The organism is uncultured Aquabacterium sp., from assembly GCF_913773725.1.
Lineage (GTDB): Bacteria > Pseudomonadota > Gammaproteobacteria > Burkholderiales > Burkholderiaceae_C > Aquabacterium.
On the sequence record NZ_CAJYGK010000016.1, the window covers coordinates 167,596 to 215,437 of the forward strand.

Consider the following 47,842-nt stretch of genomic DNA (forward strand, 5'->3'; position numbering starts at 1 on the left):
GCGGACCAGCGCCCTGATTGCCTGCCTTGCCGTGACGTTGTGCACGCCCCTTGCCGTGGCCCTGGCGAACTGGACGAACCGGGTGCAAGGGCGGAGCGGCGTGTGGCTCAGCACGGTCCTGCTTGCGCCCATGGTGCTGTCACCCGCCATCGTGGGCCTGGGCCTCGCTGGCCTGCTCTCGCATCGCGCGCCCGTCGGCGCCTGGGCGGCGTCACTGCCCGGTGGTACCGCCGAATGGATGCCGACAGGGCTGACCCTGGCTGCCTGTGTCCTGACCCTGCCGCTGATGGTGCGCGCGCTGCGCCCGGCTTTCGCCGTACAGGATCCGATGCGGGTGCCGGTGGCACGCACGCTGGGCGCCAGTGCATGGCAAGCCTGGTGGACCGTGACCCTGCCAGCGGCCTGGCCGGCGGTGGTGTCTGCCATGGCCCTGGGGTGGGCAGCGGCCTGGGGGGAAACGGGGGCAGCCATCGTGCTCGTCACCCGGCTCCCTCAGGGCGCCGGAGACCTGCCCCTCTCGGTGCCCCTGGCATTGGCCAGCGAAATGGGACCAGCCGACAGCCCGCTGGGCAACCGCCTGGCATGGGTGGCGCTGGCCGTGTCCGTGCTGGCCACCCTGGTCAGCGAATGGAGCCGCGCGCGCTGGCAGCGGCTCGGCCGTGAGGCCTCAGCGGCCTGGAACGCCCACCATGGGTGAGCGCGGCCAGCCCTTGCCACGGGCCCTGGGCGTGGCCCTGCGCCTGCAGCGACCGGGGCTCGACATCCAGGCCCAGTTCCGCGTGCCCCCCGGGCGCGTGTGTGCACTTGTGGGCCGCCCCGGGGCCGGCAAGACCGCCCTGCTGATGGCAACGGCCGGGCTGCTGCCCGCCATCGGGGGGCGTGTGACGCTCGGCGCCGACCCGCTGTACGACGCGGCCACCGGCCTGAATCTGCCGCCCCATGTGCGCCGCCTGGGCTGGGTCGATGGGCAAGCGCATCTGTTCCCCCACCTGACCGTGCAGGGCAACCTGATGTACGGCCACCGCGTGGGCGGGGGCGACCGGGGGCCGCGCCTGGAGGAGATCGCCCGCTGGCTGGCCATCGAACCCCTGTTGCAACACCGTGCCACCCAGCTGTCTGCGGCCGACGCCTTCCGGGTGGCGCTGGGCCGCGCCCTGCTGGCCCATCCCCATGCCCTGCTGCTGGACGACCCGCTGGCCCGTGTGCCGACCGAGGCGCGCCCGCCGCTGCTGGCCTTGCTGGCCCAGCTGCCCGCTCGCCAGCCCTTGCCCCTGGTGCTGGTGAGCCCGCGCATGGACGAGGTCATCCAGCTCGCCGACGAGATCGTCGTGCTGCACGAAGGGCGCATGGCCAGCGCGGGGCCTGCCCCCCACATCCTGTCCGATGTCTCGCTGTCGTCCTTTCTGGAGGGCGAGCACGCCGGCACCGTGCTGGATGGGGTGGTGAAACGGCACGATGTCAGCTGGCTGCTCAGCGAGGTCGATGTCGGCGGCCAGCGCCTGACGGTGCCCGCCATGCTGCACCCCGTTGGCAGCCGGGTCCGGGTCAAGCTGCGGGCACGTGACGTCGCCTTGCATCGCCACCCCCCGAGCGACACCAGCGTGAGCAACCACCTGCGCGGGCGGGTCGCTCAGATCATGCTGGCCGGCGAGCACGGGATTTATGGTGCGGTGGTCGTCGAGCTCGACCGCGCGGCAGACCCGAGCGAGCCGACGCAGGCACCGCCCGCCACGCTGTGGGCCTTGCTGACCCGCAAATCCATCCAGCAGATGGGCTGGGCACCCGGGCAGCCGTGCGTGGTCGGCCTCAAGGCGATGGCGATCAACGTGTTCCCCTGGCGCTGAGCGGTGCATGGCAGGCGGCGCGCCGACGTCACGGGCGCGGCGGTTATGCTCGGCGCTCCGTTCGTGCAGGAGTTGCCCATGTCCCTCGTTCGCCGCGTGCTGTCCGTCAACGTCGCCCAGACGCAGCCCATGATGATCGAGGGGCGGCGCATCCTCACCGGCATCGGCAAGCGCCCGGTCGGTTCGCCCGACATGCCCACGCGGGTGGCCGTGAAGGCGCTGGGCCTGGAGGGGGACGAGCAGGCCGACCTGACGGTGCATGGCGGCGTCAGCAAGGCGGTGTACGCCTATCCGCACGAGCACTACGCCTTCTGGGAAACGGTGCGGGCGCAGGCCGGCGTGCAGGAGTGGGGTGCGCCCCTGCCCATCGGCCTGCCCGGCGAGAACCTCACGATCACCGGACTGCTGGAATCGGACGCCTACATCGGCGACCTGCTGAAGTTCCCGGACTGCACGCTGGCGATCAGCGAGCCCCGGCGGCCTTGCTACAAGTTCGCCGCGGTGATGGGCTTTCCGCAGGCGCTGAAGATGATGGCGCAGTCGGGCTGGTGCGGCTTCTACCTGTCGGTGCGGGTGCCCGGCACGATCGCGGCCGGCGAGCCCTTCGAGCTGATCCGCGGGCCGCAGGAGGTGAGCATTGCCGACCTGTTCCGCGCGAAGATGCGCAAGGAAGCGGCCTGAGCCACTCTCGGCGGGGCTGAGGCCGTCAGTCGTCGTGGTCCCAGCGGGCCAGCGCGCGGCGTACTTCGTCCAGCCACTGCCGCTGTTCGGCCGATGAGGCCAGGGGGCGCCGTACCCAGTCCGGCCGCTGGGCCGGGCGCTTGACCAGCGCCACCGACAGGGTAGGCGCACCTTCGGTGCGGGCCAACTCGATCGCCGGCAGCCCCTGCCACGTGAAGCGCACCGGGGTGCTGCCCGGCTGCTCGACCAGCGGGCGGCACTCGCGCAGCGCGCGCCGCAGCGTCACCAATGCTTCGTCGGGCTTGTAGGCGGGCATGGCAAAGAAATCACCGAGGTCATCCGGCATGGTGGGCCTCCAGGTTGCGCACGCCGGCCGCCACGTGTCCGGCGGGCACATGGGGTGCGGCATTGTCGACATGACCGGTCTGGTCGTCGAAGAAGAAATCGGGCTCGAACTCGCGCAGGAAGGCGCCCTTGGGCAGCCCGCCCAGGAACATGGCCTCGTCCACGTCGATGCCCCAGTTCATCAGGGTGCGCAGCGCACGCTCGTGCGCCGGGGCACCCCGCGCGGTGACCAGTGCCGTGCGCACGCGCATGGGCGCCAGTTGCGCCGCCTGACCGGTGGCCGCTTCATGGTCGGCCGGGGCCTGCTGCAAGGCATGCAGCGCCAACAGCAGCGGTTTGAAAGGGCCGTCCGGCAGGGGCAAGGCGGCGCGTTCCACCTCATGGCGCTGGAAGGCGTCGAGCCCGTCCTGCGCATAGACCAACTCCGCCTCGTCGGAAAACAGCACGGCGTCGCCGTCGAAGGCGATGCGGACTTCGTTCGGGTGGGCCTCGCCCGCGCGGGCGGCGTGCGGCAGCACCCGCGCGGCCGGCACGCCCGCGCCCAGGGCCTGACGCACATCGGCCTCGTTGGCCGACAGGAACAGGTTGGCGTGCAGGGGACGCAGATAGCGCCAGGGGGCCTCACCGCGGGTGAACACGCCACGCTCGATCGGCAGACCGTAATGGCGGGCCGATCGGAACACGCGCATGCCCGAGACCGGGTCGTTGCGCGAGAGGATCACGACCTCGACCCGCGGCCGGCCGGGTGCATTGAAGGCCAGCAGCTTGCGCACGAGCGAGAACGCCACGCCCGGCCGCGCAGGCTCGTCGAGCCGTTGCTGCTGGAGGCGCATGTAGGCGCGGTCGTCACTGCCTTCAAAGAGGCGGTTCTCCTCTTCGAAATCGAACAGCGCACGCGATGAGATGGCGACGACCAGCTGGCCGTCCAGAGAGGCAGGCATGACCCCATGATAGCCCCCTGGTCGCTCAACAGACGAGCCAGGGGCGACGCAAACGCCTCAGTGCATGAAGCCGATCGGACTGCGCTTGCCGCCCTGCTCCGGCAGGTCGCGCGGCTCGATGGCATCGCGCCCGTCGAGCTTGGCGTTGCCGAAGGCGGTCATCAGCGCGCGCCGCATCTCACGCGGCGCCAGCCGGCCCAGGGCCTCCAGCACGACCTCGCCGGGCTCGGAGGCGAAGCGCGAACCCCAATCGTGGTGGTCGCGGATGCTGCGGTACAGGCGCGCAGCGATCTTGCGGGCCGCGTCCTCGTCCGGCATGGCCACCTCGAACACGTTCATCCGGTTGAGGATGGGGTCCGGGATCTGGCGCGCGTCGTTGGCGGTGGCCACCCAGATCACCTGGCTGGCATCGACCGGCACCTCGGCGAACTCGTCGGTGAAGCTGCCGGCGGTGTCGTGCTCCAGCAGGCTGTAGAGCGAGCCCAGCGGGTCGTAGGCGTGCTCGCCACCGGCCTTGTCGATCTCGTCGACCACCATGACGGGGTTGGCGTACTGCCCATCGACCAGGGTTTCGAAAACCTTGCCCGGGCGCGCGCCCTTCCACTGGCTCGACGCCCCGGACAGCACCCAGCCAGCCGTCATCGAGCTCATGGAGACAAAGCCAAGGCCGGTGCCCAGCAGCTGGGCCACCTCGCGGGCGAAATGGGTCTTGCCCACGCCGGGCGGCCCGAGCAGCAGCATGGGCGTGATCTCGAGGGCGTCCCGGCTGTCGCTGCACAGCGCCAGCTGGCGCCGCAGGTCGTCGAGCACCTCGTGGAAGTTGGGCAGCTCGTCATACAGGTGGGACATCGCCGGCAGCCCGGAGGGCTTGACCTGGAAGCGTTCGGCGCCTTTTTCCAGCATGCGCTCGTAGGTGGCGCGCAGGCTTTCGTGGTCGCGCGGGGGCAATTTGCCCAGCCTGCGCTCCACCTCGTCGAGCCGGTAGACCGGCCGCATGTGGGCGATCGGGATGCGCCCCCGGGGGGATGCCTCGTTCGCGATGGGAACCAGTTCGGTGCAATGGCTCATGCCAGTCCTCCAGACAACCAGGTGCTCACGTCGACATTGAAGCAAGCGCTGCGCCATGCTGTCATGTCGACTTGGGGGCCTGATTCCCGTCATATCACCAGACTGACGGCCGATCCACCGGGTTGGCCCGAAGCTGCCGCGCTGCTGTACGCACAATGGAGGGTGGGCCGTGCGCAACCGCACAGCCCGTCAGGGAGCAACAACACAGTGACAAAGACCGAGACCGTGGCGGCCCAGCCGTATGCCGCCACGCGGATGCTGGACCGGCTGGGGCGATGGTGGTGGTGGGTGATGCTGGGCATTGCGGTGCTGTGGGCCATGGCGGCCTGGCCCGGCCACCGCGACACGCAGGGATCGGTACCGTGGCTGTCACACGAACTGACGGCCGCCCCGCCGGATGGCCTGCCTGTACAGCGCAATGTGACCCTGCCGCACGTCTGGCGGCAGGACGGCCTGCCCACGACGGGCAGGGCCCGCTATGCCTCGCGCTTCCTGGTGACGCCGGCGCAGCTTGCGGATGCGCGCGTGCGCCCCTGGTCGCTGCGACTCGACCGGCTGTGTCAGTCGCACATCATCCGGCTCAACGGCGAACACCTGCACGTCACGATGAACGAGACGGGGGCCCTGTCCTTTCCGTCGGGCTACCTGATCGCCGTCCCGGCCGCCCTGCTGCGCACTGGCGAGAACACGCTGGTGGTGGACGTCGGGTGCAAGACGCAAGGGGGCATGCTGGCGCCAGCCATCGGGCCTCGCGCCCTGCTTGCTCCCGACTTTGCCCGCCTTCAGGCGCTGCAACGCTGGGTGCCGGTGGGCCTGAATGTCGCCTGCGTGGCCTTTTCCGTGTTCCTGATTGCGCTGTGGTGGCAGCGGCGGGAAGAGCGGGCCATCGGTCTGTTCGGGCTGCTGTACATGATCACCGCCGGCCGCAACATCAGCTATTTCGTCGAGTTGGATCTGGTCTCGCCCCAGGTGAACTCATGGCTGCATCTCACGGCCCACGCCTTCAGCGTCTGGCTGATGGGGTGGTTTGCCATGACCTTCACCCGTCGGCGTCAGCGCTGGTACGGGCTGCTGCTGTACCTGGCCGTGCCCGTCATTCCGCTCCTGGGCCTGCTGACGCTGCCCTGGGACCCGATGCTCGACACCACCCGCCGCGTCCTGCAGCCGCTGCTGATCGCCATGGCCCTGCCTTCGCTGCCCCTGCTGCTGCGGACCGGGGCCCCCGAGCAGGCCGTTCCGCAGCGCTACCTCGCCCTGGGCCTGGCCTGCGTGCTGGGCGCCGGGCTGCATGACTACCTTGCCATCCGACAGATGGGGCATGTCGAAGCCGTCAACTGGCTGGCTTGGGCCATCCCGCTGGCGCTCGCCCCCTTCACCCTGGTCGTCGTCGGTCGGGTGGTTCACGCCTTCAACACCATCGAAGCGAACAACGCCACGCTGGAGCAGAAGGTGGCCGAACGCACCCGGGAACTCGCCGAGGCCAACGCCGCCAAGAGCCGATTCCTGGCCGCCGCCAGCCACGACCTGCGCCAGCCGGTTGCCGCCATCGGCCTGCTGAACGACCTGCTGCGAGACCGGCTGACCGACCCACAGGCCCGCGACCTCAGCGACCGGCTCACCCACGCGGTGGTGTCGATGGAAAGCCTGCTCAAGGGCCTGCTGGACCTGTCCCGGCTGGACGCCGGCACGGTCGAAGTCCAACCCCGCGCGGTCCGCCTGGCCGAGCTGATCAGCAGCATCGCGAGCCACGAGGCCGACGCCGCGCAGCACAAGGGACTGTCGTTGCGCGTGCGGGTCGGGGGGCAGCGTGCCTGGAGTGACCCGGTGCTGCTGGAGCAGGTCCTGCGCAACCTGGTGGGCAATGCGGTGAGACACACCGAACGAGGCAGCGTCCTGGTTTCCGTCCGACGCCGGCGCGGACGTTTGCAGATCCAGGTGCGCGACACCGGCCCCGGCATCCCGGCCGCCGATCAGGCCCGGGTGTTCGAGGAATTCGTGCAATTGGGCAACCCGGCCCGCGACCGCCACCAGGGGCTGGGGTTGGGCCTGGCCATCGTCCGCCGTGCCGTGCAACTGCTGGGGCACGAGCTGAGCCTGGTGTCCGTGCCAGGCCGGGGCACCTGCTTCACGCTGACCGTGCCCGAAGCGGCCGACCTGGCAGCGCAGCCGTCCCTGCACCCGGCCCGCGACGCCACAGCCCCGGAGCGCAGCGCACTGCCTCCCTGGCGCGTGCTGCTGGTGGAAGACGAAGCCGAGATACGCGCGAGCCTGACGCATTTGCTGTCAGGCTGGGGACTGCAGGTTCAGGCGACCGCCAGCCTGGACGAAACACGCCCGCTGCTGGCCCGCCCCTGGGATCTCGCCATCAGCGACCACCGCCTGCCCGATGGCACTGCCCGGGAGCTGGCGGGCTGGTTGAGGGCGCGACAACCGCAGACGCCGCTGATCGTCATCACCGGCGACACGGCGCCCGAGCGGCTGACCGAGTTGGCGCGCTCCGGCCTACCCGTGCTGCACAAACCCTTCAGCGCCATAAAAATGCGGGCCATGATCCAGGAGACCATGGCCCGCGTGTGACGTGATGACAGCGTCCGAAACAGCTTCCAGAGTAACGTCGGGCGGCGCCGCCCACCATCCGCCATTCGGCCGATGCCAATGAAATCAGGTCTTGAGGCTCAACCCCGCCTTGGCCACTGCCACCACCGCCTGGGTACGTGAGTTCACCTTCAGCTTGCGGAAGATGGCTGCCAGGTGGGTCTTGACTGTGGACTCCGACAGGCTCAGCTGCCGGCAGATCTCCTTGTTGGCCTTGCCCTCGACCAGCAGGCGCAGCACGTCGATCTGGCGGCTCGACAGCCCCATCGCATTGAGCGGCCCGTCCTCGCTGAGGTCGTCGTCCCAGTCGTTGTGGCCCACGCCAATGCCATAGCTGCCCGGCAAGGGGGGCAGGTAAACACCGCCCGCCACCACGCGCGACAGTGCCTCCTGCATCACGCTGGCCTGCACCGTCTTGGGGATGAAGCCCGACGCCCCGGCATCGATGGCCGAGATGATGGTGTCCGGCCTGTCATCGGCAGAGAGCACCACGACCGGAATGCCGGGCGCCATGCCACGCCAACGCTCCAGCGTGCGCACCCCGTGGCAGTCTGGCGGCAGGCTCAGGTCGAGCAGGGCCAGCCCCACGTCCGGGTGCTCGTCCAGGACACGCGCAGCCTGCTGCAGGTCCCCCGCCTGCAGCACCTGCAAGGCCCCGCCCGGCAGGCTGAGGCGATGGGTAATCAGCATGCTCAGCCCGTCACGGAAAAGCGGATGGTCGTCGATCAACAGGAGTTTCATGCCGGCACAGGCGAGACAAAAAATTACATTTGCCGCGATGCTAACGGAGAAAGCGAAGAGGACTCACTTCACCCACGTGTTCATTTGCATGATCGGCAACATCACCGACATCACGATCAGCATCACGATCAGCCCCATGGCGACAATGAGCAAGGGCTCGAGCACGGTCGCGATGGCGAGCGCCCGGCGCTGCACTTCGGCCCCGAGCTGGTTGGCCGCCCGCTGCAGCATCAGGGGCAACTGACCGGTCTGCTCTCCCAGACGCGCGAACATGGCCAGCAAGCCGGGAAAGCGCTTCTTGGCCGCCAGCGCGGAGGCCAGCGGTGCGCCCTCGCGCACCTGCACCAGCGCGTCCATGGCATCGGCCCGCATCGCCCGGTTCGACAGCGTTTCGGCCGCGGCCTGCAGCGCCTTGAGGATGGGCACCCCGGAACCCGCCAGCATGGCCAGCGTGCCGGCAAAGCGGGCGGCGTTGTAGCCACGGGCCAGCCGGCCCAGGATGGGCAGGCCCAGCCAGAAGGCATCGAACTTGAGCCGGAAGCCCTCGTTGCGACGCCCGGCCAGGATGCCCCCCAGTCCTGCGCCCAGCACCAGCGCCAGCAACCAGCCCCACTGGCGCATGAAAGCACTCAGGCCCAGCATGAACTGGGTCAGCATGGGCAGCGCCCGTTTGCTGCTGGAAAACACCTGGGCCACCTGCGGCACCACGAACACCAGCAGCGCCACCACGATCACCACCGCAAACAGCGACACGATGGCCGGGTACAGCGTGGCCCCCACCAGCCGGGCCTTCAGGGCCTGCTGTTCTTCAAGGTCGGTGGCCAGCTTGTCCAGCACCGCACCGAGCTGGCCGCTCTGCTCGCCGGCGGCCACCACACCGCGGTAGACGTCGTCGAATTCACGCGGAGAACCCGACAACGCCTGCGCAAAGGGGGCACCCGCGTTGACCTCGGCACGCAGGTGCGACACCAGCTCGCGCTGGCGCGGGTCTTCGGCCTCGTCGGCCAGCGCGGTGAGCGCGCGCTCCAGCGGCAGGCCGGCCACGACCAGGCCCGAGAGCTGGCGCGTCCAGATCGCCAGCGCCGAGGCGTTGAACACCCGGCGGCTGAACAAGGCCCGGCCACCGCCTTCGCCACCGGCCTTGTCGGCATGGACCACCGGCTCGACCTTGAGCGGCACCAGCGCCTGTCCGCGCAGCTGGCTGCGGGCAGACTTGGGGTTGTCGGCATCGACCAGGCCGTTGACGGTCTTGCCGGCGGCATCCAGCGCTTCGAAACGGTAGGCGGGCATGGTGGTCGTTCCGTGGGGCGCTTACTCGCGGGTCACCCGCAGGACTTCTTCCAGCGAGGTCACGCCTTCGGCGACCAGGCGGTCGCCGTCGTCGCGCATGGTCTTCATGCCGTGGCGCTGGGCGTGCTCGAACAGCGTGGCCTCCGCCGCCTGTGCATGGATGAGCGCGCGCAACTCGTCGTCGGCCACCATCAGCTCATACACACCGGTTCGGCCCTTGTAGCCGCTCATGCCGCATTCGGGGCAGCCGACCGGGTGCCAGCGGCCCTGCTCGTCCTCGCGCTTGCAGTGCACGCACAGCTTGCGCACCAGGCGCTGGCCCAGCACACCCAGCAGCGAGCTCGACAGCAGGAAGGGCTCGATGCCCATGTCGGTCAGGCGCGTGACGGCGCTGGGTGCGTCGTTGGTGTGCAGCGTGGCCAGCACCAGGTGGCCCGTGAGGGACGCCTGCACAGCGATCTGCGCGGTTTCGAAGTCGCGGATTTCACCGATCATGATGACGTCCGGGTCCTGGCGCAGGATGGCGCGCAGGGCCTTGGCGAACGTCAGCTCGATCTTGGCGTTGACCTGGGTCTGGCCGATGCCGGGCAGCTCGTATTCGACCGGGTCTTCCACGGTCAGCACGTTGGTGGTCGCGGCATCGACCGTGCTCAGGCCCGCGTACAGCGTCGTCGTCTTGCCGGAACCGGTGGGGCCCGTCACCAGCACGATGCCGTGCGGCTGGCGCAGCAGGCGCTTGAACTGCGCCAGCGACTCGCCGCTCATGCCCAGTGACTCGAGCGTGAACTTGCTGGTGTCGCCCTTGTCCAGGATCCGCAGCACCGCGCGTTCGCCATGGGCGGACGGCAGGGTCGACACCCGCACGTCCACCGCGCGGCCGCCGATGCGCAGGCTGATGCGGCCGTCCTGCGGCAGGCGTTTCTCGGAGATGTCGAGCTCGGCCATGATCTTCAGGCGCGAGATCAGTGCCGCGTGCAGCGCCTTGTTGGGTTGCACCACCTCGCGCAGCGTGCCGTCCACCCGGAAGCGCACGGCCGACGAGCGCTCGTACGGCTCGATGTGGATGTCGGACGCGCCGTCCTTGGCCGCCTGCGTCAGCAAGGCGTTGAGCATGCGGATGATGGGCGCATCGTTGCTGGACTCCAGCAGGTCTTCGACCGCGGGCAGGTCCTGCATCATGCGCGACAGGTCGACCGCGCTTTCCACCTCGCCGACCACCGCGGCCGCGCTGCCCTCGCCCGCGGCATAGGCCGCGGCAATGCGCTGCCCCAGCGTCTCGGCGGGCTCCTGCTCGATCGCATGCACGACGTAGCGACGCATCACCTCGGACAGCGCCGAAGGCGACACGCCCGGGCTGGCCCACAGTGTGGTACGCGACTCGCCCGCCTCCAGCAGGACGCCGTGGGCCTTGGCAAACGCGTAAGGAAGGGGGTGGCGGGCGCCCATGTCATCGACCTCCGCTCACTGCGCGCCACCCGCCGGGGCGGACGGCTGGGGCGCCAGCTTCGGCGCAAAGCGCGAATCGGGCGGGACAACCACCGTCGGGGTCGGGGCGTTCGGGTCGTCCAGCGGCTGGCGCACCGAGGGCATGGTCAGCTCGCTGCTGAACTTCAGCGGGTCCATCACGGGCGCGTCACGCACCTGCAGCACCGCATTCGGCGGCGGCCCTACCTCGGCCTGGCGCTGGCGCATGTAGTCGTAGCGATTCAGGGTCACCTCGTTGCTCGCATCCTGCGAACGCAACACCACCGGCCGCAGGAACACCATCAGGTTGGTCTTGCTGCGCGCCCGCGAGCGGCTCTTGAACAGGTTGCCGAGCACCGGGATGTCGGCCAGCAACGGCACCTGCGACTCGTCGTTGCCATACTGGTCCTTGAGCAGGCCGCCCAGGATCAGCGTCTGACCGTCGTCCACGACCACGGTCGTCTCGATCGAGCTCTTGGTCGTGGTCGGCCCCTGCGTGGAGCTGACGGACTCGACATCGGATTTTTCCTGGAACACCGTCATGCGCACGGTGCCGCCCTCGCCCACCTGCGGCTTCACCCGCAGCGTCAGGCCTACATCGCGGCGTTCGATGGTGGTGAAGGGGTTGACCGAGCCGGAGCTGTTGGTCGTCGCGTTGGTGTAGGAGCCCGTCACGAAGGGCACGTTGCGGCCCACGACGATCTTGGCCTCTTCGTTGTCCAGCGCCACCATGTTGGGCTTGGAGAGGATGTTGGCGTCGGCCTTGGTCTCCAGGAAGGTGGCCAGCGCACCCAGATTGTAGGTGCCGTCCGACATCTTGTGCAGGTAGCCGACGTTGAAGCCGCTCAGGCTGGCCACCGCCGAGCGCGAGGCCCCGGCCAACGAGAACAGGCCCGGCACCCCGCCGGAGGCCAGGCTGGTGCCCGCGGCCACGATGTTGTTCGTGCCGGTGGCCGCGGCCCACTGGAAGCCGGCTTCGGCCAGCTTGTTCTCGTTGACCTCGACGATCATCGCCTCGATGTAGATCTGGGCACGCCGGCCATCGAGCTGGTCGATCACCGCACGCAGCTGGCGATACAGCGCATCGGTGGCGGTGATGATCAGCGAATTGGTGCTCGGGTCGGCCTGGATGAAGCCACCCGTGGACGGTTGGGCCGAGGCGGCCACCGGGGCCGTGGACTGGGCAGAAGCCCCGCTGGTGCCACTGCTGTTGCCCAGCGAACCGAGGCCGGTCTGCATGCCCGTGGCGCCGGTCACCGGCGTGCCGCCCGGAGTCGGGTTGCCGCTGGTGCCTGCGCTGCCACTGGCCGCACCACCTCCGCCGGGGAAGGATGCGCGCAGCACCTGGGCGAGCTTCACCGCATCCGCATTGCGCAGGTAGACCACATGGATGCCGCTGCCGCCCAGGCCGCTCGTGCCCGGTCGGTCCAGACGCTGTATCAGGTTGCGCACGAGCGCCATCCGCGCCGCATTCGGCGCCCGCACCATCAGGGTGTTGGTGCGGACATCGGCCATGACCAGGGTGCTTTGACCCCCTGCACCGCCGCCCGCCACCGCCCCCCCGCCCGCACTGTTGTCGGCCAGCTTCTGCACCACCGGAGCGAGGTCGGAGGCGATCGCGTACTGCAGCGGAATCGCCTCCATGTCTGTGGCCTGCGGCACGTCCAGCGCGGCAATCATCTGTCCGAACCGCTTGAGGTTGTCGGCGTAATCGGTGATGACCAGGGTGTTCGAACCCGGGTTGGCGTTGATGGTGTTGTTCGGGCTGATCAGCGGCCGCAGCACGGCAACCAGGTTGTTGGCGTTCTCGTACTGGATGCGGAAGATCTGGGTCAGCACCTGGTCGCCCTGACGCTTGACGGTGCCGACATCCACCGTCCCGGTCTGCAGCTTGGCCTCGGCCTCGGGCACCACCTTGAGCAGCCCCTGCACCTCGACCACGGCAAAGCCCTGCCCGCGCAGCGCCGCCAGGAAATTCAGATAGGCCTCACGCGGGGTCAGCGGCTGCTCGCTGTAGAGCGTGATCGTGCCCTTGACCCGGGGGTCGACCATGATCTGGCGCTCGGTGATGGCCGCCATGGCACGGGCCACCCCTTCGATCTCGGCATTGACGAAGTTGAGCGTGACCGACGGCGCCGCCTTCTTCACGGTCGACGGGGTGGCGGCGTGCGCATATCCGATCGGGATCAGACCGCCGGGGCCCAGGCCGACGGCGAGCGCCGTGACCAGCGCCGTCGCGCGGGGACGATTCAGCAGGTGGGGTTTCTTCATGCCTTATCCGATCGAAATGACAGACCGGTCGCCTTCGCGCCGACCGATGATGTTCAACAAGTTGTCCAGTGCGCCCTGCTCGGCGGGCGTCGCCCGCGCCTCGCCCCGAAAGCGCACACCGCCCGGACCACTGCTGCCCTCGCCGGACAGCAGCAGGGCGCCATCCAGGGTCGTGAGCCGCATCTGCAACTGCCCTTGCGCGTCACCGACCACGTCCAGCCGGTACGACCCCAGGCGGGTGAGCGTTGTCACGCGCGACGACACGTTGTCCAGCGACACCGCGGCCGAGCCGTCGATGCGCGCGCGCCCCTGCACCCACTCCAGCGTCAGCCCGCGCGATTCCAGGCGGAGCACGCCGCCCAGCGCCAGCGTATTCCACGGGGTACCCAGGCCGCTCAGCCAGGCCGCAGGCCAGTGCCCCACGGAGCCGGCGTCACGCGGCGGAGCCGTGCCGCCCTCGTCCATCAGCACGCGCGCCTGCACGCGCCCCCACCCCGGACGGATCTGCACCAGCACCGGCGTAGGCATGCAGCACCCCTGCTGCAATCGCAGCTGCAACCCCGTCCACGTGGGACGCAAGGTCCAGTTCAATCGGCCGGGCAAGGCCCGCGCATCCCGGCTGCCCGCCCCGCCGGTCAGCACGGCCACGGCCTCGCCGCGCCACACCGTGCCACGGGCATCGGCCAGCAACAGCCGCCCGTCGGTGGCCCCGCTCACAAGCTGAGCCAGCCACGGGGCCGGAGCAAACACGGACAGTCCCAGCAGCATGCCGAGCGCACCGCCCCACCAGCCCCACAGGCGCCCCGCCTTGCGCATCTTTTCCCAACGCGCCACCTCCAATGTGGACTCCATCCAGCGCGTCGTGAGCGCACTTGTGCCCTTGAAACGGGAGGGCGGGCGACGCGCGGATGACAGCCAGGCCATGGGGCGATCCTCAGCGTGCGGTCGGGCCGGGCGCCAGGCCCACCACCACATTGCCCGCGTACGTGCCTGGCGAGGTCTGCGTCAGGGTGGCCTCCAGCGGGCGCACCCGGGCACCGGCACGGGCCTCCTCAAGCCAGGTGGCCAGCGCGTCACCCGACACGCCGTCGAGCATCAACGTGGCGCGGTCCCCCTGCATCATCAGGCGGGCGCGTCCGCCCAGGCGCTCACTGGCCGCGCGCAGCGCCGCCTCGGCCTGGGCCGGCGGCACCGGTGGGCGCCCCCGCAGCGCCTGGGCCTCGTCGGCCAGCCGGCGCATCTGGTCGAGTTGCACGCCAAGTTCACGCTGTTGCGCGGGCACCTGCTGCAGGGTGCGCCAGGCCGGGCGGATGCCCACCAGCACCAGCACGGCCAAGGCGGCCAGCCACAGGGCCACCGTCACCAGGCGACGCTCGCGTGCCGCCATCGTCGCCCAGCGCGCGTGGAAGGCCTCGCGGAAGCCCTGGAGAGAGGTGGATGCATCGATCGAAGCCATCGTGGGGGTCCTGCAGGATCAAACGGGATCAGGCGCGCGGCACCCGGCGCACGGTGAAACGCCCCCCGGCCGGGTCGACCTCGAGCTCGACACCGGCTGCTAGGAGTCGCTCGCGCAGCGCCTCGATCTCGGGGGCACCCCAGCCCGCCGGCGCGCCCAGCGTCAGGCTGTTGCCGTCGTACTGCAAGGAGGGGGAGGCCTGCTCGGCCGGCCAGGCCGCCGCCACCGCACCCATCAGCGACTCCAGGTCGTTGTCCCCCGGCTCGCCGGCAGCGGCACGCAGCAGTTCGGTTTCCTTCTGCATCTGAACGGGCGCGTCCAGCACGACCTGCACCTGCGGATGGGCCTGCCTCAGCAGCTGCACCATCTCGGAACGCTGACGCTGCACATCCCGCTTTTCATGCCAGGCCCACAGGTTGAGGCCCAGGACCTGCACCGCCACCAGCGCGGCGAGGCCGGCTCGCACCGGTCGCCATTGCGGGCTCATCAGGCGGCGCCACTGATCGCGCAGGGCATGCAGCCCCTTGCTGCGCGGCGTCAGCTCGAACTGCAGCAGGTTCCACAGCGAACGCGCGGCCTGCAGCATGTGCTCGGCAGGTGTCTGCACGATGACAGGCCGCCCCAGCCAGCGCTCGGCCGGCGCAGCCACGGCCGGGGTCGCAAACCAGCGAGCGTCGTCAGGCGCGGGATCCGGCAGCAGCGCGCGGGCCAGTGAACCGTCCGCCGGCCACGTGGCCACCCCCTCGGCGGACGACCAGGTGATCACCGTGTCGCTGCTCTCGCCGCCGTCCGGGTCGCCATCCAGCTGATGAAAGTAGGCCGACGCCGGCTCGTCCGGCCAGACAGCGGGGACGACCCGGTCCACCCGCACCTTGGCCTTCTCCAGCGCCATGATCTGACCTGTGAGCCAGGTGTGGTCGCACACCGCCACCCAGGTCGGCTGACCAGGTCTGGCAGCCGGGGCAACGGCGAGGTGCACGTCGTCGGGCTCGTCCAGCAAGGCCTCTTCGAGCAGGCTCGCCAGCGCCGCCCGCAGGCGGCCGGCGGGCGCACGGGGCAGCGTCAGGCGGTGCCAGCTCAGGTCCTGAGGCGGCATGACCGCGACCACGTTGTCGGCGCGGGGCAGCATGGGGGCCACGCACCGCCCCTGACGGGTCACGCTCACGCCATCGCCGCTGAGCACGTAGGCAAACTCCCGGGCCGTCGCCCCGGGCAGGGTGCCGGCAGCGTCCTGCTCCGCGTCGGCACGAAGGCGGACACGCGCGGGCAGTTGGATGATCAGGGTGCTCATGCCGTAATGCGGGGGTCAGGCTGGGTCGGGTACGAAGGTTGCACCAGCATAGGTGCTTGCGCATTGTAGGAGCGCCGAAATAGCACCCCTTTACGGATTGATACGCGGATGACGGCCGGTCGTCCCATCCCCCCACGAGTCAAGGCCGGGTCTGCCCGGAGCCGGCCGTGGGCTCCAGTCCGGAGAAGCGGGTCTGGTGCCGCACGAGCACGTCCATGCCCACGCGCTGCACCAGGTGCCGCTGCTCGATCACGTTGTCCTCGAGGCGCAGCCGCCCGCGCACCTCGAAGAAGTCCGAGTTCACGCGCAGCCGCGACAGGTCGAGCGTGCGCGCATCCAGCACACGGGACAACTCGGCCACATCCTTGAAGGCGCTGCGCTGGCGCGCCTGCACCAACCGCTCTGCGGTGGCCAGGTCGAGCCGCTCGACGACGGCCGCGATCACCTCCTTGGGGGCGGTGTTGACGTTCACGCCCGTCGAGTCCGGCAGCAGTGTCAGATAAGGTCGGAGCCGCTCTACCGTGGCGGCGTCGAAGCCCAGCCACACGAGCTGGTCCACATGCTGCGGCATCAGCGGCGCCTGCGCCTGCTCCGACTCCCCGCCCAGCTTGGCCAGCATCGTGCCATCGCCGGTCTGCTGAGCCAGCCAGGCGCGCCGGAAGCTCGCCGCCAGCCCGTCGCCCAGAGACGGCGACAGCCCCAGCATCTCGCACAGGCGACGCAGCACCGCGACCTCGCGCACGTCCAGTTCACCGGCGCCGTCGACCACGTTGCGCAGGTTGTAGCGCGCGGTCGCGTCCTCGACCCGCCCGGAGAGAAAGGCCTCCGGGGCGTCGTCGGTGTTGCTCGCATCGGCAGCCAGAAAGGTCGACAGCCGGGCCTCGGCCAGCGGGGTGGCCCATGCCTCACCCAGGTGGTCAGGCCCGCCGTTGCGCGCGTCCTCACGGAGGATCAGCCGAGCCCAGTCCAGTGCCCCACTGAGCACCCACATGGCCTGGCTGCGCACCCGCTCCGCGCCCTCCACCTGCACGGCGCGCCACTGCTGCCACACCATCGAGGCGGCAAACGTGGCCACCAGCGTCACAATCACCATGGCCATCAGCAAGGCCGCGCCCCGCTGGTTGCGGCGCGAACGGCTGGCAGAACGAGGCATCCACGGCACTGGCATGGCTCCTCAGTTCGGCTGAGGCGACAGCATCACGTCGCGCTGCAGCCGGCCATTCAGCCCACTGCCCTCGGCAAACACGAGCTGCAGCCGCACCGCCTCGGGCAGCTGCTGGCGCGCCGCCGCGGGCACGCCGGACGCCGAAGGCGCGGCTGGCGCGACATTGCCGGTGGACTGGCAGTTGGTCAACGAGCCATTGCGAAAGCAGTAGACCTGCCACTGCTCGACGCCCGACAAGGCCGTCAAGGCCCCCGGCTCGGTTCCTTGCAGCTGGTAGGTCGTGCGCCAGGCCTGCTTGAGCTCACCCACCCGCGTCACCGCCGGGCTGGCCCACCGCACCCAGCGGCCACCCCGCACCACCCACGCCACCACGCGCACACCGGCAGGATCCCGCCGCGTGAACCGCATCGCCCCACCGTCGTACTCCAGTCCCGGCACCACCTGGGTGTCCAGCACCTGGGCCATGTCGGCCTCCCACTGCACCATGACCGACTGCAGGCGCAGCGTGCGACGCAGGTTGTCGTCCGCCACAGCACGGGCGCTGCTGATGGCATCCAGCCCTTTCCATGCGGTGGCCGCCAGCACGGACAGGATCATCAAGGCGACCAGCACCTCGACCAGCGTGAACCCGCTCACCCGGCGGGCGGGGAGCACCCTGGACGAGGCCAGGAACGAAGGGCTGCGCGGCATGGCGGACATGTCAGAACCGCGGCAGGATGGTCGACAGCTTGACGATGGGCTGGTTCGCCTCATCCATCACCTGTGCATCGACCCGCCGGAAGTTGAGGTTGGGCGTGGGGCGCACCACCAGCCGCCCGGGCAGGGTGCGGCCCATTTCCTGGCAACTGAAGTCGCTGTCGCCCACAGCCGGGAACAGCCGCGAGAGCTTCATCGACGTCAACTGGTTTTCGGCGCACATCTGCGCCAGGGTCAGATCGGCCATGCGCTGGGCGTTGATCCCCAGCCCGCCGGCCGCCTTGATGCCCGCCGACAGCGTGACCGCCACGATGGCGAGCGCCACCAGCACCTCGATCAGCGTCATGCCCGGCGCAGGAGCAGGCCGCTGCCGCACGCCGCGCGGGTCAGCGACCGCCATTCGCGCTCCCCCCTTGTGCACTGGCATCGTCGGTCACCACATCGAAGGGCGACAGCCCGTCCGTGGCGATCACCAGGCGGCGGTCTTCCAGGCTCAGCACGACGCTCTGCGGGCCGATGACCGGCTCGGGACCCAGCACGATGCTGCGCGCCCCGATCACTTCGGCTCGCACCTCGCGCGCCTGCCACTGCAGCGGCGGCATGAAGGCGGGCGGCAGACCGAGGAACTGGTAATCGGCATCCGGTCCGTTGGGCTGCGGTACCCACAGCACGGTCAGGGCACCGGCCCGTGCCTGCGTGCGCGCCGACTCGAGCACGGCCACGAGGCGCGCGGCCTCCCGGTCCAGACGTGTGGCGGCCGGATCCGGAATCGCCAGCGAAATCACGGCCGTGGTCAGGCCGATCATCGCGATCACGACCATCAACTCCAGCAGCGTGAAACCACGCGACCGGCGCCGAAGCTCACTGCCAGGAACCGACGTCCGCATCACGGCCTTCGCCGCCGCTCTGGCCATCGGCCCCGAAGCTGAAGACGTCGACCTGGCCCTTCACGCCCGGGTTCACATACTGGTAGGCATTGCCCCACGGATCGGTGGGCAGCTTTTCCAGATACGGCTTCCAGTTCGGCGGAATGGGACCGGTGGTGGGCTTGGCCACCAGGGCCTTGAGCCCCTGCTCGGCTGTCGGGTAGCGCTGGTTGTCCAACCGGTACAGCTTGAGCGCCTGCATCAGGTTGCCGACGTCCGTGCGCGCTGCGGTGACCCGGGCGTCATCCGCACGGTCCAGCACGTTCGGCACGATCAGCGCCGCCAGCAGGCCGATGATCACCAGCACCACCATCAGTTCGATCAGCGTGAAACCACGCTGCACCAGTTGGCCCGCACGCTGACGGGCCCGGGACATCATCTGAAACTTGCTCATCTTGCTTTCCGAATAAGACGCTGGCGCCCTCCGGACCGTCCGGCACCACAAGCCACACCAGCATGCCGCAGCCCGGGCCGCCTCCGGCGCCGGATGTACCCGGGGTTGCCCCCGCAGTTTCCGTCACGCCACCACATCGGCAACCATCATAATGGGGCGATATGGCATCTCGCTTCTTCGCCCTCCTGACCTGGGCCGCCGTCGCGGCGAGCCTGGCTTACTGGGGTCTGCGCTGGCTCGCGCCCCCTTCGGCCGTGCCGACCAACGCCACCCTGGTGTCGCCCGACACGGCTGCGCGGGGCGACCTGCGCCGATTGCTGAGCGGGCCGGCGCGCACGGTCGAGGCCGCAGCCCCGGTCAGTGCCTCGGCCGAGCTGCTCGCCCGCATCAAGCTGCTGGGCGTGGTTGCGCCGCGAACGCCGGGTGGCCAGGGGGTGGCGCTGGTGTCGGTGGACGGCAAGCCGCCCCGCGCCCTCCGCCTGGGCGACCGCGTGGACGGCGACTTCGTTCTCAAAGGCCTGACGCAGCGCGGCGCTGACATCGGTCCGGCCGCGGGCGAGGGGGTGGTGACCCTCGATCTGCCCTTGATGCCCCCACCGGCTGCCGGCAGCCTGCCACCCATCAGCGGCTTCGAGCGCAACAGCGCGCCTCGCGTGCCGATCGATGGGCCTGTGCAGGCCGCGCCCGCGGCGCGCGGCAGCCTGACGTCCCCCGAACAGGCTCCGCCCCCCGGCGCAGGCGGGGTGCCCGCGCCCCCGAGCCCGGTGAACCCGGGACAACGCGGGCCGGACTGAATGCACCGCACGACGCCACCCTCCACGGGGCGGCGCGGCGATCAGCGCAGGAACAGCCGGTAGACCGGGTTGCGCGTCTCGTCCACGTAGGGATAGCCCAGGCGCGACAGCAGGGCATCGATCCCCTTGATCTCGGCCTTGGGCACCTGCAGGCCCACCAGGATGCGACCGTAGTCGGCGCCCTGGTTGCGGTAGTGGAACAGGCTGATGTTCCACCCGGGTGGCAGGCTGGTCAGGAAGTTCATCAACGCACCGGGCCGCTCCGGGAAGACGAAGCTGTAGAGCCGCTCGCCTTCCGCCAGCGATGACCGCCCGCCCACCATGTGGCGGATGTGCGTCTTGGCCAGCTCGTCGTGCGTCAGGTCCACCGTGGCGAAGCCCTGCTGCTCGAACGCCTTGGCGATCTTCTTCGACTCGCCCTTTTCGCGCGTCGTCAGCCCCACGAACACGTGGGCCTGCTTCTCATCGGAGATTCGGTAGTTGAACTCGGTGACGCTGCGCGGGCCGATGGTCTCGCAGAAGCGCTTGAACGAACCGCGCTCCTCAGGAATGGTCACGGCCAGCAGCGCCTCGCGCTCCTCGCCCACTTCTGCCCGCTCGGCCACGAAGCGCAGCCGGTCGAAGTTCATGTTGGCACCGCAGTTCACGGCGATGTAGGTCTTGCCCTGGCCACCGTGCCGCTCGGCATACTGCTTGATCGCCGCCACACCGAGCGCACCGGCCGGCTCCACGATCGAGCGCGTGTCCTGGTAGATGTCCTTGATCGCCGCACACACGGCGTCGGTGTTCACCACCACGAAGTCGTCGACGTAGAGGCTCGTCAGGCGCATCGTCTCCTCTCCGACCAGCTTGACCGCCGTGCCGTCCGAGAACAGGCCGACATCTGCCAGCGTCACGCGCTCCTTGGCCTTGACCGAACGCACCATGGCGTCCGAGTCGTTCATCTGCACGCCGATCACCTTGATCTCCGGCCGCACGGCCTTGATGTAGGCCGCCACCCCGCTGATCAGGCCGCCGCCCCCGATCGCGACGAACACCGCGTCGATCGGGCCGGCGTGCTGGCGCAGGATCTCCATCGCCACCGTGCCCTGGCCTGCGATCACATCCGGATCGTCGAAGGGATGCACGAAGGTCATGCCCTTCTTCTTCTCAAGCGCCTTGGCGTGGGCCGCCGCGTCGGAGTAGCTCTCCCCGTGCAGCACGATCTGCACGTTGTCGCCGCCGAAATGGCGCACGGCGTCGATCTTGACCTGCGGGGTCGTCGTGGGCATCACGATGGTCGCCTGGCACCCCATGCGCCGCGCGCCCAGCGCCACGCCCTGCGCGTGGTTGCCGGCCGAGGCGCAGATCACGCCCTTGGCCAGCGCCTTGGCCGACAGCTGCGCCATCTTGTTGTACGCGCCGCGCAGCTTGAAGCTGAACACCGGCTGCTTGTCTTCCCGCTTCAGGAAGACGTGGTGCCCCAGGCGGCGCGACAGCGCCTGCGCGTGCTCCAGCGGGGTCTCCATCGCCACGTCGTAGACCTTGCTGGTCAGCACCTTGCGCAGGTAGTCCTGCAACCCCAGCGGTGCGGTGGCGGGTGCCGCTGCGGTCCTCGTCGCGGCAGCGGCCTTGCCCCGGATCGCGCCAGCCGTCTTGCGGGCGATGGGCGCTGCCGACGATCGGCGTGAGGGCTTGGCAACAGGACGCGCGGCAGACATCAGGACACTCCGGAAAAAACGACAGGCCGTGAGGCGGAAACCTGACAGTCTACCTGCCGCAGAAAAAGAAAAAGCCCGTGGGATGAGCCACGGGCTTGGTCGGGCGACCCACACGCAGGCGGGTCACCGGCAGATCACTTCTTGCGCAGACGGCGGATCGCAGCCAGCTGGGCGACCAGCTCGGCCAGTTCGCTCTGAGCGCGGGCCAGATCCAGCTCGCCCTTGGCGGACTGGATGGCTTCCTCGGCCAGACGCTTGGCTTCCAGCGCCTTCGCTTCGTCCAGGTCCTTGCCGCGGATGGCGGTGTCGGCCAGAACGGTCACGCAGTGCGGCTGCACTTCCAGGATGCCGCCGGCCACGAAGACGAACTCTTCCTGACCGTTGTCGGCACGCTGGATGCGCACGGCGCCCGGCTTGATGCGGGTGATCAGCGGGGTGTGGCGCGGCAGGATGCCCAGTTCGCCCGATTCACCCGGCAGGGACACCAGCGTGGCCTCGCCCGCGAAGATCGACTCTTCTGCCGAAACGACGTCAACGTGAATGGTGGACATATCGAGCTTTCAAAAAATTGATGAACGACTCTCGCAACGCCTCAACGGCTTTCGCGCGGGAAGGCGCTGCAAGAAGCAAGCGATCGGTTCGGGATCAAGGCGCCGCGCACAGCCGGACTCAGAGTCCGGCGAGCACGGCAACGCCGCGCCCGGACCGAGCGCGCCGCTTATTGCATCGTCTTCGCCTTTTCGAAGGCTTCGTCGATCGTGCCCACCATGTAGAAGGCCTGTTCCGGCAGGCTGTCGCACTCGCCGTTGACGATCATCTTGAAGCCGCGGATGGTTTCCTTCAGCGGCACGTACTTGCCAGGCGCGCCCGTGAAAACTTCGGCCACGTGGAACGGCTGCGACAGGAAACGCTGGATCTTACGGGCGCGGGCGACAAGCAGCTTGTCTTCCGGAGCCAGTTCGTCCATGCCCAGAATGGCGATGATGTCGCGCAGTTCCTTGTAGCGCTGCAGGGTGTTCTGCACGGCGCGGGCCACGGTGTAGTGCTCTTCGCCGACCACGTGCGGGTCCAGCTGACGCGAGGTCGAGTCGAGCGGGTCCACAGCGGGGTAGATACCCAGCGAAGCGATGTCACGCGACAGCACCACGGTGGAGTCCAGGTGGGCGAAGGTCGTGGCAGGCGACGGGTCGGTCAGGTCGTCCGCAGGGACGTACACGGCCTGGATCGAGGTGATCGAGCCGACCTTGGTCGAGGTGATGCGCTCTTGCAGGCGGCCCATTTCTTCGGCCAGGGTGGGCTGGTAACCCACGGCGGAAGGCATACGGCCCAGCAGCGCGGACACTTCGGTACCGGCCAGGGTGTAACGGTAGATGTTGTCCACGAAGAACAGCACGTCACGGCCTTCGTCGCGGAACGACTCGGCCATCGTCAGGCCGGTCAGGGCCACGCGCAGACGGTTGCCCGGCGGCTCGTTCATCTGACCGTAGACCATGGCCACCTTCGATTCGGCCAGGTTGTCCTGCTTCACGACGCCCGCATCGGACATTTCGTGATAGAAGTCGTTGCCCTCACGGGTACGCTCGCCCACACCAGCGAACACCGACAGACCCGAGTGAGCCTTGGCGATGTTGTTGATGAGTTCCATCATGTTCACGGTCTTGCCCACACCGGCGCCACCGAACAGACCCACCTTGCCGCCCTTGGCGAACGGGCACACCAGGTCGATCACCTTGATGCCGGTTTCCAGCAGCTCGGTCGACGGCGACAGTTCGTCGTAGGCCGGGGCCTTGCGGTGGATGGAGGCGGTTTGCGTCTGGTCGACCGGACCGCGCTCGTCGATCGGGTTGCCCAGCACGTCCATGATGCGGCCCAGCGTGGCCGGACCGACGGGGACGGTGATCGGGGCGTTGGTGTTGTAGACCACCATGCCGCGACGCAGACCGTCGGACGAACCCAGCGCAATGGTACGGACCACGCCGTCGCCCAGAAGCTGTTGCACTTCCAGGGTCAGGGCCGAGCCGTCCATCTTCAGGGCGTCGTACACCTTCGGCATCTGATCGCGCGGGAACTCCACGTCCACCACGGCGCCGATGCACTGAACGATCTTGCCTACAGCTTGTGCCACTTGTGTGTCAGCCATCTTCGTTCCTTCAATTCAATATTCAGATCAGACCGCGGCCGCGCCGGCAACGATCTCGGAGAGTTCCTTGGTGATCGCAGCCTGACGGGTCTTGTTGTAGACCAGCTTCAGTTCCTTGATCACGTTGCCTGCGTTGTCGGTGGCGGCCTTCATGGCCACCATGCGGGCCGACTGCTCCGAAGCCATGTTCTCGGCCACAGCCTGGTACACCAGCGCTTCGACGTAACGCACCATCAGGTCATCGATGACGACCTTGGCGTCCGGCTCATACAGGTATTCCCACGAATGAGTCTTCTCGCCTTCGAACTCGTTGGCCTTCAAGGGCAGCAGCTGCTCGACCACCGGCTCCTGCTTCATCGTGTTGATGAAGCGCGTGAAGCACAGGTAGACGGCGCTGAGCTCGCCCGCGGTGTACGCGTCGAGCAGCACCTTGACGGGGCCGATCAGCTTCTCGAGATGGGGGGTGTCCCCCATCCCCACCACCTGGGCGACCACATTGGCGCCGATGCGGTTGAAGAAGCCGGTGGCCTTGTTGCCGATGGCGACCACGTCGGCCTTGACGCCCTGACCGTCCAGCTCACGGAGCTTGTTGGTCACGGCGCGCAGCACGTTCGTGTTCAGACCACCGCACAGACCCTTGTCCGTGCTCACCACGATGAAGCCCACCTTCTTGCCAGCGCCTTGCTGCATGAAGGGGTGGACGTACTCGGGGTTGGCCAAGGCCAGGTTCGCCGTGATGTTGCGCACCTTTTCAGCGTAGGGTCGGGCCGCACGCATGCGATCCTGCGCCTTGCGCATCTTCGAAGCCGCGACCATTTCCATGGCCTTGGTGATCTTCTTGGTGTTCTCGACGCTCTTGATCTTGTTGCGTATTTCCTTGCCTGCCGCCATGGCGTGCTCCTTTAGGCAAAGGTCTTCTTGAACGCGACGATGGCTGCTTGCAGCTCGGCTTCGGCGTCCTTGTCCAAGGCCTTCTTCTCTTCGATCTTGGCCAGCAGCGCGCCGTGGCTCGTCTTCAGGAACTGGTGCAGACCAGCTTCAAAAGCCAGAACCTTCTTCACGTCGATGTCGTCCATATAGCCCTTGTTCACGGCGAACAGGGTGGCGCCCATCAGCGAGATCGACAGCGGCTGGTACTGAGCCTGCTTCAGCAGTTCGGTCACGCGGGCACCGCGGTCCAGCTGCTTGCGGGTGGCGGCGTCCAGATCGGAAGCGAACTGCGCGAAGGCAGCCAGTTCACGGTACTGGGCCAGGTCGGTACGGATACCGCCGGACAGGCTCTTGATGACCTTGGTCTGGGCCGCACCACCCACGCGCGACACCGAGATACCGGCGTTGATGGCGGGGCGGATGCCTGCGTTGAACAGGTTGGTTTCCAGGAAGATCTGACCGTCGGTGATCGAGATCACGTTGGTCGGAACGAAGGCGGACACGTCACCGGCTTGCGTTTCGATGATGGGCAGGGCGGTCAGGGAACCGGTCTTGCCCTTCACTTCGCCGTTGGTGAAGGCTTCGACGTAGTCGGCGTTCACGCGGGCGGCACGCTCCAGCAGGCGCGAGTGAATGTAGAACACGTCGCCAGGGAAAGCTTCGCGGCCCGGCGGGCGGCGCAGCAGCAGCGACACTTGACGGTAGGCCACGGCCTGCTTGGACAGGTCGTCGTACACGATCAGGGCGTCTTGACCGCGGTCGCGGAAGTATTCGCCCATCGCGCAGCCGGCGTAGGCCGACACGAACTGCATGGCAGCCGAGTCGGAAGCGGTGGCGGCGACCACGATGGTGTATTCCATGGCGCCGGACTGCTCCAGAGCGCGCACGACGTTCTTGACCGACGAAGCCTTCTGACCGATGGCGACGTAGATACAGGTGACGCCCTGGCCCTTCTGGTTGATGATCGCGTCGATGGCGACGGCGGTCTTGCCGGTCTGACGGTCACCGATGATCAGCTCGCGCTGGCCACGGCCGATGGGCACCATCGAGTCGATCGACTTGATGCCGGTCTGCAGCGGCTGGTCCACCGATTGACGGGCGATCACGCCGGGGGCGATCTTCTCGATGGGAGAAGACAGCTTGGCGTTGATCGGGCCCTTGCCGTCGATGGGCTGACCCAGGGCGTTCACCACACGGCCGACCAGCTCGGGGCCGACGGGCACTTCCAGAATGCGGCCCGTGCACTTGACGGTGTCACCTTCGGAAATGTGCTCGTACTCGCCCAGGATCACGGCGCCGACGGAGTCACGCTCCAGGTTCAGCGCGAGACCGAAGGTGGGCACGCCAGCGGCGTTGGCGGGGAACTCGAGCATTTCGCCTTGCATCGCATCGGACAGGCCGTGGATGCGCACGATGCCGTCGGTCACGGAGATGACGGTACCCTGGTTGCGAATGTCGGCAGCCGCGCCGAGACCTTCGATGCGGCTCTTGATCAGTTCGGAAATTTCTGCGGGATTCAATTGCATTGCTTAGCTCCCAGTCTGGTCAAGGGCTGCACCTTGGCAAACCTCGTTGACGACAACCGGCAGCCATCCCGAAGGGACAACCACCGGCAGGGTTGAGCGACTATTCTTGGTTGAGGCCGGGCTCCGGATCACGCCAGGAGGGCCGACTTCATGCGTTCCAGACGGGCCTTGACGGAGGTGTCGAGCACCTCGTCGCCGACCACGACGCGCACACCACCGATGAGGTCGGGGTCGACCTGCACCTTGGCTTCCAGTTTGCGGCCGAAGCGCTTCTCGAGCGGCACCACGATCTCGGACACCTGGGCGTCCGTGATGGGGAAGGCGCTGACGATGCGGGCTTCGGACACGCCCTGGCGGGCTTGCACGAGGGCTTGGAACTGCTCGGCCATCAGCGGCAGGGCCGCCAGACGACCGTTCTCCAGAACGGTACGCAGGAAGTTGGCCACGACCGGCGCGAGAGCCACCTTGGCAGCCTCGGTGATCACGCCGAACACATGGTCCTGCGTGACACGGGGGTTGTCGGCGAAGCTCTGCAGGGCAGCGTCGCTGGCGACCTGACCCAGGGCAGCAACTTGCGCCACCCAGGCGGATTGCTCCGCTTCGGGTGTGGCCTTGAACAGCGCTTCGGCGTAAGGACGGGCGATGGTGGCAAGCTCGGCCATGATCACAGCTCCGACTTCAGGCGGCTCAGCAGGTCGGCATGGACCTCGGCTGACACCTCACGACGCAGAATCTGCTCGGCACCCTTGACGGCCAGACCGGCGACCTGCTCACGCAGGGCCTCACGGGCTTGCACAGCCAGCTGATCGGCTTCCGACTTGGCGTCGGCCACGATCTTGGCGGCTTCTTGCGAAGCGCGCTGCTTGGCTTCCTCAACGATGGCTGCGGCACGCTTTTCAGCGTCAGCCAGTCGTTGAGCGATTTCGTCGCGGGATTGGGCGAGCTGTTCCTGGACGCTCTTGTTGGCGTTCGCCAGCTCCAGCTTGGCCTTGTCGGCAGCAGCCAGACCGTCGGCGATCTTGCTTGCGCGCTCATCGAGCGCCTTCGTGATCGGCGGCCACACGAACTTCATCGTGAACCACCAGAGGATCCCGAAGACCACGATCTGCGCGAACAACGTTGCGTTCAGATTCACGGCTCGGACCTTTCTCGGTTAAATGGAATGTTCAGTCGAGAAGGGACCGATTACTTGGCCAGAGCGGCGATGAACGGGTTCGCGAAGGCGAACAGCATGGCGATACCGACACCGATCAGGAAGGCGGCGTCGATCAGACCGGCCAGCAGGAACATCTTGGTCTGCAGTTCGTTCATCAGTTCGGGCTGACGAGCGGTGGCTTCGAAGTACTTGCCGCCCATCAGAGCGATACCGATACAGGCACCGATAGCGCCCAGGGCGATGATCAGACCACAAGCCAGAGCGACGTTTGCCAACACCAGTTCCATGATTGCTCCTAAAGAAAGTAAGGTTGGTTTAGAGAAAAAGGGAGGGACGATTTGTGAAACCTGATCAGTGACCTTCGTGGGCCTGACCGATGTACACCAGGGTCAACATCATGAAGATGAACGCTTGCAGCGCAATGATCAGGATGTGGAAGATGGCCCAAGCCGAACCGGCCAGGATGTGCAGCAGCCAGAGGCCCGCACCGCCCGCGGAGAGGGTCGTGCCCACCGCGGCGCCCAGCAGGGCGATCAGCATGAACACCAGTTCACCTGCGTACATGTTGCCCCACAGCCGCATGCCGTGGGAGATGGTCTTGGCGCCGAACTCGACGAGGTTCAGGAAGAAGTTCGGGATCAGCAACAGGATGGTGCCGACGGGGCCGTGCGCGTGGAACGGGGCCGTGAACAGCTCCTTGATCCAGCCGCCGACGCCCTTGATCTTCATGTTGTAGTACAGGCAGATCAGCAGCACGGAAATCGACATGCCCAGCGTGATGGACAGGTCAGCGGTCGGCACGACGCGCATGTAGGCGTGGTGCGGATCGTGGCCGGCCGCAGCGTAGACGCCTTCCCAGATGCGGGGCAGCAGGTCAACCGGCAGCAGGTCCATTGCGTTCATGAAGAAGATCCACACGAACACGGTCAGGGCAGCGGGGGCCACGGCCTTGCGCGAGGTGGCGTTGTGCACGATGCCCTTGGCCTGCGTGTCGACCAGCTCGACCAGCAGTTCGACGGCAGCCTGGAAGCGACCCGGCACGCCGGACGTGGCCTTGCGGGCAGCCTTCCACAGCAGGAAGACACCCAGGGCACCCATCACCACCGACCAGAAAACCGAGTCGAGGTTGATGTAGGACCAGTCGACGATGGCCTGGACCTCGGACTTGTTCTGCAGGTGACGGAGGTGGTGCCCGATGTACTCGGGTGCGGTGAGCGCGTGTTCAGCGGCGTGAGCTTCGGCGGACATCGGCAGTTCTCGTTAAACAGATTTCTTCGCGCGACCCCGCCCCATGAGCAGGATCACTCCAATCACTTTCAGGCACACCACCAGGGTCACCAGCATGGCCGCCCAGTCGATCGGGCGGAGCAGCACAGGCGACAGCGCGAGCATCGCGCCACTCAACCCGAGCTTGAGCAACTCCCACACGAGGAGCGCTCCCACACTGCGTCCCGCACCCCGCCCGAAGACCCCCCGCGCCATCAGGGCGTTGGGTATCACGACCACCGCGCCGCCATACAGGGCAGACACGGCAGAAGCCGGACTTTGCGCGAGGACACCCCAGACCAGCGCGACCAGCACCGCCACAACTGTCTGCCAGGCAAGAATCTGCCAGACGGACAAGGACGGGTGCTTGGCGACAAGGGCTTGCGCCTCTTCTCGCGTCAGCGGCCGGACGGGGGGATCGGTGTCCTTGGACCAGTCGGAATCGTCGAAGTCCTGTTGCGGTGCATGCTGACCTCCCGGCTTGTGACTCTGAGGTGGCTGCATGACGACTCGCTCGGCGCATTCAACCCGCTGACTGCCCGGCCGGCATCCTGGATCTGACAGGACACGCAGGCCACGCGCGACAACGGCGACAGTGGTGCTCAACACCGACCCTGGCGTCGGCAAAACCAAAAGATTATACGCGGTTACCCGAAGCCAGACCAAGCCCCAGCACTGTACTGAGTTGACACATCCCTCAGCCGCGGGCCAGTCGGTGTGGACGCCCCGGGACGGTGCGCGACGCCGATCATCACATGCCCCCGCATGTCGGGGGCACCCAAGGGCAAGCCCGGTGACGTGCACGATGAGCGATCGGCATCCTTTGTTTAACGGGTCTCGAGCACCCGCCTTCAGCAGTTGCCGCCGGCCCGCATCCGCACGGGCCCAAGGTTTTCGCCGGGAGTTCGCGAATGTCTTCTCCAGCCGCCCGAGACAAGGTCAGCACGTTTTTCAGGCCGATTTCGGCCATCACGGTCACGCACATCCGTCAGATGTACGACCTGTACGCCGGCTTCTACGAGAACACGTCGCTGGATGTGTTTCTTCAGGACCTCAGCAAGAAGTCCGGGGTGATCCTGGTGACGCGCAAGGCCGACGACCGGGTCGTGGGCTTTTCAACGCAGACCTTCTTCGACATCCGCGTGGATGGCAAGCGCGTGCGGGGCATCTTCAGCGGCGACACGATCGTCGATCCGGCCTACTGGGGCAACAACGCGCTGGCCAACACCTTCTACCGACGGCTGGTGATCGAGCGCATCAAGCACCCCTTCGTGCCCTTCTACTGGTTCCTGATCTCCAAGGGCTACAAGACCTACCTGCTGCTCACCAACAACTTCTACAACTACTACCCAAATGTGCGCGGCCGCGACGAGAAGTACCGCCGCATCACCGAGGCCTATTGCGAGCAACTGTTCCCGCAGTACTTCGACCGCAAGAAGATGCTGCTGGACTTCGGCGACGATTACGTGCGGCTGAAGGGCGACGTGGCCGACATCACGCCGGAGTTGAAGGCCGCGAATCCGCACATCGCATTCTTCGAGAAGGTGAACCCGACGTGGCGGCGCGGCACCGAGGTGCCGTGCATCGGTGCCTGCGATTACGAGAGCCTGTTCCGCTCGATCGTCGATGTGCCGTGGAAGTGGATCCGCAAGCACCTGCTGGGCACGCACCGGCCTGCCGGGCTGGACGTGGCCGACCGGCCCAACCGGAGCGTGGTGTGGCAGGACGCCGATGCGGAGGGCATGGGCGAGGGCCGCGTTTCGTGAGCATGGCGCGCGGCACCCGACTGGGGCACCATCTTCTGAAGCGGCTGGTCGAACCCGGTCGCGCGCGCTTCGCCCGGCACCTGGATGAGCTGGAATCGGTGCAGCGGGCTCGGCTCGCGCGCTGGCTGGCCGCGGCCGCGCGGTCGCCCGAAGGACAGCGCCAGGGCATCCGCGCAGACTGGTCGTGGGAGGAGTTCGCGCGGCAGATGCCGGTGACCGACTACACGCACTATGCCGAGGCCCTGAGCCTGCAGCGCCAGCAACGGCAGGCGAGGCTGATCGACTCCCCGGTGATGCGCCACCAGCCGACCAGCGGCTCGACCTCGGCGGTGAAGTGGATCCCATACACCAAGCTGTTTCTGGACGAGCTGGATCAGGTGATCACAGCGTGGGTCGGTGATCTTTACCGTCAGTTTCCGCATCAGGGCCGGGGCACGCACTATTGGTCGTTGTCCTGGATTCCGACGAGCCTGCGCGGCCAGACCGCCGGCGACATCAACGACGACATGAAGATGCTGTCGTGGGGCAAGCGCCTGCTGGCTTACATGACGCAAGCGGCACCGCAGGAGATCGCGCTGGCCGAGACCTCGGACGATTCGCTGTTCGCGACCGCGGCCTGGCTCACGTCGGATGCCTCGCTGGGCTTTCTGTCGGTGTGGAGCCCCACGTTCGGCATCGGACTGCTGGAGCAGATGGGGGCGTGGCGGATGGAACTGGCCGAGGTGCTGAGGCGCGGCGATTGGGGAGCGCGCACGCCCCGCATGGCCGGCGTGCCCTGCCCGCGGGCGCCGCATGCGGCGGACCTGCTGTCGAACTGGGATGGTCGCCCGGACGGGGCTTTCTTCCGCGCCCTCTGGCCTCGGCTGGCGGTGCTCAGCGCGTGGGACACGGCCGCGGCAGCGCCATGGGCCCGCCGGTTGCGGGCGATGCTGCCCCACGCGGCTTTCCAGGGCAAGGGGCTGTGGGCCACCGAAGGGGTGGTGACTTTCCCGTTCGAAGGCCGCTATCCGCTGGCCTACCTGAGCCACGCCTATGAATTCGAAGACGCGCACGACGGCCGCATCCATGCGCCGTGGCAACTGCGTGAAGGCCAGGAGGTGATCCCGCTGCTGACGACGGGCAGCGGCTTTGCGCGCTACCGCATGAGCGACGTGCTGCGCGTGGAGGCTCCGCTCGGCGAGGTGCCCTGCTTCACCTTTCTGGGCCGCAACGACGGCGTGGACCTGGTCGGCGAAAAGACCAGCGCCCAGACAGCGCAGGCCGTGCAGGACGGGTTGCGTCTGGAGGGTGCGCTGCCGGTGACGCTGTTGGCGCTGGATGAAGCGGCACGCCGCCAGCCGGGCTATGTGCTGCTGGTCGAGTGCGATACCACACGCGCCCGCGGCCCGCTGGAGCGGGATCTGGCCCGGCAGGTGGAAGCCGCCTTGCAGACGAACTTCCATTACAAGCTGGCCCGCGAGCTGGGGCAATTGCAGCCCGCCGCCTGCGTTGCCCTGCCCGACATGCGTGCCCTGTACCTCGATCAGTGCCGTGAGCGCGGAATGATCGAGGGCAACATCAAGATCGAGCCGCTGCGGCACTGGACGGGCCCGGCCCCGAGCGTGCTGCGTGACGCCCTGGACGGCTGCGCGCTGTCCGCTGCCTGACTCCCCTCGCCTCTCATTCAGCAAGCAGTTCCCATGGCCATTTCCATCCGCATCGGCAGCCCGGCCGACAACCCGCGCATCCAGGACCTGATCACCAAGATCACCATGCCGGGCCTGGCGCAGATGTGTTTCCAGCGTGCGCCCGACTTCTTCACCGGCGCCCATGTGATCGGCGACGAGTTCATCGTGGCGGTGGCCGAGGACGACGAACGCCCCGACGTGCTGGCCGGGCTCACGGTGATTTCGGGGCGCGACCTGTTCATCAGCGGACAGAAGCGGCGTGTGTATTACTCGGGCGACACGCGCGTGGACCCGTACTACAGGCGGCGGGGGATTGCCTCGTCGCTGTTCCTGGAGCAGAAGAAGCACCGCACCGAGCAGGAGCTGCTGCAAGGCATCGTGCTCAAGGACAACACGGCCCCGCTGGAGGCCGCGGCCAACGCGGCGGATGGGGTGCTGTTCCGCTTCTGGGTCAGCCACACGATCGAGACGAGCTTCATCTATGTGCGCAAGCAGCAGCCACGGGTGCCGCAGGGCGTGACGCTGCGCCAGGCCACGCGGGCCGACGCACCGCGCATGCAGGCCTATTTCGACCGGGAGGCGCCGCGCCGCAACGGCTACCCGGTGTACGACTTCGGCAAGCTGCTCGCGGGCGACCCGTATTACACCGGCCTGCGCATCGAGCACTACGTGCTGGCCGAGCGGAACGGCGAGATCGTCGGGATGCTGGCCGGCTGGGACCAGAAGGCCTACAAGCAGACGCGCATCGTCGGCTTCAAGCCCATCGTGAAGGTGCTGCGGCCGCTGTACAACCTGTATGTGGGACTGGCCGGAGGCTTCAAACTGCCCGCCGTGGGCGGCGCGCTGAACTACCTGACGGTCTACAACACGCTGGTGACCGACGACGACACCGCAGTGCACCGCGCACTGCTCGACTGGCTGATGGCCCATCAGGGCCAGAAGTACGATGCCATCGCCACGGCCTTCACCCACGGAGACCCGCTGGTCGAGACGCCGCGCGGCTACAAGCGGCAGAAGCTGTTTTCCAGCAACTTCTGGCTGAGCTACGGTGACGACCCGCGGCCCGGCATCGACAGCCGGCCGTTGTACGTGGAGTTGGGGCGGCTCTGAGGCCCGCCCCACCGCCCCTCGGCGATGGCACCGGGGGCGGCGTTCAGGCTGCGGCGCGGGTCGCCGGAGGGGCGGGCGGCGCGTCCGGCGCGGCATCCGTCGCTGCCAACGCTTCGTCGGCCATGCGCGCCAGGACGGCGTCCACCCGGCGCAGGAACGCATGCACGGCGGCCTCGTCGGTTTCGGCGCGCTGCCAGGTCATCGGGATGGTGAGCACGCCATCGAGCTCGGTCAGCACGGGCAGCGGCGAGATGCTGTTGACCACACCGACCATCTGCTCGACCCGCAAGCGCCCGGCCGGAGGCTGAATGCCACCCACATCGCCCAGGCTGGTGGCGTGGCAGCTGATTTTCGGGAAGCGCCCGGCCCGCATCATCTTCACGGCGATGTGGCCGATCAGTGTGCGCCCCAGCCAGGGCATGAGCTCCTCCCACAGATAGGTCCACGCCATTTCGCGGCGCGCGTAGCGGGCCTGTCCCTCGCGGATGGCCGCCTCGATGCTGCGCACCCGCTCGGCCAGCGGCTTGTGGGCGTCCTGCTCGATCACCAGGAAAGCCCCGACGTGGTTGCCCCACAGCGGCCCGTGGCCGGCCGCCTCTGGGTAGTAGCGCCGCAGGTTGACGGAGATGCGGATGACGGCGGCGGCCTGCGGGTCGTCGGGTGCCTGGTCCAGAAAGGTCTGGGCCAACCCGGCGACCACGAAGGTGTTGAGTGACACACCGAGCGCCCGGGCCGCCGCACGCAGGCGCAGCGTGCCCACCGGCACGGTGTGGTGGCACAGCCCGGTGGTGGTGTAGTGCGGCTGCGTCGTCGTGGGGAGTTGCTGGATGTGCAGGCGGGCCAGGCGCCGGGATTCGGCCACCCGGTGGGCACGCGAGCGCCAGATCTGCCGCGGCCACTGCCACCAGCGCGCCGGCGCGATCGCGCCCAGCATCGACGGAGCCTCCAGCGGCATGGGCTCGATGGGCCAGCCCTCTAGCCCGCGCAGCAGTTGCGACACCAGGTGCACCATGGTCATGCCATCGGCAAAGATGTGCGGCACGCCGAAGATGAAGGCCGGCCGATGCGGGTGGGGCACGAAGCGCACGCGCACGCCCAGCCCGCGTTCCAGCGGCACGACCTCGTGCAGGGCGTCGCGGTGCCAGGCCAGCAGCGCCTCCGGGTCGTCCAGGTCGACATGGGGCTCGACACACAGCACGCGCTCGAACAGCTGGTCGATCAGGGGGCCTTCGGGAAGCACGCGGAAGTGGCAGCGGTGCGGCCCCGGCTCGACCACCGTGCGCAGCTTGGGGGCGGCGGCCACCAGAGCGCGCAGCACGCGGCGCAGGTCGGCCTCGGTCACCGGCGAGCCCAGGCGCACCAGATAGGGCTGGATCATGGTCCCGGCCAGCCCTTCGATGGCGGCATAGCCATGCTCGGTGCGGTTCATGGGCACCGTCCGGGACGGCTCGTCAGGCAAAACGTGTGACATGCAACGCATGCTGGCAGAGCCGGATGTGATCTGGCTCAGGACTTGCGCGCCCTCCCCCCTGAATGCGCTGAGGGGGACTGCCTACAATGCGCGGATGACCGTCGCCACCTCATCCCCCTCGCTGCCGCCTCTGGCCAATGACCGCTTTCTGCGCGCCTGCCTGCGCCTGCCCACCGACTGCACGCCCGTGTGGCTGATGCGCCAGGCCGGACGCTACCTGCCGGAGTACCGCGCCACGCGCGACCAGGCCGGCAGCTTCATGGGCCTGGCCACCAACCCGGAGCTGGCCTGCGAGGTGACGATGCAGCCGCTGCGCCGCTACGACCTGGACGCGGCCATTCTGTTCAGCGACATCCTGACCGTGCCCGACGCCATGGGCCTGGGCCTGAGCTTCGCTGCTGGAGAAGGCCCGAAGTTCGCCAAGGTCGTGCGCGACGAAGCGGCCGTGGCCGCCCTGGCCGTGCCGGACATGGACAAGCTGCGCTATGTGTTCGACGCCGTGCGGACCATCCGCCGTGAACTGTCCGACGCCAACGGCGTGGGCAAGGTGCCGCTGATCGGTTTCTCGGGCAGCCCGTGGACCCTGGCCTGTTACATGGTCGAAGGCGGCGGCTCGGACGACTACCGCGCCGTCAAGACGCTGATGTACCAGCGACCGGACCTGATGCACCGCATCCTGAGCGTCAACGCCGACGCCGTGGCCCTCTACCTGAACACGCAGATCGAAGCCGGCGCGCAGGCCGTGATGGTGTTCGACTCGTGGGGGGGCGTGCTGGCCGACGGTGCCTTCCAGCAGTTCAGCCTGGCGTACACAAAGCGCGTGCTGAGCCAACTGAAGAAGGAACACAACGGCTTCCGCATCCCGCACATCGTGTTCACCAAGGGTGGCGGCATCTGGTTGAACGAGATTGCCGACAGCGGCGCCGATGTGGTGGGCCTCGACTGGACCATGGGGCTGGACAAGGCCCGGGCCCTGACCGGCGACCGCGTGGCCCTGCAGGGCAACCTCGACCCGAACGTGCTGTTCGCCAACCCCGAGCAGGTGCAGGCCGAGGTCAAGCGCACGCTGGACGCGTTCGGCCAGCACACGGCGCAATCCGGTCACGTGTTCAACCTGGGCCATGGCATCAGCCAGTTCACCCCGCCCGAGAACGTCTCGGTGCTGGTGGACACCGTGCACGCCCACAGCCGCGCGCTGCACGCGGCCTGATCGGATCGGGGAATCGCGCGTCGCTCAGCGGCGCTCGATGACCACCGGCCGGACCTGCAACACCGACTGCGCGTGGCGGGCGGCCGCGTGGGCCTGTTCACGCGAGCCATAGGGGCCCAGCTGCAGCTTGAACAGCGAGGCTTCCTGGAAGACCGCGAGCAGCGGTTGCAGGGGCTGCAGATCGGACGCGATGCGCTGCTGCAGCCGCTCGACCCCGTCTCGCCGGGCCAGCGCGGCCAGCTGCACCCAGAAGCCCTTGGCCGCCGTCGTGTAGGCACGTGCCGGGGTGGCCTCGGCCGCCACGGGTTCGGTCGCCGCCGGGATGGGCTGGGGGGCGACGGGCGCCACATCCGGCATGGCACCGGCGAGCACACCGGGATCGGTCCCACCAGGCATCGAAGGGGCCGCGGGGTCCATCACGGTGCCGCGCCGCCAGGCGCCCGAACGGATGTCTTCGAAGGTGATGCGCTCCACCTCGACCTCGCTCACGCCGCCGGTGATGCCCAGCCGGTCTGCCGCGGCATAGCTGAGGTCGATCACCCGCTCACGGTGGAACGGCCCGCGGTCATTGATGCGCACGATGACCTCTCGGCCCGACGCCACATGCCGGACGCGGGCATAGCTGGGAATGGGCAGCGTGCGGTGCGCGGCCGTGAGCCCGTAGACGCTGTAGAGCTCGCCGCTGGCCGTGCGGCGGCCGTGAAAGCGGGTGCCGTACCACGATGCCAGGCCCCGCTCGGTGAAGGGCAGGTCCTCGCGCTCCGGGGTGTAGCTTTGTCCCAGCACGGTGTACGGCTTGTTCGGCCCTCCCACACGGATGGGCTCGACGCGCGGCTCGGGGGCCGGCGCACCCAACAGGTCGCGCGAGGGGTTGACGGGCGGTCCGTCGCGGTCCGGGTGGCGCGAGACGACGGCGGGCACGCCCGCGGGGGGCCTGGCCGTTGCACCGGACGGATCCGAGGACGCCGGCCGACTGGCGCAGCCCGCCAGCCACGCGAGCAGCACGAACGCGCCACCCAGCAACGAGCGGCGCGCCAGCCGTTTCGGCCACGCAGGGGACAGGACAGGGCCTTGCATGCGCGCACCATACCGCAAACCATCCGGCTCGGCGACCCCGGTCCGCCGCCGGATCGGGCGCCCCGACCTGCCCTGAGGAGGGACACCGCTGCATGCATGGCTTACCGCCCGATGTGCCTGAGACGGGGTTGGGCGCGGCACAATTCACACTTCGACGGCCTTTTCACGGCCCCCTGCCCCGCCCGACGCACAGCCAGCCCGCCATGTCACGACCAGAGGACCCCGTTTTCCAGCACGATTTCGAGCGCGGCATGCGCAACCGCCGCGCCGCCCTGGGCGATGCCTGGGTGGACAAATCGATCGCCAAGGCCAACACCTTCAACGCCGAGTTCCAACACTTCATCACCGAGTACGCCTGGCACGGTGCCTGGGGCCGCCCGGGGCTGGACTGGAAGACGCGCCGGGTGCTCGTGCTGGCGGTGACCAGCGCCCTGGGCCGCTGGGACGAGTTCGAGATCCACCTGCGCGGCGCGCTGACGCCCGGCAATGCCCACACCCTGACACCGGACGAGGTGCGCGAGGCACTGATCCAGATCGCCATCTACGCCGGCGTGCCGGCGGCCAACACCGGCTTTGCCAAGGCGGTGCAGATCCTGCGCGAACTCGGCATGGAGCCGCAGCCCCACCCGGCCGACCAGGCCTGGCACACCGGCGTGGGCCGCTCGGTGTTCACCCACACCCGCCCCAAGCTGCACGCCACGGTGCGCGAGGCCCGCAACAAGGCGCCGGCCCACACCCTCGTGTTCAGCCACGCCCTGGGCCAGGACGGCAGCATGTGGGACCTGGTGGCCAATGAACTGGCGGCCGGCCACCGCGTCATCTGCCCGGACACCCGCGGCCACGGCCGCTCGCAGACACCCGCCGAGCCCCTGACGCTGACCGAACTGGCTGCCGACGCCGCCCGCCTGATCGACGAGCTGGCCGGTGGGCCGGTGGTGTGGGTGGGTTTGTCAATGGGCGGCCTGATCGGCCAGGAGCTGGCGCTGCGCCACCCCGACAAGGTCAAGGCCCTGGTGCTGGCCAACACCACGTCGGGCTACGACGAGGTCGGCCGCGAGGCCATCGGCCAGCGCATTGCCACGGTTGAGTCGCACGGCCTGGGCGCGATCAGCACGACGACGATGGCGCGGTTCTTCAGCGAAGACTTCCGGCGCAACCAGGCCGCCGCTGTGGCGCGCCACCAGCGCCTGCTGGAGGCCACCGACCCGGACGGTTACACCGCGTGTGCCGCGGCCCTCTGCGACGCCGACTACGGCTACCGCCTGGGCCAGATCCGCGTGCCGACGCTGGTGGTGGCCGGCACGGCCGACCAGACCACGCCCATCGAGGCGGCACAGACGCTGGCGCGCGGCATCCCCGGGGCGCAACTGGCCCTGCTCGAGGGCTGTGCCCACCTGAGCGCCGTCGAACAACCCCAGGCGTTCGCCGAACTGCTGAGCGAATTCGTCGCCAGCCTGTGACGGCCGCCACGCGCGCGGGCCCGCGCTGCGCCGCCCGGCCCGCGCTTGGCCTATCCTTGGCGACCCGCGTGGGCCTCGGCTGGCCGACGCCCGCTGCCCCCTGCCCGCCCGATGTCCGCTTCCACCCCACCGATGATGAACCCGGCCCAGATGGCGGCCGTCCAGCACCTGGACTCTCCCTGCCTGGTGCTGGCGGGCGCCGGCTCGGGCAAGACGCGGGTGATCACGCACAAGATCGCGCGGCTGATGCAGCCCGGCTACGGCGCTGACCTGGCCCCGTCGCAGATCGGCGCCATCACCTTCACGAACAAGGCCGCCGCGGAAATGCGCGAGCGCGTCAAGCACCTGATCGGCCCCCGGGCCGCCGCCAAGCTGATGGTCAGCACCTTCCACTCGCTGGGCGTCAAGCTGCTGCGCGAGGACGGCACCGCGCTCGGGCTGAAACAGGGCTTTTCCATCCTCGACAGCGACGACGTCACCAGCATCCTGCGCGACTGCGGGGCCACCACGGACGCCAAGCTGGCGCGCAGCTGGCAGTGGACGATCAGCCTGTGGAAGAACCAGGGGCTGGACTCGAACGCCGCCCTGAGCCAGTGCAAGACCGACGACGAGGTGGTGGCCGCCCGGGTGATGAAGCTGTACGAAGAGCGTCTGCTGGCCTACCAGGCGGTCGACTTCGACGACCTGATCGGCCTGCCACTGAAGCTGCTGCAGGAGCACGAGGCCGTGCGTCAGAAGTGGCAGCGCCAGCTGCGCCACGTGCTGGTCGACGAATACCAGGACACCAACGCCACGCAGTACGAGCTGCTCAAGCTGCTGGTGGGGCCGGACGGCATCTTCACCGCCGTGGGCGACGACGACCAGTCCATCTACGGCTGGCGCGGCGCCACGCTGGACAACCTCAAGCGCCTGCCACAGGACTTCCCCAACCTCAAGGTCATTCCGCTGGAGCAGAACTACCGCTCGACCAGCGCCATCCTCCGGGCGGCCAACCACGTCATCCAGCTCAACCCCAAGCTGTTCCAGAAGACGCTGTGGTCGGACCTGGGCGAAGGCGAGCCCATCAAGCTGATGGAGTGCGACAACGAAGAGCACGAGGCCGAGCGCACCGTGGCGCACTTCCAGTTGCTGCGTAACCGCCTGCTGCACGACCACCCAGGCAGCGACAAGGCCGACTGGAGCAACTTCGCCATCCTGTACCGCGCCAACCACCAGGCGCGGCCCTTCGAGCAGGCGCTGCGCAAGGCCAACATCCCGTACAAGGTGTCGGGCGGCCAGAGCTTTTTCGACAAGGCCGAGATCAAGGACCTGTGCGCCTGGCTGCGCCTGCTGATCAACAACGACGACGACCCGGCCTTCCTGCGCGCGGTGACCACGCCCAAGCGCGGCATCGGCCACCAGACCCTGGGCGCCCTGGGCGAGTTCGCGGGCAAGTGGAAGGTCAGCCTGTTCGAGGCGCTGTTCTCGGAGTCGCTGGCCACGGCGCTGAACCGGCGGGCCCTTGATGGCCTGCACGAATTCGGCCGCTACGTGAACGACCTGGAGTACCGCGCCCGCCAGACCGTGGGCGCCGAGGCTGCCAAGGAACTGCTGCTGGAGTGGCTGAAAGAGATCGGCTACGAGCAGCACCTCTACGACAACGAAGAAAACGAGAAGGTCGCGGCCGCGCGCTGGGCCAACGTGCTGGATTTCGTCGACTGGGTGGCCAAGCGCTGCGGCGGTGAGATCGAGAACGACGGCGGCATGACGGTCGAGAGCGAGCGCAAGAACGTGCTGGAGGTGGCGCAGCTGATCTCGCTGATCACCAGCCTGGCCGAGCGCGAGAGCGACCAGAAGCAGGTGACGCTGACCACGCTGCACGCCTCGAAGGGCCTGGAGTGGCCGCACGTGGTGCTGGCCGGCGTCAACGAGGGGCTGCTGCCCTTCTCGCGCGAGGACGTCGAGATCAGCGGGCAGCAGATCGAGGAAGAACGCCGGCTGATGTACGTGGGCATCACGCGCGCGCGGCTGACGCTGGGCGTGAGCGTGCTCAAGCGCCGCAAGAAGGGCCGCGAGTACGTGCAGGCCACGCCCAGCCGCTTCATCGCCGAGATGAAACTGGGCGAAGGCGGCGGGCCCAAGGAAGACCCCCGCGAAAAGCTCAAACGCCTGCGGGAAGAGATGGCGGCGCGGGCCAAGGCCAGCGCGGCGGCCGCCCGATCTCAGCCCTGACGGGCTTCGGCGGCCCCGCACAGGGCGAAAAAAAACCCGAGTTCCAGGGAACTCGGGTTTGAAATCCACCAAAGGAGATGGGTGGAGGAGACAAACGAAACAAGCAGTGGAACGACTCGGTTTCAACACGAAAAGTTCCATCGCGATACAGGCAATTGTACAGACGGCCCGGATTGTTCACAAGGGTTTTCACTGATGCCGCACCGAAAACAGGGCAATCCGCGTGACGAACGCCCGGGGTATCGCCTCGGCCCGTGCAAAATGCGCTCCCACCCGACCTTCTGGCGTCATCAGGACACGCACCATGGAATGCACGATCAACTGGCAGCCCGCCTCCGGCATGGCCTTCATGGCTGAAACCGGCAGCGGCCACATCATCAACATGGACGGCGCCCCCGAGGGCGGGGGGCGCAACCTGGCTCCCCGGCCGATGGAAACGGTGTTGGCCGGCACCGGCGGCTGCACCGCCTACGATGTCGTGCTGATCCTCAAGCGCGGCCGCCACGACGTGCGCGGCTGCCAGGTCAAGATCACGGCCGAGCGCGCCGAGACCGACCCCAAGGTCTTTACCAAGATCAACATGCACTTCATCGTCACCGGCGTGAACCTGCCGGAGGCGGCCGTGGCCCGCGCCATCCAGATGTCCCACGAGAAGTACTGCTCGGCGTCGATCATGATCGGCAAGACCGCCGAGATCACGACCAGCCACGAGGTCGTGGCCGCCTGAACGGGCTCAGATGCGGTGGGCCGTGAAGGTCATCACCTTGGCCGCCAGCCGCATCAGCCCCCGTACCGGCAGCGGCAGGGGCGCGCCCCCGGCCGCCAGCGCGGCATCGGCGTGCTCGACCTCGTCGTCGCGCATCTGCCGCACGATGGCCCGCGAGGCTTCGTCGCCCGGCGGAAGGCGGTCGAGGTGGCTGTTGAGGTGGGCCTCCACCTGACGCTCGGTCTCGACCACGAAGCCCAGACTGACGGCGTCGCCCGCGCGTGCCGCCAGCAGGCCGATGCCGAACGCGCCGGCGTACCACAGCGGGTTGAGCAGACTGGTGCGCCCGCCCAGCTCCTTGAGGCGCTGCTCGGTCCAGGCCAGGTGATCGGTTTCCTCGCGCGCGGCCGCATCGAACTGGGCCTTCAGCGCGGGGTCCTTCGTGCCCCAGGCCTGGGAGGCGTACAGCGCCTGTGCGCACACCTCGCCCACGTGGTTCACCCGCATCAGGGCCGCCGACAGGCGCTTCTGCTCCTCGGTCAGCACCGCGCCTTCGACCGGAGGCTGCGGACACGGGCGCGCCGCCGTGTGCTCGGCAAACACCGTGCGGACCGCCGCATCCAGCGAGATCAGGAGGCGGTCGAGGCCATCGTGCTGGACGGCGGAGCGGGCGGGGGCGTGAGCGGTGTGCATGGTCGCCGATGGTGACAGGTTGGCGCGGCAGAGCCCTGATCGTACTCAAAGCCCGTGGCGCAGGACGGGCCGTTGTGGTGCGACGGCCACCGGATCCCGGGTCAGGCCGACGTCAGGGCGCAGCGGATCAGCGCTGCATCAACCCGCGGCTCTTGGCGATCGACATGAGGATGCCGAGCGCCAGCCCCAGGGTGACCATGGCCGTGCCTCCGTAGCTGATGAAGGGCAAGGGCACCCCCACCACCGGCAGGATGCCGCTCACCATGCCCATGTTGACGAAGGCGTAGGTGAAGAAACTGAGCGACACGGCGCCTGCGAGCAGGCGGGAGAACAGCACCGGGGCCTGCGACGCGATGTAGAGCCCCCGGAAGATCAGGGCGAGGAAACCGACCATCAGACCAAGGCAGCCCGCCAGCCCGAACTCCTCGGCATAGGCGGCGAAGATGAAGTCGGTCGTGCGCTCGGGGATGAACTCGAGGTGGGTCTGCGTGCCCTGCATGAAGCCCTTGCCCGTCATGCCGCCGGACCCGATGGCGATCATGCCCTGGATGATGTGAAAACCCTTGCCGAGCGGGTCCACCGTCGGGTCGAGCAGGGTGCACACCCGCGTCTTCTGGTATTCGTGCAGACCCAGCCACTTCACACCGGGCTGGCACAGTTGGGGCTCGTACCAGACGATGAGGCTGATGCCGATCACGCCGGCGGCCAGCACGGGCACGATCAGCCGCCAGCTCAGGCCGGCAAAGAAGATCACGTACAGGCCGGACGACATCACCAGCATGGCCGTCCCCAGGTCGGGCTGCTTGAGGATGAGGGCCACGGGCGCCATCAGCAGCGCGCCTGCGATGGCAAAGTCCGGCCCTCGCAACTGCCCTTCCCGTCGCTGGAACCACCAGGCCAGCATCAACGGCGCAGCGATCTTCAGGATCTCGGACGGTTGGATGACCAAGCCCACGTTCAGCCAGCGCGTCGAGCCCTTTTTGGTGATGCCGAACAGCTCGGTGGCAATCAGCAGGACGATGCCCAGGATGTACAGCGGCACCGCGAGGCTCATCAGCCGCTGAGGTGGCACCTGGGCTACGGTGAACATCACGAGCGCGGCCAGCAGCATGTTGCGCGACTGGTCCCCGAAACGGGAGCCGTTGTCGAACCCGGCGGAATACATGGTCACCAGCCCGGTTGTGCACAGCGCCAGGACAATGAGCAGCAAGGGCAGGTCGAAGCCCTGGAACACCGGGCGCACGCGCTGCCACAGCGAGGGTTTGTCAAACGCGATGCTCATGGCTGCTCCCGGGATGCGGCGGGGGTGGGCCGGGCGGCCGCGCTGCTGGCGGCGCCTACGACGGTCAGAGGCACATCGGCCCCGAAGGCGTCCATCCGCCGCGGCAGCGGGACGTCTTCGACTCGCCGCGGTGTACCGATCGGCGCCACGCCTTTGCCTTGCTGGACCAGCGCGATGTCCTCCTCGCTGGGGTAGAGCCCCAGCAGCAGGTAGTCCAGCACGCGACGGGCAATGGGGGCCGCGGCGGCAGCGCCGAAGCCGGCGTTCTCGACGATCACGGCCAGCGCCACCCGGGGAGCGTCCACCGGGGCGAAAGCCTCATAGAGCGAATGGTCGCGACGGTACTCCTCCAACCGGGAGGCCACGTACTTCTCGTTCTGGCGTAGTCCGACAGCCTGGGCGGTGCCCGTCTTGCCCCCGCTGGTGTAGCCCGCCCCCATGAAGACACGCGTCGACGTGCCCTGCTGGGTCACGCCGTACATGGCCTCGCGGATGAGCCCGGTGTGGCCGGCCTGGAACTTGATCGGCGAGAGGGCCTCGCGCTCCGGAATGCGCCGCTCGCGGGTCACGACGTTCTCGATCTCCCGCACGATGCGAGGCTGGTAGCGCTGCCCGTCGCTCACCACCGTGCCGAGCGCCGACGCGATCTGCAGCATGGTGAAGTTGTTGTAGCCCTGGCCGATTCCCAGCGAGATGGTCTCGCCCGCGTACCACTTCTTCTGCTCGGGGCGACGGTAGGTCTTGCGCTTCCATTCGGTGGACGGCAGGATGCCCGAGACCTCGCCCTTGAGGTCGATGCCAGTCTGGCGGCCAAAGCCCAGCGGGGCCATCTGGTCGTGGATCAGGTCCACGCCCATCTCATTGGCCAGCGAATAGAAATAGACGTTGCTCGATTCAACGATGGCGCGGCGCATGTCCATCGCACCGCCGCGCTCGTTTTCCGGGCTGCGGAAGCGGTGCCCCCCGAACAGGAAGACGCCGTTGTCCATGATGATGGTGCTGGGGCTGCGCTTGCCGGTGTTCAGGGCGGCCAGCGCCATGAAGGGCTTGTAGGTCGAGCCCGGCGGGTAGGTGCCACGTAGCGCCCGGTTGAGCAGCGGCTTGTCGGCGCTCTCGTTGAGCTCTTTCCAGTTTTCGGTGTCGATGCCGTCGACGAACAAGTTCGGATCGAACGTGGGTTTGGAGACAAAGGCCAGCACCTCGCCGTTGCGCGGGTCGATGGCCACCAGGGCGCCCCGGCGGTTGCCGTACAGGCGCTCGATGAGGCCCTGCAGCTTGATGTCGATCGACAGGTGCACCGTGTTGCCCGGCGTGGCTGGCGTGGAGCGCAGCCGGCGCACGGCCCGCCCGCCCGCGCTGGTCTCGACCTCCTCGACGCCGGTGATGCCGTGCAGTTCGCGCTCGTAGCTCTGCTCGATGCCCAACTTGCCGATGTGCTCGGTGCCCCGGTAGTTGGCCTGGTCCTCTTCCGGCCAGTCTTCCATGGCCTTGGCTTCGCGCTGGTTGATGCGGCCGATGTAGCCCAGCACGTGGCTGGCCAGCTCGCCATAAGGGTAGTGGCGGAACAGGCGGGCCTGGATGTCCACACCGGGAAAGCGGTAACGCTGGGCCGTGAACCGGGCCACCTCCTCGTCGCTGAGGCGGGTGCGGATGGGAATGGACTCGAAGCTCTTGGATTCTTCCCGCAGGCGCTTGAAACGGCGCCGGTCACGGGGCTGGATGTCGACAATCTCGGTCAGGGCGTCGATGGTGGCCTCGACGTCCTTCACCTTCGATGGCGTGATCTCGAGGGTGTAGGCCGAGTAGTTGTTGGCCAGCACCATGCCATGGCGGTCGACGATGAGCCCGCGGTTGGGCACGATGGGCACCACCGCGATGCGGTTGCTCTCGGCCTGGGTGGCCAGCTGCTCATGGCGAACCACCTGCAGCGTCACGAGGCGGAAGACGAGCAGGCCGAAACAGAACAGCACGAACGCCACAGCCGCCCACAGGCGAAGCCTGAAGCGGCTGAGTTCGACTTCGAGATTCTTGAGTTCGGTCATGAGCGGGTGCGCAACCCGCTATCGTAGCGTGCCCGCTGGCGCTCAGTAGCGCCAGACGCCCTGCAACCACCAGCGCGTGCGGGCGTTGCTGGGCTCGGACACGATCCGCTCGTCACCCAGGCGGGTGGCCACGGTCACGCGAACGACCGTGGTGGGCTGGGGTGACCACAACAGCGACAGGCCCGTGCCGCGCAGGATGCGCCGGTTCTCGGTGTCGGGCAGCGGGTGGCGGTTCAGCCAGATCTGGCCGAAATCCACGAAGCCAGCCAGCTGCACGGCCTGCAGCGGCAGCGTGTAGCGCACTTCACCCGATGCGATGTAACCCTCGTCACCCGTGGCCTCGCCCTGCGGATAGGCGCGCACGCCCTGCATGCCGCCCAGCGACAGGCGCTCGGACGAATCCAGGTTCTGCGACGCCAACTGCGTGTACGCCGAGCCATACAGGCTCCAGTTGCCGCTCACGGGGGCCGTGATGTTGCTCGTCAGCACGAACTTGCTGAAGCCACCGTGGGTCTTGAGGCCCTGGGCATCGGCTGCGCGGTTGGCTTCGTTTTCCAGCACCAGCTGGCCGTGCGTGGACAGCGCCGCAAAGCTGTAGGTGGCATTGCCCACCAGGCCATAGCCGTTCAGGCCGATGCCAGCCACCCGGCTGTGCTTGCGGTTCACGATCTCCGGCTCGAACGAGGCGAAGCGGTCTTCGTAGTTCTTGCGCTCGAAACTGGTCGTCAGGAAGGCGCTGTGCTCGACAGAGCGCCACAGCGGGTAGGTGGCCTGCACCGTGCCCACACGCGCCCAGCCGGAGGCCTTCAGCGGTTCGTACTCACGGCCCAGCTTGTAATGCAGGTCGGACCACGACGCCCCCACGACCCAGCCCGAGCCGCCGACCGGCACGCGGTAGCCCAGACGGGCCTGGCGCAGATTCTCGTCGGTGGCCAGCAGGCGCAGCTGCACCTGGTCACCCAGCCCGGCCGGGCTGTTGACGTTGACCGTGGCGCCCAGGCGGTTGTAGCCGGTGTAGCGGTTGCCATGCGTGTCGGCTTCGATGAGCCCGGTCACGCGGGAGCCCGGCTCGACGGTGACATCCAGGTCGGTCTCGCCGGTCTGTGCACCGGGCTTGAGCAGCACCGTGGCACGGCTGGCGCCCGGGGTTTCGCCCAGCAGCAGCAGGCGGCGTTCCAGCGTGGGCTCGAACACCACGCTGCCAGCGGGCATGCGGCCAGCCAGAGCGGCGACCTGCGCATCGCGGATCAGCGAGCGATTGTCGATGTTGACCTTGCCGATGCGCCCTTCCACGACCAGCACCTGCACCACGCCGTCACGGATCTCTTGCGCGGGCAAGATGGCGCGCGCCGCACCGTAGCCGGCGTTCTGGTAGTAGGCCGTGATGCGGTAGACCGCGTCCTGCAGATCGGCCAGCGACCACGTCTTGCCCGGCACCTCGGCCACGAGCGCATCGAGCTCTTCGGTACGGAACACGGTGTTGCCCGTGATCACCAGTCGGGCCACGTCGATGCGGGGGCCTTCGTTCTGCGCCCCTGGCTTGGGCTGCTCGCGCTGCTGGACCGCACGCTCGTCGGCGGGCCGCGTGGGGGCCTGCAGCGGGGGCGACACGAGTCGCTCCACATCACCGGCCGAGGGTGCGTTCGAAGGCGTGACCTGAGCGAGCGCCTGCGACACGGCCAGGCTCAGGGACAGCAGGGCAAAGGGCGTGGCCCAGCGGGCCGGCAACGGGTTGTGCATCACAGTGCGTGGGTCTTCTCAGCGTCTTGCAACAGGGCAGCAGGCTCAGGCCTCACTGCAGGGTCGGCGGCAGGCGGACAGCGCCGTTCTCATCACGGATCGGGCTGTTGTCCTTGCGGACGCGCGCGCGGATCTTCTTGTCGTCCTCCTGCTCACCGGCGGCCGTCGGCTCCAGGCCGGCCAGCGGGTCGATGGCGGTCGGCGGATTGGTGTCCGGCGGCAGGATGTTGACCGGCAGGATGGTCAGCTGTCCGGCTTCGTACGTGATCGCGTAGTTCGACGACGCCAGACCGGACGCCACGATCGTGGTCGAGCCGGGCAGCACCGCGCCCTGCGACGTGCCACCGTAAACCAGCGTGCCTGTCAGCGATGCCAGCGTGTCGGTCGAAGCGAGACCCGTGGCGGTCACGCCGTTGCCGCCGAAGAACGGCACGTTGTCCTGCACCTTGGTGAGGTCGTTGGCGCGGATGATCAGGGCCGCCGGGTCGATGGTCAGCGTGCCGCTGGCGTACGTCAGGTCGTAGTTCTTGGCGGTCAGGCCACTGGCGATGATGCCGTAGGTGCCTGCGTTCACGGCGCCCTGGGCGCTGCCGCCGTAGGCCACCGTGCCGCCGAGCACGGCCGCGGTTTCGCCATTGACGAAGCCGCTGTAGCTCACGCCGTTGCCACCCTCGAAGGCCAGGCCGTTGTAGGTGCGGCTGGCGTCCTGGGCGGTCACCGTCAGCGC

General features: G+C 68.2%; 44 protein-coding genes (1 of these 44 cut by a window edge). 12 read left to right on the forward strand and 32 right to left on the reverse strand.

Annotation, left to right across the window (positions count from 1 at the left end; translation table 11 throughout):
* From QZ709_RS01855 to QZ709_RS01865, 3 genes are all read left to right on the forward strand, one after another.
* Positions 1-697: the 3' portion of a molybdenum ABC transporter permease gene (locus QZ709_RS01855; protein WP_294635660.1), read on the forward strand. 26 nt of this gene lie to the left of the window's left edge; the window shows 697 of its 723 coding nt (coding positions 27-723); its start codon lies beyond the left edge, outside the window; its stop codon occupies positions 695-697.
* Positions 690-1,844 carry an ATP-binding cassette domain-containing protein gene (locus QZ709_RS01860; RefSeq protein WP_294635661.1) on the forward strand — a complete coding sequence of 385 codons (1,155 nt, stop codon included), beginning with the start codon at positions 690-692 and terminating at the stop codon, positions 1,842-1,844. Before QZ709_RS01855 ends, QZ709_RS01860 begins: the two co-directional genes overlap by 8 nt.
* Before the next feature lie 78 nt (positions 1,845-1,922).
* Positions 1,923-2,525, forward strand: coding sequence for an MOSC domain-containing protein (locus tag QZ709_RS01865; RefSeq protein WP_294635662.1), 603 nt, complete (start codon positions 1,923-1,925; stop codon positions 2,523-2,525).
* Between the two features lie 25 nt (positions 2,526-2,550).
* Here QZ709_RS01865 and QZ709_RS01870 read toward each other — a convergent pair whose 3' ends face one another.
* Genes QZ709_RS01870 through QZ709_RS01880 form a run of 3 tightly spaced genes read right to left on the reverse strand, consistent with a single transcriptional unit; the run spans position 2,551 to position 4,879 of the window.
* Complete coding sequence (locus tag QZ709_RS01870; RefSeq protein ID WP_294635663.1) at positions 2,551-2,871, reverse strand: hypothetical protein; 321 nt, start codon at positions 2,869-2,871, stop codon at positions 2,551-2,553.
* Complete coding sequence (locus tag QZ709_RS01875) at positions 2,861-3,811, reverse strand: 5'-nucleotidase (protein WP_294635664.1); 951 nt, start codon at positions 3,809-3,811, stop codon at positions 2,861-2,863. Before QZ709_RS01875 ends, QZ709_RS01870 begins: the two co-directional genes overlap by 11 nt.
* Positions 3,812-3,868: 57 nt before the next feature.
* Positions 3,869-4,879 (reverse strand): AAA family ATPase, encoded by a 1,011-nt coding sequence (locus tag QZ709_RS01880; protein ID WP_294635665.1) that lies wholly within the window; start codon positions 4,877-4,879, stop codon positions 3,869-3,871.
* A 207-nt stretch (positions 4,880-5,086) separates the two neighbouring features.
* Between QZ709_RS01880 and QZ709_RS01885 the strand changes: the two genes are divergently transcribed.
* A complete protein-coding gene (locus QZ709_RS01885; RefSeq protein ID WP_294635666.1) occupies positions 5,087-7,456 on the forward strand; it encodes an ATP-binding protein in 2,370 nt (789 codons plus the stop codon).
* 84 nt (positions 7,457-7,540) lie between these two features.
* On the opposite strand, the gene QZ709_RS01890 is transcribed toward QZ709_RS01885, so the two are convergent.
* The 12 genes from QZ709_RS01890 to gspG form a co-directional block, all read right to left on the reverse strand.
* Complete coding sequence (locus tag QZ709_RS01890; protein WP_294635667.1) at positions 7,541-8,215, reverse strand: response regulator transcription factor; 675 nt, start codon at positions 8,213-8,215, stop codon at positions 7,541-7,543.
* Positions 8,216-8,278: 63 nt separating this feature from the next.
* The gene (gene gspF, locus QZ709_RS01895; RefSeq protein WP_294635668.1) at positions 8,279-9,505 is read right to left on the reverse strand and encodes a type II secretion system inner membrane protein GspF; all 1,227 of its coding nucleotides are present in this window, start codon (positions 9,503-9,505) and stop codon (positions 8,279-8,281) included.
* 21 nt (positions 9,506-9,526) lie between these two features.
* Entirely contained in the window at positions 9,527-10,951 is a 1,425-nt protein-coding gene (gspE, locus tag QZ709_RS01900; RefSeq protein ID WP_294635669.1) for a type II secretion system ATPase GspE, read from the reverse strand.
* A 15-nt stretch (positions 10,952-10,966) separates the two neighbouring features.
* Complete coding sequence (gspD, locus tag QZ709_RS01905) at positions 10,967-13,240, reverse strand: type II secretion system secretin GspD (protein WP_294635670.1); 2,274 nt, start codon at positions 13,238-13,240, stop codon at positions 10,967-10,969.
* Positions 13,241-13,243: 3 nt separating this feature from the next.
* The gene (gene gspN, locus QZ709_RS01910; RefSeq protein WP_294635671.1) at positions 13,244-14,164 is read right to left on the reverse strand and encodes a type II secretion system protein N; all 921 of its coding nucleotides are present in this window, start codon (positions 14,162-14,164) and stop codon (positions 13,244-13,246) included.
* Positions 14,165-14,174: 10 nt separating this feature from the next.
* Positions 14,175-14,696: a type II secretion system protein GspM gene (gspM, locus tag QZ709_RS01915; protein ID WP_294635672.1), complete on the reverse strand. Its 522-nt coding sequence runs from the start codon at positions 14,694-14,696 to the stop codon at positions 14,175-14,177.
* 28 nt (positions 14,697-14,724) lie between these two features.
* Complete coding sequence (gene gspL, locus QZ709_RS01920) at positions 14,725-15,987, reverse strand: type II secretion system protein GspL (protein WP_294635673.1); 1,263 nt, start codon at positions 15,985-15,987, stop codon at positions 14,725-14,727.
* Between the two features lie 139 nt (positions 15,988-16,126).
* Positions 16,127-17,140, reverse strand: coding sequence for a type II secretion system minor pseudopilin GspK (gspK, locus tag QZ709_RS01925; protein ID WP_294635674.1), 1,014 nt, complete (start codon positions 17,138-17,140; stop codon positions 16,127-16,129).
* A 21-nt stretch (positions 17,141-17,161) separates the two neighbouring features.
* Entirely contained in the window at positions 17,162-17,851 is a 690-nt protein-coding gene (locus QZ709_RS01930; protein WP_294635675.1) for a prepilin-type N-terminal cleavage/methylation domain-containing protein, read from the reverse strand.
* 1 nt (position 17,852) lies between these two features.
* Complete coding sequence (gene gspI, locus QZ709_RS01935; RefSeq protein WP_294635676.1) at positions 17,853-18,248, reverse strand: type II secretion system minor pseudopilin GspI; 396 nt, start codon at positions 18,246-18,248, stop codon at positions 17,853-17,855.
* Complete coding sequence (locus tag QZ709_RS01940; RefSeq protein ID WP_294635677.1) at positions 18,235-18,735, reverse strand: prepilin-type N-terminal cleavage/methylation domain-containing protein; 501 nt, start codon at positions 18,733-18,735, stop codon at positions 18,235-18,237. Before QZ709_RS01940 ends, gspI begins: the two co-directional genes overlap by 14 nt.
* The gene (gene gspG / locus QZ709_RS01945) at positions 18,710-19,150 is read right to left on the reverse strand and encodes a type II secretion system major pseudopilin GspG (RefSeq protein ID WP_294635707.1); all 441 of its coding nucleotides are present in this window, start codon (positions 19,148-19,150) and stop codon (positions 18,710-18,712) included. The genes QZ709_RS01940 and gspG overlap by 26 nt, the downstream gene beginning before the upstream one ends.
* A 179-nt stretch (positions 19,151-19,329) precedes the next feature.
* On the opposite strand from gspG, the gene QZ709_RS01950 reads away from it, so the two are divergent.
* A complete protein-coding gene (locus QZ709_RS01950; RefSeq protein ID WP_294635678.1) occupies positions 19,330-19,962 on the forward strand; it encodes a hypothetical protein in 633 nt (210 codons plus the stop codon).
* A 41-nt stretch (positions 19,963-20,003) separates the two neighbouring features.
* Here QZ709_RS01950 and ilvA read toward each other — a convergent pair whose 3' ends face one another.
* The 10 genes from ilvA to QZ709_RS02000 all read right to left on the reverse strand — a co-directional run bounded on the left by ilvA (position 20,004) and on the right by QZ709_RS02000 (position 29,184).
* Positions 20,004-21,662, reverse strand: a complete 1,659-nt coding sequence (gene ilvA, locus QZ709_RS01955; RefSeq protein WP_294635679.1) for a threonine ammonia-lyase, biosynthetic — start codon at positions 21,660-21,662, stop codon at positions 20,004-20,006.
* Between the two features lie 134 nt (positions 21,663-21,796).
* The gene (locus QZ709_RS01960; RefSeq protein WP_109037734.1) at positions 21,797-22,213 is read right to left on the reverse strand and encodes a F0F1 ATP synthase subunit epsilon; all 417 of its coding nucleotides are present in this window, start codon (positions 22,211-22,213) and stop codon (positions 21,797-21,799) included.
* Between the two features lie 167 nt (positions 22,214-22,380).
* The gene (gene atpD / locus QZ709_RS01965) at positions 22,381-23,802 is read right to left on the reverse strand and encodes a F0F1 ATP synthase subunit beta (RefSeq protein WP_294635680.1); all 1,422 of its coding nucleotides are present in this window, start codon (positions 23,800-23,802) and stop codon (positions 22,381-22,383) included.
* 27 nt (positions 23,803-23,829) lie between these two features.
* A complete protein-coding gene (gene atpG, locus QZ709_RS01970) occupies positions 23,830-24,693 on the reverse strand; it encodes a F0F1 ATP synthase subunit gamma (RefSeq protein ID WP_294635681.1) in 864 nt (287 codons plus the stop codon).
* Positions 24,694-24,704: 11 nt separating this feature from the next.
* Positions 24,705-26,258, reverse strand: coding sequence for a F0F1 ATP synthase subunit alpha (gene atpA / locus QZ709_RS01975; protein ID WP_294635682.1), 1,554 nt, complete (start codon positions 26,256-26,258; stop codon positions 24,705-24,707).
* Between the two features lie 128 nt (positions 26,259-26,386).
* Complete coding sequence (locus QZ709_RS01980) at positions 26,387-26,920, reverse strand: F0F1 ATP synthase subunit delta (protein ID WP_294635683.1); 534 nt, start codon at positions 26,918-26,920, stop codon at positions 26,387-26,389.
* A 2-nt stretch (positions 26,921-26,922) separates the two neighbouring features.
* Positions 26,923-27,393, reverse strand: a complete 471-nt coding sequence (locus QZ709_RS01985; protein WP_294635684.1) for a F0F1 ATP synthase subunit B — start codon at positions 27,391-27,393, stop codon at positions 26,923-26,925.
* A 50-nt stretch (positions 27,394-27,443) separates the two neighbouring features.
* Positions 27,444-27,701, reverse strand: a complete 258-nt coding sequence (gene atpE / locus QZ709_RS01990; protein ID WP_058088930.1) for a F0F1 ATP synthase subunit C — start codon at positions 27,699-27,701, stop codon at positions 27,444-27,446.
* 64 nt (positions 27,702-27,765) lie between these two features.
* On the reverse strand, positions 27,766-28,662 hold the full coding sequence (gene atpB / locus QZ709_RS01995; protein WP_294635685.1) for a F0F1 ATP synthase subunit A: 897 nt from the start codon (positions 28,660-28,662) through the stop codon (positions 27,766-27,768).
* A 12-nt stretch (positions 28,663-28,674) separates the two neighbouring features.
* Positions 28,675-29,184, reverse strand: coding sequence for an ATP synthase subunit I (locus QZ709_RS02000; RefSeq protein WP_294635686.1), 510 nt, complete (start codon positions 29,182-29,184; stop codon positions 28,675-28,677).
* A gap of 407 nt (positions 29,185-29,591) precedes the next feature.
* Between QZ709_RS02000 and QZ709_RS02005 the strand changes: the two genes are divergently transcribed.
* The 3 genes from QZ709_RS02005 to QZ709_RS02015 are packed head-to-tail and all read left to right on the forward strand — an operon-like array spanning position 29,592 to position 33,223.
* Entirely contained in the window at positions 29,592-30,446 is an 855-nt protein-coding gene (locus tag QZ709_RS02005) for a hypothetical protein (RefSeq protein ID WP_294635687.1), read from the forward strand.
* 2 nt (positions 30,447-30,448) lie between these two features.
* On the forward strand, positions 30,449-32,092 hold the full coding sequence (locus QZ709_RS02010; protein ID WP_294635708.1) for a GH3 auxin-responsive promoter family protein: 1,644 nt from the start codon (positions 30,449-30,451) through the stop codon (positions 32,090-32,092).
* A gap of 33 nt (positions 32,093-32,125) precedes the next feature.
* A complete protein-coding gene (locus tag QZ709_RS02015) occupies positions 32,126-33,223 on the forward strand; it encodes a hypothetical protein (protein WP_294635688.1) in 1,098 nt (365 codons plus the stop codon).
* A gap of 43 nt (positions 33,224-33,266) precedes the next feature.
* On the opposite strand, the gene QZ709_RS02020 is transcribed toward QZ709_RS02015, so the two are convergent.
* Entirely contained in the window at positions 33,267-34,652 is a 1,386-nt protein-coding gene (locus QZ709_RS02020; protein ID WP_294635689.1) for a hypothetical protein, read from the reverse strand.
* A gap of 136 nt (positions 34,653-34,788) precedes the next feature.
* Between QZ709_RS02020 and hemE the strand changes: the two genes are divergently transcribed.
* On the forward strand, positions 34,789-35,904 hold the full coding sequence (gene hemE / locus QZ709_RS02025; RefSeq protein ID WP_294635690.1) for a uroporphyrinogen decarboxylase: 1,116 nt from the start codon (positions 34,789-34,791) through the stop codon (positions 35,902-35,904).
* Positions 35,905-35,928: 24 nt separating this feature from the next.
* Here the strand turns inward: hemE and QZ709_RS02030 are convergent, their stop codons facing one another.
* Complete coding sequence (locus QZ709_RS02030; RefSeq protein WP_294635691.1) at positions 35,929-36,981, reverse strand: septal ring lytic transglycosylase RlpA family protein; 1,053 nt, start codon at positions 36,979-36,981, stop codon at positions 35,929-35,931.
* A 203-nt stretch (positions 36,982-37,184) separates the two neighbouring features.
* Here QZ709_RS02030 and QZ709_RS02035 point away from each other — a divergent pair, with 203 nt between their 5' ends.
* From QZ709_RS02035 to QZ709_RS02045, 3 genes are all read left to right on the forward strand, one after another.
* Positions 37,185-38,441: an alpha/beta fold hydrolase gene (locus QZ709_RS02035; protein WP_294635692.1), complete on the forward strand. Its 1,257-nt coding sequence runs from the start codon at positions 37,185-37,187 to the stop codon at positions 38,439-38,441.
* Positions 38,442-38,552: 111 nt separating this feature from the next.
* Positions 38,553-40,652, forward strand: a complete 2,100-nt coding sequence (locus QZ709_RS02040) for an ATP-dependent helicase (protein WP_294635693.1) — start codon at positions 38,553-38,555, stop codon at positions 40,650-40,652.
* A 304-nt stretch (positions 40,653-40,956) separates the two neighbouring features.
* On the forward strand, positions 40,957-41,379 hold the full coding sequence (locus QZ709_RS02045) for an OsmC family protein (protein ID WP_294635694.1): 423 nt from the start codon (positions 40,957-40,959) through the stop codon (positions 41,377-41,379).
* A gap of 6 nt (positions 41,380-41,385) precedes the next feature.
* On the opposite strand, the gene coq7 is transcribed toward QZ709_RS02045, so the two are convergent.
* The 5 genes from coq7 to QZ709_RS02070 all read right to left on the reverse strand — a co-directional run.
* Positions 41,386-42,051, reverse strand: a complete 666-nt coding sequence (coq7, locus tag QZ709_RS02050; protein WP_294635695.1) for a 2-polyprenyl-3-methyl-6-methoxy-1,4-benzoquinone monooxygenase — start codon at positions 42,049-42,051, stop codon at positions 41,386-41,388.
* Positions 42,052-42,178: 127 nt separating this feature from the next.
* Complete coding sequence (gene rodA / locus QZ709_RS02055; RefSeq protein WP_294635696.1) at positions 42,179-43,333, reverse strand: rod shape-determining protein RodA; 1,155 nt, start codon at positions 43,331-43,333, stop codon at positions 42,179-42,181.
* Positions 43,330-45,375, reverse strand: a complete 2,046-nt coding sequence (gene mrdA, locus QZ709_RS02060; protein WP_294635697.1) for a penicillin-binding protein 2 — start codon at positions 45,373-45,375, stop codon at positions 43,330-43,332. Before mrdA ends, rodA begins: the two co-directional genes overlap by 4 nt.
* Before the next feature lie 42 nt (positions 45,376-45,417).
* Positions 45,418-47,115: a ShlB/FhaC/HecB family hemolysin secretion/activation protein gene (locus QZ709_RS02065; protein ID WP_294635698.1), complete on the reverse strand. Its 1,698-nt coding sequence runs from the start codon at positions 47,113-47,115 to the stop codon at positions 45,418-45,420.
* Positions 47,116-47,167: 52 nt separating this feature from the next.
* Positions 47,168-47,842: MBG domain-containing protein (locus QZ709_RS02070; protein WP_294635699.1), on the reverse strand; the 675-nt coding region annotated here is incomplete at its 5' end.

Bases quoted from the DNA above. Each gene is read 5' to 3' on its own strand.
- QZ709_RS01860 (WP_294635661.1), top strand. From the start codon at position 690: ATGGGTGAGCGCGGCCAGCCCTTGCCACGGGCCCTGGGCGTGGCCCTG.
- QZ709_RS01865 (WP_294635662.1), top strand. From the start codon at position 1,923: ATGTCCCTCGTTCGCCGCGTGCTGTCCGTCAACGTCGCCCAGACGCAG.
- QZ709_RS01870 (WP_294635663.1), bottom strand. From the start codon at position 2,871: ATGCCGGATGACCTCGGTGATTTCTTTGCCATGCCCGCCTACAAGCCC.
- QZ709_RS01875 (WP_294635664.1), bottom strand. From the start codon at position 3,811: ATGCCTGCCTCTCTGGACGGCCAGCTGGTCGTCGCCATCTCATCGCGT.
- QZ709_RS01880 (WP_294635665.1), bottom strand. From the start codon at position 4,879: ATGAGCCATTGCACCGAACTGGTTCCCATCGCGAACGAGGCATCCCCC.
- QZ709_RS01890 (WP_294635667.1), bottom strand. From the start codon at position 8,215: ATGAAACTCCTGTTGATCGACGACCATCCGCTTTTCCGTGACGGGCTG.
- gspF (WP_294635668.1), bottom strand. From the start codon at position 9,505: ATGCCCGCCTACCGTTTCGAAGCGCTGGATGCCGCCGGCAAGACCGTC.
- gspE (WP_294635669.1), bottom strand. From the start codon at position 10,951: ATGGGCGCCCGCCACCCCCTTCCTTACGCGTTTGCCAAGGCCCACGGC.
- gspD (WP_294635670.1), bottom strand. From the start codon at position 13,240: ATGAAGAAACCCCACCTGCTGAATCGTCCCCGCGCGACGGCGCTGGTC.
- gspN (WP_294635671.1), bottom strand. From the start codon at position 14,164: ATGGCCTGGCTGTCATCCGCGCGTCGCCCGCCCTCCCGTTTCAAGGGC.
- gspM (WP_294635672.1), bottom strand. From the start codon at position 14,696: ATGGCTTCGATCGATGCATCCACCTCTCTCCAGGGCTTCCGCGAGGCC.
- gspL (WP_294635673.1), bottom strand. From the start codon at position 15,987: ATGAGCACCCTGATCATCCAACTGCCCGCGCGTGTCCGCCTTCGTGCC.
- gspK (WP_294635674.1), bottom strand. From the start codon at position 17,140: ATGCCTCGTTCTGCCAGCCGTTCGCGCCGCAACCAGCGGGGCGCGGCC.
- QZ709_RS01930 (WP_294635675.1), bottom strand. From the start codon at position 17,851: ATGTCCGCCATGCCGCGCAGCCCTTCGTTCCTGGCCTCGTCCAGGGTG.
- gspI (WP_294635676.1), bottom strand. From the start codon at position 18,248: ATGGCGGTCGCTGACCCGCGCGGCGTGCGGCAGCGGCCTGCTCCTGCG.
- QZ709_RS01940 (WP_294635677.1), bottom strand. From the start codon at position 18,735: ATGCGGACGTCGGTTCCTGGCAGTGAGCTTCGGCGCCGGTCGCGTGGT.
- gspG (WP_294635707.1), bottom strand. From the start codon at position 19,150: ATGTCCCGGGCCCGTCAGCGTGCGGGCCAACTGGTGCAGCGTGGTTTC.
- QZ709_RS01950 (WP_294635678.1), top strand. From the start codon at position 19,330: ATGGCATCTCGCTTCTTCGCCCTCCTGACCTGGGCCGCCGTCGCGGCG.
- ilvA (WP_294635679.1), bottom strand. From the start codon at position 21,662: ATGTCTGCCGCGCGTCCTGTTGCCAAGCCCTCACGCCGATCGTCGGCA.
- QZ709_RS01960 (WP_109037734.1), bottom strand. From the start codon at position 22,213: ATGTCCACCATTCACGTTGACGTCGTTTCGGCAGAAGAGTCGATCTTC.
- atpD (WP_294635680.1), bottom strand. From the start codon at position 23,802: ATGGCTGACACACAAGTGGCACAAGCTGTAGGCAAGATCGTTCAGTGC.
- atpG (WP_294635681.1), bottom strand. From the start codon at position 24,693: ATGGCGGCAGGCAAGGAAATACGCAACAAGATCAAGAGCGTCGAGAAC.
- atpA (WP_294635682.1), bottom strand. From the start codon at position 26,258: ATGCAATTGAATCCCGCAGAAATTTCCGAACTGATCAAGAGCCGCATC.
- QZ709_RS01980 (WP_294635683.1), bottom strand. From the start codon at position 26,920: ATGGCCGAGCTTGCCACCATCGCCCGTCCTTACGCCGAAGCGCTGTTC.
- atpE (WP_058088930.1), bottom strand. From the start codon at position 27,701: ATGGAACTGGTGTTGGCAAACGTCGCTCTGGCTTGTGGTCTGATCATC.
- atpB (WP_294635685.1), bottom strand. From the start codon at position 28,662: ATGTCCGCCGAAGCTCACGCCGCTGAACACGCGCTCACCGCACCCGAG.
- QZ709_RS02000 (WP_294635686.1), bottom strand. From the start codon at position 29,184: ATGCAGCCACCTCAGAGTCACAAGCCGGGAGGTCAGCATGCACCGCAA.
- QZ709_RS02005 (WP_294635687.1), top strand. From the start codon at position 29,592: ATGTCTTCTCCAGCCGCCCGAGACAAGGTCAGCACGTTTTTCAGGCCG.
- QZ709_RS02010 (WP_294635708.1), top strand. From the start codon at position 30,449: ATGGCGCGCGGCACCCGACTGGGGCACCATCTTCTGAAGCGGCTGGTC.
- QZ709_RS02015 (WP_294635688.1), top strand. From the start codon at position 32,126: ATGGCCATTTCCATCCGCATCGGCAGCCCGGCCGACAACCCGCGCATC.
- QZ709_RS02020 (WP_294635689.1), bottom strand. From the start codon at position 34,652: ATGAACCGCACCGAGCATGGCTATGCCGCCATCGAAGGGCTGGCCGGG.
- hemE (WP_294635690.1), top strand. From the start codon at position 34,789: ATGACCGTCGCCACCTCATCCCCCTCGCTGCCGCCTCTGGCCAATGAC.
- QZ709_RS02030 (WP_294635691.1), bottom strand. From the start codon at position 36,981: ATGCAAGGCCCTGTCCTGTCCCCTGCGTGGCCGAAACGGCTGGCGCGC.
- QZ709_RS02035 (WP_294635692.1), top strand. From the start codon at position 37,185: ATGTCACGACCAGAGGACCCCGTTTTCCAGCACGATTTCGAGCGCGGC.
- QZ709_RS02040 (WP_294635693.1), top strand. From the start codon at position 38,553: ATGTCCGCTTCCACCCCACCGATGATGAACCCGGCCCAGATGGCGGCC.
- QZ709_RS02045 (WP_294635694.1), top strand. From the start codon at position 40,957: ATGGAATGCACGATCAACTGGCAGCCCGCCTCCGGCATGGCCTTCATG.
- coq7 (WP_294635695.1), bottom strand. From the start codon at position 42,051: ATGCACACCGCTCACGCCCCCGCCCGCTCCGCCGTCCAGCACGATGGC.
- rodA (WP_294635696.1), bottom strand. From the start codon at position 43,333: ATGAGCATCGCGTTTGACAAACCCTCGCTGTGGCAGCGCGTGCGCCCG.
- mrdA (WP_294635697.1), bottom strand. From the start codon at position 45,375: ATGACCGAACTCAAGAATCTCGAAGTCGAACTCAGCCGCTTCAGGCTT.
- QZ709_RS02065 (WP_294635698.1), bottom strand. From the start codon at position 47,115: ATGCACAACCCGTTGCCGGCCCGCTGGGCCACGCCCTTTGCCCTGCTG.